This is a genomic window from Streptomyces sp. NPDC102274, assembly GCF_044766385.1.
Lineage (GTDB): Bacteria > Actinomycetota > Actinomycetes > Streptomycetales > Streptomycetaceae > Streptomyces.
On record NZ_JBIWLW010000018.1, the window covers coordinates 1 to 56,477 of the forward strand.

The 56,477-nt window shown below is 69.4% G+C and carries 48 protein-coding genes, 7 tRNA genes, 1 other RNA gene and 3 pseudogenes (1 of these 59 running past the window's edge); 26 read left to right on the forward strand and 33 right to left on the reverse strand.

Annotated elements, in window-relative coordinates; all coding sequences use genetic code 11:
- Positions 1 to 302 precede the first annotated feature (302 nt).
- Entirely contained in the window at positions 303 to 1,277 is a 975-nt protein-coding gene (locus ACIRQP_RS23405) for a tyrosine-type recombinase/integrase (RefSeq protein ID WP_403893079.1), read from the forward strand.
- 130 nt (positions 1,278 to 1,407) lie between these two features.
- Positions 1,408 to 1,941: an ArsR/SmtB family transcription factor gene (locus tag ACIRQP_RS23410; protein WP_403893080.1), complete on the forward strand. Its 534-nt coding sequence runs from the start codon at positions 1,408 to 1,410 to the stop codon at positions 1,939 to 1,941.
- Positions 1,942 to 2,163: 222 nt separating this feature from the next.
- On the opposite strand, the gene ACIRQP_RS23415 is transcribed toward ACIRQP_RS23410, so the two are convergent.
- Complete coding sequence (locus ACIRQP_RS23415; RefSeq protein WP_403893081.1) at positions 2,164 to 2,439, reverse strand: hypothetical protein; 276 nt, start codon at positions 2,437 to 2,439, stop codon at positions 2,164 to 2,166.
- A gap of 113 nt (positions 2,440 to 2,552) precedes the next feature.
- Between ACIRQP_RS23415 and ACIRQP_RS23420 the strand changes: the two genes are divergently transcribed.
- Entirely contained in the window at positions 2,553 to 2,951 is a 399-nt protein-coding gene (locus ACIRQP_RS23420; RefSeq protein ID WP_403893082.1) for a hypothetical protein, read from the forward strand.
- The gene (locus tag ACIRQP_RS23425; RefSeq protein ID WP_403893083.1) at positions 2,948 to 4,960 is read left to right on the forward strand and encodes a tetratricopeptide repeat protein; all 2,013 of its coding nucleotides are present in this window, start codon (positions 2,948 to 2,950) and stop codon (positions 4,958 to 4,960) included. Before ACIRQP_RS23420 ends, ACIRQP_RS23425 begins: the two co-directional genes overlap by 4 nt.
- A 1,145-nt stretch (positions 4,961 to 6,105) precedes the next feature.
- Here ACIRQP_RS23425 and ACIRQP_RS23430 read toward each other — a convergent pair.
- Positions 6,106 to 6,960 (reverse strand): annotated as a pseudogene (locus ACIRQP_RS23430) (DUF4158 domain-containing protein); the annotation flags it as partial.
- Between the two features lie 271 nt (positions 6,961 to 7,231).
- The gene (locus tag ACIRQP_RS23435; RefSeq protein WP_403893084.1) at positions 7,232 to 8,029 is read right to left on the reverse strand and encodes an SDR family NAD(P)-dependent oxidoreductase; all 798 of its coding nucleotides are present in this window, start codon (positions 8,027 to 8,029) and stop codon (positions 7,232 to 7,234) included.
- A 107-nt stretch (positions 8,030 to 8,136) separates the two neighbouring features.
- Between ACIRQP_RS23435 and ACIRQP_RS23440 the strand changes: the two genes are divergently transcribed.
- Both ACIRQP_RS23440 and ACIRQP_RS23445 read left to right on the forward strand, forming a co-directional pair.
- Positions 8,137 to 9,054: an AraC family transcriptional regulator N-terminal domain-containing protein gene (locus ACIRQP_RS23440; RefSeq protein WP_403893085.1), complete on the forward strand. Its 918-nt coding sequence runs from the start codon at positions 8,137 to 8,139 to the stop codon at positions 9,052 to 9,054.
- Positions 9,055 to 9,288: 234 nt separating this feature from the next.
- Positions 9,289 to 9,954: a site-specific integrase gene (locus ACIRQP_RS23445; protein WP_403893086.1), complete on the forward strand. Its 666-nt coding sequence runs from the start codon at positions 9,289 to 9,291 to the stop codon at positions 9,952 to 9,954.
- Positions 9,955 to 10,006: 52 nt separating this feature from the next.
- Here the strand turns inward: ACIRQP_RS23445 and ACIRQP_RS23450 are convergent, their stop codons facing one another.
- Both ACIRQP_RS23450 and ACIRQP_RS23455 read right to left on the reverse strand, forming a co-directional pair.
- Positions 10,007 to 10,420: a hypothetical protein gene (locus tag ACIRQP_RS23450; RefSeq protein ID WP_359688978.1), complete on the reverse strand. Its 414-nt coding sequence runs from the start codon at positions 10,418 to 10,420 to the stop codon at positions 10,007 to 10,009.
- 57 nt (positions 10,421 to 10,477) lie between these two features.
- On the reverse strand, positions 10,478 to 11,416 hold the full coding sequence (locus tag ACIRQP_RS23455; protein ID WP_403893087.1) for a hypothetical protein: 939 nt from the start codon (positions 11,414 to 11,416) through the stop codon (positions 10,478 to 10,480).
- Between ACIRQP_RS23455 and ACIRQP_RS23460 the strand changes: the two genes are divergently transcribed.
- Entirely contained in the window at positions 11,415 to 11,813 is a 399-nt protein-coding gene (locus ACIRQP_RS23460) for a hypothetical protein (RefSeq protein WP_403893088.1), read from the forward strand. The two genes, ACIRQP_RS23455 and ACIRQP_RS23460, sit on opposite strands and share 2 nt — an antisense overlap.
- Before the next feature lie 110 nt (positions 11,814 to 11,923).
- Here ACIRQP_RS23460 and ACIRQP_RS23465 read toward each other — a convergent pair whose 3' ends face one another.
- From ACIRQP_RS23465 to ACIRQP_RS23475, 3 genes are all read right to left on the reverse strand, one after another.
- A complete protein-coding gene (locus ACIRQP_RS23465) occupies positions 11,924 to 12,250 on the reverse strand; it encodes a helix-turn-helix domain-containing protein (RefSeq protein WP_403893089.1) in 327 nt (108 codons plus the stop codon).
- Positions 12,250 to 13,275 carry a tyrosine-type recombinase/integrase gene (locus ACIRQP_RS23470; RefSeq protein ID WP_403893090.1) on the reverse strand — a complete coding sequence of 342 codons (1,026 nt, stop codon included), beginning with the start codon at positions 13,273 to 13,275 and terminating at the stop codon, positions 12,250 to 12,252. Before ACIRQP_RS23470 ends, ACIRQP_RS23465 begins: the two co-directional genes overlap by 1 nt.
- Positions 13,276 to 13,393: 118 nt before the next feature.
- Positions 13,394 to 13,942: a tyrosine-type recombinase/integrase gene (locus ACIRQP_RS23475; RefSeq protein WP_403893091.1), complete on the reverse strand. Its 549-nt coding sequence runs from the start codon at positions 13,940 to 13,942 to the stop codon at positions 13,394 to 13,396.
- Between the two features lie 310 nt (positions 13,943 to 14,252).
- Here ACIRQP_RS23475 and ACIRQP_RS23480 point away from each other — a divergent pair.
- Both ACIRQP_RS23480 and ACIRQP_RS23485 read left to right on the forward strand, forming a co-directional pair.
- Positions 14,253 to 14,327 (forward strand) — tRNA-Asp (locus ACIRQP_RS23480).
- Between the two features lie 21 nt (positions 14,328 to 14,348).
- A tRNA-Phe gene (locus ACIRQP_RS23485) sits at positions 14,349 to 14,422 on the forward strand.
- A gap of 53 nt (positions 14,423 to 14,475) precedes the next feature.
- Here ACIRQP_RS23485 and ACIRQP_RS23490 read toward each other — a convergent pair.
- The 3 genes from ACIRQP_RS23490 to ACIRQP_RS23500 form a co-directional block, all read right to left on the reverse strand.
- Positions 14,476 to 15,372, reverse strand: coding sequence for a cytochrome c biogenesis CcdA family protein (locus ACIRQP_RS23490; protein ID WP_403893092.1), 897 nt, complete (start codon positions 15,370 to 15,372; stop codon positions 14,476 to 14,478).
- The gene (locus tag ACIRQP_RS23495) at positions 15,369 to 16,208 is read right to left on the reverse strand and encodes a DsbA family protein (protein WP_403893093.1); all 840 of its coding nucleotides are present in this window, start codon (positions 16,206 to 16,208) and stop codon (positions 15,369 to 15,371) included. Before ACIRQP_RS23495 ends, ACIRQP_RS23490 begins: the two co-directional genes overlap by 4 nt.
- An 88-nt stretch (positions 16,209 to 16,296) precedes the next feature.
- Entirely contained in the window at positions 16,297 to 16,725 is a 429-nt protein-coding gene (locus tag ACIRQP_RS23500) for a hypothetical protein (protein WP_403893094.1), read from the reverse strand.
- A gap of 192 nt (positions 16,726 to 16,917) precedes the next feature.
- On the opposite strand from ACIRQP_RS23500, the gene hrpA reads away from it, so the two are divergent.
- The 3 genes from hrpA (at position 16,918) to ACIRQP_RS23515 (ending at position 21,593) form a co-directional block, all read left to right on the forward strand.
- Positions 16,918 to 20,925, forward strand: coding sequence for an ATP-dependent RNA helicase HrpA (hrpA, locus tag ACIRQP_RS23505; protein WP_403893095.1), 4,008 nt, complete (start codon positions 16,918 to 16,920; stop codon positions 20,923 to 20,925).
- Positions 20,926 to 21,027: 102 nt separating this feature from the next.
- Positions 21,028 to 21,102, forward strand: a tRNA-Asp gene (locus ACIRQP_RS23510).
- A gap of 278 nt (positions 21,103 to 21,380) precedes the next feature.
- Complete coding sequence (locus tag ACIRQP_RS23515; RefSeq protein ID WP_403893096.1) at positions 21,381 to 21,593, forward strand: DUF6274 family protein; 213 nt, start codon at positions 21,381 to 21,383, stop codon at positions 21,591 to 21,593.
- 411 nt (positions 21,594 to 22,004) lie between these two features.
- Here ACIRQP_RS23515 and bldC read toward each other — a convergent pair whose 3' ends face one another.
- Together bldC and ACIRQP_RS23525 are read right to left on the reverse strand one after the other, a co-directional pair.
- Positions 22,005 to 22,211: a developmental transcriptional regulator BldC gene (gene bldC, locus ACIRQP_RS23520; protein ID WP_003949541.1), complete on the reverse strand. Its 207-nt coding sequence runs from the start codon at positions 22,209 to 22,211 to the stop codon at positions 22,005 to 22,007.
- A 565-nt stretch (positions 22,212 to 22,776) separates the two neighbouring features.
- On the reverse strand, positions 22,777 to 23,649 hold the full coding sequence (locus ACIRQP_RS23525) for a hypothetical protein (protein WP_403893097.1): 873 nt from the start codon (positions 23,647 to 23,649) through the stop codon (positions 22,777 to 22,779).
- A gap of 177 nt (positions 23,650 to 23,826) precedes the next feature.
- Between ACIRQP_RS23525 and ACIRQP_RS23530 the strand changes: the two genes are divergently transcribed.
- Both ACIRQP_RS23530 and ACIRQP_RS23535 read left to right on the forward strand, forming a co-directional pair.
- Complete coding sequence (locus ACIRQP_RS23530) at positions 23,827 to 24,927, forward strand: Leu/Phe/Val dehydrogenase (protein WP_403893098.1); 1,101 nt, start codon at positions 23,827 to 23,829, stop codon at positions 24,925 to 24,927.
- 302 nt (positions 24,928 to 25,229) lie between these two features.
- A complete protein-coding gene (locus tag ACIRQP_RS23535) occupies positions 25,230 to 25,481 on the forward strand; it encodes a DUF3073 domain-containing protein (RefSeq protein ID WP_129769940.1) in 252 nt (83 codons plus the stop codon).
- A gap of 148 nt (positions 25,482 to 25,629) precedes the next feature.
- Here ACIRQP_RS23535 and purM read toward each other — a convergent pair whose 3' ends face one another.
- The 7 genes from purM to purS all read right to left on the reverse strand — a co-directional run bounded on the left by purM (position 25,630) and on the right by purS (position 33,825).
- On the reverse strand, positions 25,630 to 26,700 hold the full coding sequence (purM, locus tag ACIRQP_RS23540; protein WP_403893099.1) for a phosphoribosylformylglycinamidine cyclo-ligase: 1,071 nt from the start codon (positions 26,698 to 26,700) through the stop codon (positions 25,630 to 25,632).
- Positions 26,701 to 26,773: 73 nt separating this feature from the next.
- Positions 26,774 to 28,300, reverse strand: a complete 1,527-nt coding sequence (gene purF, locus ACIRQP_RS23545) for an amidophosphoribosyltransferase (RefSeq protein ID WP_403893100.1) — start codon at positions 28,298 to 28,300, stop codon at positions 26,774 to 26,776.
- A gap of 73 nt (positions 28,301 to 28,373) precedes the next feature.
- Positions 28,374 to 29,246 (reverse strand): META domain-containing protein, encoded by an 873-nt coding sequence (locus ACIRQP_RS23550; RefSeq protein WP_403893101.1) that lies wholly within the window; start codon positions 29,244 to 29,246, stop codon positions 28,374 to 28,376.
- 71 nt (positions 29,247 to 29,317) lie between these two features.
- Positions 29,318 to 30,121 carry a sterol carrier family protein gene (locus ACIRQP_RS23555; protein WP_403893102.1) on the reverse strand — a complete coding sequence of 268 codons (804 nt, stop codon included), beginning with the start codon at positions 30,119 to 30,121 and terminating at the stop codon, positions 29,318 to 29,320.
- Between the two features lie 502 nt (positions 30,122 to 30,623).
- Complete coding sequence (gene purL / locus ACIRQP_RS23560) at positions 30,624 to 32,882, reverse strand: phosphoribosylformylglycinamidine synthase subunit PurL (RefSeq protein ID WP_403893103.1); 2,259 nt, start codon at positions 32,880 to 32,882, stop codon at positions 30,624 to 30,626.
- The gene (gene purQ, locus ACIRQP_RS23565) at positions 32,882 to 33,562 is read right to left on the reverse strand and encodes a phosphoribosylformylglycinamidine synthase subunit PurQ (protein ID WP_403893104.1); all 681 of its coding nucleotides are present in this window, start codon (positions 33,560 to 33,562) and stop codon (positions 32,882 to 32,884) included. The genes purL and purQ overlap by 1 nt, the downstream gene beginning before the upstream one ends.
- Entirely contained in the window at positions 33,559 to 33,825 is a 267-nt protein-coding gene (gene purS / locus ACIRQP_RS23570) for a phosphoribosylformylglycinamidine synthase subunit PurS (protein ID WP_382873089.1), read from the reverse strand. Before purS ends, purQ begins: the two co-directional genes overlap by 4 nt.
- A 376-nt stretch (positions 33,826 to 34,201) precedes the next feature.
- Between purS and ACIRQP_RS23575 the strand changes: the two genes are divergently transcribed.
- The 8 genes from ACIRQP_RS23575 (at position 34,202) to ACIRQP_RS23610 (ending at position 39,239) form a co-directional block, all read left to right on the forward strand.
- Complete coding sequence (locus ACIRQP_RS23575) at positions 34,202 to 34,537, forward strand: Lsr2 family protein (protein ID WP_030350028.1); 336 nt, start codon at positions 34,202 to 34,204, stop codon at positions 34,535 to 34,537.
- 152 nt (positions 34,538 to 34,689) lie between these two features.
- Positions 34,690 to 34,761, forward strand: a tRNA-Gly gene (locus ACIRQP_RS23580).
- 89 nt (positions 34,762 to 34,850) lie between these two features.
- Positions 34,851 to 34,923 (forward strand) — tRNA-Gly (locus tag ACIRQP_RS23585).
- Between the two features lie 206 nt (positions 34,924 to 35,129).
- Positions 35,130 to 36,107 (forward strand): ABC transporter ATP-binding protein, encoded by a 978-nt coding sequence (locus ACIRQP_RS23590; protein ID WP_403893105.1) that lies wholly within the window; start codon positions 35,130 to 35,132, stop codon positions 36,105 to 36,107.
- Positions 36,104 to 36,937: an ABC transporter permease gene (locus ACIRQP_RS23595; RefSeq protein WP_403893106.1), complete on the forward strand. Its 834-nt coding sequence runs from the start codon at positions 36,104 to 36,106 to the stop codon at positions 36,935 to 36,937. Before ACIRQP_RS23590 ends, ACIRQP_RS23595 begins: the two co-directional genes overlap by 4 nt.
- A 39-nt stretch (positions 36,938 to 36,976) precedes the next feature.
- A complete protein-coding gene (locus ACIRQP_RS23600; RefSeq protein WP_403893107.1) occupies positions 36,977 to 38,536 on the forward strand; it encodes a sensor histidine kinase in 1,560 nt (519 codons plus the stop codon).
- Positions 38,533 to 39,144, forward strand: a complete 612-nt coding sequence (locus ACIRQP_RS23605; RefSeq protein ID WP_403893108.1) for a response regulator — start codon at positions 38,533 to 38,535, stop codon at positions 39,142 to 39,144. Before ACIRQP_RS23600 ends, ACIRQP_RS23605 begins: the two co-directional genes overlap by 4 nt.
- 22 nt (positions 39,145 to 39,166) lie before the next feature.
- A tRNA-Gly gene (locus tag ACIRQP_RS23610) sits at positions 39,167 to 39,239 on the forward strand.
- 125 nt (positions 39,240 to 39,364) lie between these two features.
- Here ACIRQP_RS23610 and ACIRQP_RS23615 read toward each other — a convergent pair.
- The 6 genes from ACIRQP_RS23615 to ffs form a co-directional block, all read right to left on the reverse strand.
- Complete coding sequence (locus tag ACIRQP_RS23615; protein WP_403893109.1) at positions 39,365 to 40,264, reverse strand: phosphoribosylaminoimidazolesuccinocarboxamide synthase; 900 nt, start codon at positions 40,262 to 40,264, stop codon at positions 39,365 to 39,367.
- Between the two features lie 242 nt (positions 40,265 to 40,506).
- Positions 40,507 to 42,003, reverse strand: a complete 1,497-nt coding sequence (locus ACIRQP_RS23620) for a N,N-dimethylformamidase beta subunit family domain-containing protein (protein ID WP_403893110.1) — start codon at positions 42,001 to 42,003, stop codon at positions 40,507 to 40,509.
- Positions 42,004 to 42,314: 311 nt separating this feature from the next.
- Entirely contained in the window at positions 42,315 to 44,231 is a 1,917-nt protein-coding gene (locus ACIRQP_RS23625; RefSeq protein ID WP_403893111.1) for a hypothetical protein, read from the reverse strand.
- Positions 44,232 to 44,589: 358 nt separating this feature from the next.
- Positions 44,590 to 45,858 carry a phosphoribosylamine--glycine ligase gene (gene purD, locus ACIRQP_RS23630; protein ID WP_403893112.1) on the reverse strand — a complete coding sequence of 423 codons (1,269 nt, stop codon included), beginning with the start codon at positions 45,856 to 45,858 and terminating at the stop codon, positions 44,590 to 44,592.
- Positions 45,859 to 45,929: 71 nt separating this feature from the next.
- Positions 45,930 to 48,287 carry a DNA polymerase III subunit gamma and tau gene (locus tag ACIRQP_RS23635; protein WP_403893113.1) on the reverse strand — a complete coding sequence of 786 codons (2,358 nt, stop codon included), beginning with the start codon at positions 48,285 to 48,287 and terminating at the stop codon, positions 45,930 to 45,932.
- Positions 48,288 to 48,338: 51 nt separating this feature from the next.
- Positions 48,339 to 48,437, reverse strand: an RNA gene (ffs, locus tag ACIRQP_RS23640) — signal recognition particle sRNA small type.
- 72 nt (positions 48,438 to 48,509) lie between these two features.
- Here ffs and ACIRQP_RS23645 point away from each other — a divergent pair.
- Positions 48,510 to 48,594 (forward strand) — tRNA-Ser (locus ACIRQP_RS23645).
- Between the two features lie 214 nt (positions 48,595 to 48,808).
- On the opposite strand, the gene ACIRQP_RS23650 is transcribed toward ACIRQP_RS23645, so the two are convergent.
- Positions 48,809 to 50,140, reverse strand: a complete 1,332-nt coding sequence (locus tag ACIRQP_RS23650) for a helicase-associated domain-containing protein (RefSeq protein ID WP_403893114.1) — start codon at positions 50,138 to 50,140, stop codon at positions 48,809 to 48,811.
- 39 nt (positions 50,141 to 50,179) lie between these two features.
- Positions 50,180 to 50,905 carry a hypothetical protein gene (locus tag ACIRQP_RS23655; protein ID WP_403893115.1) on the reverse strand — a complete coding sequence of 242 codons (726 nt, stop codon included), beginning with the start codon at positions 50,903 to 50,905 and terminating at the stop codon, positions 50,180 to 50,182.
- Between the two features lie 110 nt (positions 50,906 to 51,015).
- Between ACIRQP_RS23655 and ACIRQP_RS23660 the strand changes: the two genes are divergently transcribed.
- Positions 51,016 to 52,260, forward strand: a complete 1,245-nt coding sequence (locus ACIRQP_RS23660; protein ID WP_403893116.1) for a plasmid pRiA4b ORF-3 family protein — start codon at positions 51,016 to 51,018, stop codon at positions 52,258 to 52,260.
- 133 nt (positions 52,261 to 52,393) lie between these two features.
- Here the strand turns inward: ACIRQP_RS23660 and ACIRQP_RS23665 are convergent, their stop codons facing one another.
- Both ACIRQP_RS23665 and ACIRQP_RS23670 read right to left on the reverse strand, forming a co-directional pair.
- Positions 52,394 to 52,807: a DNA-binding protein gene (locus ACIRQP_RS23665; RefSeq protein WP_403893117.1), complete on the reverse strand. Its 414-nt coding sequence runs from the start codon at positions 52,805 to 52,807 to the stop codon at positions 52,394 to 52,396.
- Complete coding sequence (locus ACIRQP_RS23670; protein WP_030973973.1) at positions 52,789 to 53,073, reverse strand: hypothetical protein; 285 nt, start codon at positions 53,071 to 53,073, stop codon at positions 52,789 to 52,791. Before ACIRQP_RS23670 ends, ACIRQP_RS23665 begins: the two co-directional genes overlap by 19 nt.
- A gap of 407 nt (positions 53,074 to 53,480) precedes the next feature.
- Between ACIRQP_RS23670 and ACIRQP_RS23675 the strand changes: the two genes are divergently transcribed.
- Positions 53,481 to 53,630 (forward strand): hypothetical protein, encoded by a 150-nt coding sequence (locus ACIRQP_RS23675; RefSeq protein ID WP_403893118.1) that lies wholly within the window; start codon positions 53,481 to 53,483, stop codon positions 53,628 to 53,630.
- A 92-nt stretch (positions 53,631 to 53,722) separates the two neighbouring features.
- Here the strand turns inward: ACIRQP_RS23675 and ACIRQP_RS23680 are convergent, their stop codons facing one another.
- The 3 genes and pseudogenes from ACIRQP_RS23680 to ACIRQP_RS23690 all read right to left on the reverse strand — a co-directional run.
- A complete protein-coding gene (locus ACIRQP_RS23680) occupies positions 53,723 to 54,724 on the reverse strand; it encodes an acyl-CoA desaturase (RefSeq protein WP_403893119.1) in 1,002 nt (333 codons plus the stop codon).
- Positions 54,725 to 55,273: 549 nt separating this feature from the next.
- A pseudogene (locus tag ACIRQP_RS23685) lies at positions 55,274 to 55,552 on the reverse strand (PIN domain-containing protein); the annotation flags it as partial.
- A 51-nt stretch (positions 55,553 to 55,603) separates the two neighbouring features.
- A pseudogene (locus ACIRQP_RS23690) lies at positions 55,604 to 56,164 on the reverse strand (ester cyclase); the annotation flags it as partial.
- Positions 56,165 to 56,389: 225 nt separating this feature from the next.
- Between ACIRQP_RS23690 and ACIRQP_RS23695 the strand changes: the two are divergent.
- Positions 56,390 to 56,477: the beginning of a hypothetical protein gene (locus tag ACIRQP_RS23695; RefSeq protein WP_403893120.1), read on the forward strand. It continues 137 nt past the right edge of the window; only the first 88 of its 225 coding nucleotides appear in the window; its start codon is at positions 56,390 to 56,392; the stop codon falls past the right edge of the window.

A 56,477-nucleotide genomic window follows, 5' to 3' on the forward strand; every position in this document is an offset into this window, starting at 1 on the left:
TCCGCTGAACCCACGGATACACCCAGCTGATACACACGGACCAACCCGTGAGTTCCCGCCGAACAGGCTTCAGTTTCCCTGAACTCGCGGGCCTCTAGGGGGTCGAGGAACATCCATGTCAGATCGTGCGCTAAGCGGTCGTCGGCCCTGGTGGGCGGCTGACGGTGCGTCGGTCGTGGGCCGATCTGAAGTTGTTCCACGGATAACGCCCTATTATCTGCGGGAGCTTGGTTCGTCACCTGCGGTGACGCTCTTCGGGCCGTACGTGAAGCGGCCCTGTTATCCGTGGCAAGGGGGAAGCGGTGCCCACTGTCGTGCAACTGCCGACCGGGAAAGCGTTGACCGTCCGCGCGGCGGCCGACGCCTTCCTCGACTCGCTCCGCAACCCGAATACCGTCCGCAGCTACGGAGTCGGCGTCGGCAAGATCGCCGAGCGGATCGGGGAGGCCCGCCCGCTGGGGTCGGTCGCGGACGACGAGATCGGCGAGGCTCTGGAGCTGCTGTGGGGCACCGCGGCGGTCAACACCTGGAACGCCCGCCGGGCGGCGGTGCTGTCATGGCTGGGCTGGTGCGAGGAGTACGGCTACGACGGCCCGGCAGTCCCGGCCTGGACGAAGCGGCTGGCGGTGCCAGACTCCGAGACCCCGGCCCGCTCGAAGATGGCCGTGGACCGGCTCATCGCCCGGCGCGAGGTCCACCTGCGGGAGAAGACGCTGTGGCGGATGCTCTACGAGACTGCCGGGCGGTCCGAGGAGATCCTCGGCGTGAACATCGAGGACCTGGACCTCGCCGCCCGCCGATGCCCGGTCAAGGCCAAGGGCGCCCGCAGTAAGGCCCGCCGCCGCGGACAGGCGCGCGAGGACTTCGTGCTGGAGACCGTCTACTGGGACGCCGGCACCGCCCGGCTCCTTCCCCGCCTGCTGCGCGGCCGCACACGCGGACCGGTGTTCGTCACCCACCGCCGCCCCGGCCCAGGGAAGGTCGTCAGCCCGCGCGACGTCTGCCCGGACACCGGCCTGACCCGCCTCTCCTACGGCCAGGCCCGCGCCCTGCTCGATGAGCACACCGCCGTGCGCGGACCGGGGACCGGCTGGGACCTGCACGAGTACCGCCATTCCGCCCTCACCCACCTAGGAGAGCAGGGAGCCTCCCTGCTGATGCTGATGGCCAAGTCCCGGCACAAGAAGCCGGAGAACGTACGGCGCTATTTCCACCCCTCGGCGGAGGCGATCGCCGAGGTCACCAGCTTGCTTGCCCCGGGAGACAGTCGGCGCTGACCTCGTTAGCGGCAGTCAAGTCGAGCCGGGCTGGGCTGTCTCAAGTCCCCTACGCCGAAGCCGGGTTGCTCGGCCGTCCAATTCTGAAGCGGTTATTGCGAAGTTTTCACTTCATACCTACGGTGAGTGCATGCGACCGAAGCACGAGCCTGAGCAGGTCACCGACCTGTCACGGTTGAGGGCGTTCATGAACCCGCTGCGGATGCAGCTGTACCGGCTGCTGTACGCCGCGGGCACCGCGACCGCCTCTCAGCTCGCCGAGCATGTCGACGAGACGCCCTCGCTGATCAGCTACCACTTGCGCAAGCTGGCCGAGCACGGCTTCGTGACCCAGGCGAGCGGCCAGGGGACCGACGGCCGCGAGCGGTGGTGGCAGGTGGCATCTGAAGAGGGGTGGGGCTTCCGCGACTCGGACTTTGCGGACACGCCCGAGGGCGCCGCCGCCGTCGGCGCAGTGACCCGAGGCATCTTCGACACCCGCGTCTCCCAGTACCGCATGTATCTCGACCAGAAGTCCGCCTGGGGGAAGGCGTGGACCGACGCGTCCTTCAGCTCCGAGTGGCTGCTCGACCTCACCCCGGCCGAACTCGCCGAGATGAGCGACGAGCTTGAGGCGCTGGCCCGACGCTGGCGGGAGCGCGGCAAGGCCGCGATCGTTATCTAGGGTTGTCAAGCAAAACTGCTGGTAATCGGTGTAGATGCCGATCAGGCAAGTAAGGCACGTTCTTCCCGCGGGAGGAAACCCTCGATGGTCCGGCCCGCTGCTCCGGACGTCGGCCTGCCGCCCCGGCGGTGCGCCACAGGCGGCTCTGGGCGGGGAACTGCCGACCTCGCGCGCCTGCGTGCGGCGGCCGGACAGCGGGGAGGGGCCCTTCACATGCCAACATCACTGGCTGCGGGACCACCAGCGTCGCTTGGTGATCGAGATCTTGACCTGTTCGCCTTGGACGCTGACGACGGTCTGCCAGCTGCCGTGGGTGTCCAGGGCTTGGGCGACAGTGCCGACGGAGAACGCGCGGTTCGCCATCATGGCGCCCTGGGAGGCTGCTTCGGGGTCGCGGGCCACCAAGTCGGTGATGTGTTCCATCACAAGGGCCTGTGCTTCCTGGAGGGATCGCGCCCGCGCGCTTTGCTCGCCGAGCGTCACGGTGTAGGTGCTCATCGGCCCAACGTATCGTTGCCCCGCACCGTAAGGTCCTGTGGCCCTCCTCCGAAGCAGACCCTCATGTGGGGGCGCTCGTGCCATGCTCAGGGGAGCCAACGGAGGGGAACGCTGTGGATGTCTTGGCCACTGTCAACGAGATGGTTCCGTACGCCACTGCCGCAGTGACCGCCTACGGAAGTGCGGTCGTCAGCCGGACATCGGAATCCGCCGTGGACGCGACGGTTTCTCTCGGCCAGCGCATCCTCCAGCGGCTGTGGAGCCGTGAGGAGAGCCGGTCCGGGCTGGAGCAGGCGATCGAGGAAGTGGCCGACGACCCGCAGGACGACGACGCCCGGGCGGCGCTGCGCGTGCAGATCCGGCGCATCCTGCGGGAGGACACCGCGTTGGCTGCCGAACTCGCCCAACTCCTGCCCACCCGTTCCTTCACTGCCTCCGGCGACCGTGCCGTTGCGGTCGAGACGAACAACGGCATCGTCTCCACCGGCGACGGCGCCACCATCCAGCGGTGAGCGAGCAGCACTCCATCGAGGCGTCCGGCGAGCGGGCGACGGCTGTCGGGGCAAACAGCGGCATCGTCTCGACCGGCGACCACGCCACGATCGACGCCCGGACCATCCACCTCCCGGCCGGTGCCGTCCGGCTCCCCGCCGAGGTTCCGGCGCCGCGGGGGACCACCAACCTGCCCGCGCCGTCCAACCCCGACTTCGTCGACCGCGTCGAACCACTGGCCCGGTTGGAGGCAGCGCTGGCAGAAACCGGCCCGTCCGTGCCGCCGGTCGTGCACGGCCTGGGCGGCATGGGCAAGAGCGCTCTGGCCCTGCAGGTCGCCCACCGACAGCGCCACCAGTACAACCCCGTTTGGTGGCTCAGGGCCGACTCCGCCTCCAGTCTCACCCACGGGCTCGCGGGCCTGGCCTCACGGCTCGCACCCCACCAGCATCTGGCCTCAGCGACTAGCACTGAGCGCGCCGAATGGGCCCTGGGCTGGCTGCAGTCCCATCAAGACTGGCTCCTGGTGCTGGATGACGCCGCGTCCCCGCATGACCTGACGCCGGTACTGGGTATGACCACGGGGCGCCACATCATCACCAGCCGACGGACCGCCGGCTGGCGCCGCCTGGCCCGGCCCCTCTCGCTCGACACCTTGCCTCCTGACGCCTCGGTGGAGCTGCTGATGCGCCTGCTCGACCCGGACGACCCCGACGACGAGCATGTGCTGGCACGCCTCGCCGAGGAGCTGGGGCACCTGCCCCTGGCCCTGGAGCAGGCCGCCGCGTACATCGATTCCACGGCCATCAGCCCGGCCGTCTACCTCGACCGGCTCCGCCGTTACCCGGGGCGCATGTTCGCCGCTGCAGCGAGCGGTCAAGAGGCTGACGACCAGCGGACCGTCGCCCGGATCTGGCAACTGTCCCTCCAGGCGATCACGGCCCGGCAGCCGCTGGCCGGGAACCTGCTGCGGCTCTTCGCCTGGCTGGCGCCCGTCCCGCTGCCGCGCGACGTCCTCACGAACCTGGACGGGCTGGGAGACGACCTTCTCGCCCTCGACGATGCGCTGGCCCTTCTCCACGGCTACAGCATGATCACCCTGAACCGGCAGACCATCACCGTCCACCGCCTCGTCCAGGCCGTCGCGCGCATCCCGGACCCGGCCGACCCGCACCGCACCGTCCAGGCCGTCGCCGACGCCCGCCACCAGGCCGCCCTGCTGCTAGAACAGGCCCTGCCGGAAAACGCACTGTTCAACGTGCCCGGGTGGCCCAGATGGCGCGAACTCCTGCCCCACCTGCTGGCCCTGACCGAACGAACCCCGCCGGAAGAAGAGGACTTGCGTACCGCCGGGCTCCTGCTGGCGGCCTCCGGGTACCTCCAGGGAGACGGACCCACCAGCACTGCAGTCGTGTGCGCCCAGCGAGCGGTAGACCTCTACCTACGTCTCGCGGGCCCCGACCACCCGGCCACGCTCGTGGCCCACAGCTTCCTCGCCAGCGCCCACCGCGCCGCCGGCGACCTGGAGGCGGCCACCCCGCGGCACCGGCAAAACCTCGCCGACCACGAACGCATCCACGGGCCAGACCACCCCGACACCCTCGTCGCGCGCGCCAACCTCGCCTACCTCTACGCCCTGCAGGGAGAGCCGGGACGGGCGCGGGACCTGCACCAGCAGAACCTGACGAACATGCAGCGCCTGCACGGCCCCGATCACCCGCACACCATCAACGCCCTTGCGAACCTGGCCAGCTCCTACCGGGAGACGGGCGACCTGGAAAGGGCCCTCGGCCTGCACCGGCGAGCCGTCACGGACTACGAGCGGGTCTATGGACCGGACCACTCCGAGACCGTCACCGCACGCAGCAACCTCGCCTACGCCCACCTGCTCGCAGGCGACCTCACCGAGGCGGCTGCCATGTTCGCCCGGGTGCTCGCCGACCGCGAACACCTCTACGGGCCCGACCACCCCCTAACCGAACTCGCCCGCCAGTTCCTGGAAAGCGCCCGCCCGACGCCTACACAGTGAGGCTGAGGCCAGCTCTTGCGTCGCAGAGTGCTGGCGATGGCCCTGTGGGTGGTGCCGCACGGTGCGGGGCCGTCCGAGTGGACAGTGCGTTTCCGCGGCGTGAGGTGCTCGTTGGCCGCTCCGGGAGACCAGGGAGTGAGTAGCGCCTGCTGCCCGCTCTGGTAGATCTTCGGCTTCTTGCTGCGGCTGCCGCTCCAGGTGCCAGGGCCCGAGTGGGCCGGGCCGCAGGGCGCCTCCTGGGCTCTCATATCCACCGTCGTGGACTGCTTTTACGACGACATGATTGCCTCTACGGCCAAGCTGTGATCATCGAAAACTCGGGGATCTCCCCGGCGCGCGCGTGCCCTGGCAGAAGGACCACCCAAAGGCTGATCGGGCTCCTGCAGAGCTTGGCAGCGGTAATCAGGGCCCATGGGAAGGTTGTGTCACACGTGAGCACCGGGACATGCACCATCATGGCCCTGTCCCTGTGCCTTGAGCGATAGGTCACCTTGCATGCGGAGGTGGGCCGAGTGATCATCCATTTACAGATACCGACGTTAGGGGTGTGTTGTGGGGGGATCGGAGTATGGGTGGCTCACCGACGCCGTTTCGGACTTCGGAAAGACCTGTAGAGAAAGGCTGAGTGGCCCCGGCGGGCCCGAGGCGGTGATACGCCGACCCATCGAGGACCTCCTCCAGGCTGCTGGTCGCTGCTACGGACTGAAAAAGGTCCTGTGGCATGACGAGACCCGACTTGACGAGCTCGGCGTACGCCCTGACTACGCAGTACAGGTTGACGGGGCGATCATCGGCTACATCGAGGTGAAGAAGCCCGGGCTGAACATCGATCCAGAGTCCTTCACCGGGCAGAACAAGCGCCAGTGGGAGCGGCTGCGTGATCTGCCGAACCTCCTTTACACCAACGGGACCACCTGGCGGCTTTTCCGCGGGGGCAAGGAAGCGCGGGATCCAGTCCACTTCGAGGGCTCCCTCAGGAGCGCGGGCGGCAAGCTGTCTGTACCGGCGCCCGCCAACCTGGACAGTTTGCTGCGCACGTTCCTTGGCTGGGAGCCAGAGCCCATCCGGTCCGTGTCGGCCCTTGTTCAGCGAATCGCGCCGTTGTGCCGGCTGCTGCGCGCCGCAGTACTGGAACAGCTTGCCGCGACCGCGGTGGCCAGCAGCGTAGCCAGGCGCCGCGAGTCGCCGTGGCGGCGCAGCAGCGATGCTTTGCCGTCCACCCCGTACCGCGACAGCTCCGCCAGCCGCCGCGGCGGTATCGCGGACACGTCCACCTCGGCCATCCCGAAGTCGGCGATCTCCGCCGCCCGCGCGAGTGCCCATTTCATCTGGGGCCCGGAGATCCGGACCGGTCCCCGCCGCAGCCGGTCCAGCTCCGACACCCGGGCCCCCGGCGGCACCGTCAGCAGGGAATCGAGCACGGCCCGCTGACCAGTGCTCAGCAGCCCGTAGAGGGTTTCCCACAGCCTCTGGTTCGCCGCCTCCCGCACCGAGGCGATCAGCCGGGCCAGCGTCGTCACCCCGGGCAGCAGCACCCGCCGCTCGCGCAGCCACCCCACCGACGCATCGAACAGCGCCTTCGGGCCCTCCCCGGTCGTCCAGGCCCGCGCGTCCACCCACACCCGCAGCTCTGTCTCCGCTTCGGCGAACTCCGTGTACTCCAGGACCTGCCGCAGCTCACGGACGTGATCGAGCCGGGTGTTCTCCCGATCGCCGTACGTCTTCAGCACCGACGCGTCCGCGATGCCGAGCTGCTCGGCGAGATAGTCGGCGACCTCCGCCGGCACGTCGGTCGGGTCGTCCAGGAACACCCCGAGATACCGCGCGGTCGTGAGCTGGGCCGCGAAGCCCAGCCGGTTGTACGCCCGCCGCTTCGGCTCGATCAACGCCCGATCCGCGTCATCCAGGAAGAAGAACCGCTCCAACTCCGTACGCGACGGCGCCACGTCATACGCCGCGTACGTCGCAGCCTGCGAATCCGTCAGAAACTCGACCGGCACCCCGGACCTCCAGACAGTCAATGATCAACACGACTGCCGAAGGCTCCGCCCCCACAGAGCCCCAGGTCAAAGCGCTCTCAGGCCCGCGACGGGCTTAGCGCCATTTTCGTTCCGATGTTCCTCAACCCCCTCCCCCGAGGCGATTTCGGAGCTGACCAGCCTGCTCGCCCCCGGCGACGAGCGCCTCTGACCCTGCCGTCACCGGCGTGCCCTACCGTGGAACCACACCACGGCCCTGGCGGTCAGGAGGCCGTGTCGGCTTCGGCTTCGGTCAGTGCAGGCGCGTGGCTGCGATCCCGCCGTCGACGTCGAGCGTTGCGCCGTGGATGAACACCGCCTCGTCGGAGGCGAGGAACCGGACCGCGTACGCGATGTCGACGGGGCGTACGGGAGAGCCTGCGGGAGTGCCTTTCGCCATCTCGGCAAGCTGATCCGATTTCGTTGAGTTGCCCCGGGTGGCAGTCGCTCCCGGTGCGACGGTGTTCACGCGGACACCGCGCGTGCCGTACTCCGCTGCCCACGCCCGGGTCAGCTGCTCCACTGCCGCCTTGGTCGCCGGGTAGAGAGCCTTGTAGGGGACGCCCACCCGGGCCATCCACGAGCCGATGTTCACGATGGCGCCGGAGCCGCGCTCGGCCATACGCGGCGCGAGGGCGGCGACGAGGACGTGCGGGGCACGGATGTTGGTCGCCCAGAGAGTCTGCATTTCGTCATCGGTGACCGTCTCGGTGAAGGAACCCGGGTACACGCCAGCGTTGTTGACCAGGATGTCGACGGATCCCCCGAGTACGTCCTCGGCCCGCTCGGCGAAGGCCCGGATGTCGGCCGGCTCGGCGTTGAAGTCCGCGGTGAGCGCGTGTGCCCGCCCGCCGGCCTTGACGATCGCACGCACCACGCCTTGCGCCCGCTCGGCGTCCCGGCCGCTGACGACGACCTCGGCACCAGAGGCGGCGAGGACCCGGGCGACGGCCTCACCGATTCCGCCGGACGACCCGGTGACCAGCGCGGTCCGTCCGGCGAGCGTGGTGTCGGCGTTGAGGGAGGCCAGGAGATCTTCGTTCGTCCTCATGCCTCGATCCTCCTGCCCGCAGTCACCGTGCACCTTGTCCGACGCGATCAGTTCCTTGCCGGATCCGGTCTCCGGTGCGACCAGCGGGGATGAGGTTGGATGTCGGTATGGACCGGTCTGTTGCCCAGAGCCTCGATCGAGCGGCCGAGGCGGTGCTGCGGCATGCGCGGAACCCGGCGAGGGCGCAGGCGCTCGGGCTTCGGCTGAGCCACGTCGGCGCACCGACCGAACTCGCCTACCAGCGCTACACCCCGTCACTGTCCGTCGTCCTCGCGGGACGCAAACGGTCGATCGTCGGCGACGACGACCAGGCCTGGGGCCGTGACCGGTTCATCATCACGCCGGTCGACATCCCGGTTGTCGCGGGTGTCGTCGAGACAGATCCACGGCGCGGCTTCCTGGCGGCCCGCTGGCAGCTGGCCCCGACCCTCGTCGGGGAGGTCGCCGCCGCGATGCCGCGCAATGATCAGCCATCCGGAAGGATGGACCGGCTCGGCACATGGACACCCGCCCTGGCCGACGCCTGCGCAAGGCTGGTCACCCTGCTCGACGAGCCCGAGCACATTCCCGTCCTCGGGCCCCTGATTGCTCGGGAGATCGTGCTGCGCCTCCTGCAGACCGATCAGGCCCCCCGGGCCCTGGCAGCGGTCGACGACGGCGACCCCGTCGTTCCACGCGCCGTGCGCATTCTCACCGACCAAATGGCCGAGCCGTGGTCGATGAGCATGCTCGCCACCGAGGTTCGCACCAGCCAGCCGACGTTGTTCAGACGCTTCAAAGAAGCGACCTCCATGACCCCCATGCAGTACCTCAAGCGTCTTCGCCTCGGTGAGGCCCGTCACCGCATAGTCGTCCTCGGGGAATCTGCAGCGCAGGCCGCCGCCGCGGTCGGCTACCGCAGCGCGCCCCACTTCTCCCGCGACTACCGCCACCTCTACGGAGCATCGCCCGCTGCAGATGGTGCGCGCTTGCGAGAACAGCTGCGCCATGGAGGAACCGACGGCTGGCTCAGTCCGGGCGCTTGACACACGGTGCGACCATCCGCCCGGACCGGCCCCCGCGCCGGGCGCTCACTCGTCGTCGTCGGCATTCTTATTGCGAAGGGGGCGCAGGCCGCCGGGCAGGTCGGGGAGCTGGAAGGAGTAGCGACCCAGCATCTCCTTATCTGGACACCTTCGAGTGACGCCTGAACCGGCGCCGTGGCGGTGGCCGCCCCGGGGTTCGTTGGGCCACCTGAGTGCAGGCTTGGGGAGGTCGGTGTGCAGGTGGTCAAGGAACGCGACGGTGGTGTCGTACGGCGTGTGCAGTTGGTCAACGGCGACGGCGAACAGGTCACGGCGGCCCGCCGGTTCCTGGATCATCTGGTCGACCGGGGTTTCTCGCCGCACACGATCTGCGCGTACACGTACGACCTGCGGCGTCTCTTCACCTTCCTCGCTGCTGAGGGCATGGACTGGCGCGAGTTCGGGGGCCCGGATGCGTTGCGGCTGCTGGCGTTTTTGCGGCGGGCTCCGTCGCGCCGGCCGGCCCAGCGGCTCGGCCTGACGGTGGTGGTCGCCGGTCTGGAGGCGCCGGGCAGTCTTCTCGCTCCGGCGACGGTGAACCGGATCTTGGCAGCTGTCTCCAGCTTCTACGACTGGGCGGTGGTCGCCGAGGAGTACGACGGCGACTCCCCGATGCAGATGCGCCTTGACCCGGCACTTGCCCGGGTGCCTGAACGGCATCAGCCGTTCATGGGCCGCGCGAGCCGTCAGCAGCCGATGCGCCGCACGGTGACGGTCAAGCAGCCGCGGCGACTGCCGCGCCCCGTGGACGAGGTGGTGCTGAAGCAATTCATCGGCAGCTTGAAGCGGCTGCGGGATCTGGCGGTGTTCGGCCTTGGGACTGGTGGGCTCGCATGTTGCGGTGTCGCGTATTCCCTGTAGCCGGAAGTTCGGTCTCACGTTGAGTAAACGTGAGACCGAACTGGGGGCGGCCCTATTCCTCGTCGAGGAGGATGTTGGCGAGTTCTTCCACCTTCTCGGTGATGACCTGGAGCTTTTCAGCGTCCCGCGAGGTGTTCATGCGGCGAAGTGCGACCTCGGCCGCCTTGCTGCTGCCGTCGCGAAACACGGCGTCTACGACAGCAGCAGCAGGAGTGCCGCGCTTGTAGAGAGTGATGACGGCGTACTGCTCACCGGGGATATCGGCGGGCAGGTGGGCGAGTCCGAGACCGTCGAGACGGCGACTGATGCTGGCACGGACATGAACGCCGAGGCGGCCGGCCTGCTCCAGGTCACGCAGAAGCCACATGACGACACGAAGAACGCCGCCAGACTCCTCGACGGCGTGCCGCAGTTCCTCCCAGCTCTCGACCTGGCCGCCAGCGTCGCCTGCGGTGAGGTCGAACACAGGTGTAGCCATAAGGACCCCCCAGTTTTGAAGTCAAAGAAAATCTCTGACTTCAGATTATCCTTGCGGATTTGTTTCGTCCAGAGGTTGTCGTCGACCGATCGACCGCTGGTGGTCGCCGGGCGCGTATCGGCTCCAGGTGCCTCCGGCTTCGGTGACCAGGCGGGTGGCGGTCTTGTCGTGGTAGCCGAGGGCTTTCGCGATGACAGGGGCCGGGGCCTGGAGGACGAGTTGGCGGATCGCGGAGGTTTTGCCGCGCTGCGGCGGGACGCCAATCTTCCGCAGTTGGACCTGGAGGCTGACCGGGTTCATCGGCTGTCCGGGCTGGCGGCCGGGGAAGAGCCACTGCGAGCTTCTGCTGCTGGCGTAGGGCTGGCGCTGGCGGGACTGGTTGTAGGCCCGAAGGAGGTCAGCGACGGGTTCCGGAAGCGGGGAGGGCGGATCTCCCAGCCGGACGGTGACGATTGTCCCGTCGTCGATGACGTCGTCGACAGTGAGGCGGACGATGCGGGAGACGGGTTGCGCGTAGAGGAGAACGAGCGCGGCGGCGACCCGGGCTCGGAGCGGCAGGGAGTCGTCGTTGAGGGTCCGCCGGAGAATGGCGAGTCGGCGGTGCTGGTGCAGCGGCGCTTGGTCCTGGTTGATGACCTGGGGTGGCAGGGTGAGGCGGGGCATCCGGCTCGTCTTCATGCACCAGCGCAGGAACGTCTGGGCCGGGCGCCGGGTGGCCAGCTTCTCGGTGTGCCAGGCGTCGAGGTCGGCCTGCTGACAGTGTTCGATGGTGCGGCCTCGGTCGGCGAGCCAGGCGAGGAAGACGCCGGCCTGGGTGACCTCCTGTTTCGCCTGGTTGGTCTGGGAGCGTCCCAGTGGCCCCTTCTCCGCCTTGTTCCGCAGGCGCCGCATCTGGTGCCAGGTCGCGAAGTGCTGTAGGAGCCGACGGTGTTCGGGGTCCTCGATGACGGCGAGCCGTTCGGTCAGCCAACGCTGATAGAGCATGAGCTGTGCGGTGCGCGTCCGCGGCCGCTGCCCCGGCTGCCGAGCCGACCGACTGCTGCCGGGTCGGGATGCCGCCGGCACACCGATCTGCCGTGACTGCGCGGGGATCGTCCGCGACTTCTTCTGCGACTGCTGTGGCTTCGAGGGGGTACTCCTCGGCGGGCGCCTCTGTGAACCCTGCACGCTCGCCGACACCCTCGGCCGACTCCTCAACGACGGCACCGGCCGTGTCGCTCCTTCACTGCAACCACTGGTTACCGCCCTGCTGGAGACGGACCGGCCGAAGAGCCGCCTGATCTGGCTCCGCAACCCGAACGTCGTCCGGCTTCTCCGGGGCCTGGCCACCGGCACCATCCCGCTCACCCATGACGGACTGCACCAGGAAACACCCTCGTAACAGGTCCGGCAGATCGGGCCGTCCGACCACTCCGCCGACTTCGCCGCCCGACGGCCGCAGCGTGCGCAGTTCCGGACATGCCACCGCTCGTACTCCTCCGGCGTCACTGCTCAGCCCTCGGGCGTCAGCCGGACCCGCGTGGGTCGGCGGGCGGCGAGGTTGATCGGAGCTTCTTCGCCGGCGGTGCGACGGGCTGGGAGGTTCTGGGCCGAGGTAGCGATCAGGTCGGTGGGTGTGCAGTCGAGGATGTCGCAGAGGGTGGCCAGCACCGGCAGGGACAGTCGTTCGGGTGTGCCGGAGACCAGGCGGTGGACCTGGGAGGCGGATAGCGTGATGCCGCGTTCGGTCAGGTGTGGCATGAGCTCGGCGACGGTGAACATGCCGCGGGCGGCCATCAGCATGCGCAGGCGCCACCGGTAGCTGATCTGGCGTGGCATCAGGAGGTCCTTCCCGGCCGCAGAGCGGCCTCGATGGTGGCGCCCAGGACGCGTCGCAGGGAGCGGGTGCGGAAGTCGGAGGAGACGCAGCTGTAAATCGCGGTGGTTGAGGCGTGGTCGTGGCCGACCTGCTGCTGGACGAACAGCGGGTCGTGGCCGTCCTCGATCAGGTGGGTGATGTAGGACCTGCGCAGCGAGTGGAACTCCAGCGCGGGGTCCAGGCCGGCGGCGTCCCGGTAGGCGGCGAATCGGGAGTCCAGCCGCTGGAGCCCGATCCGCGGACCTCGCTCGGACGGCCAGAGGGCCCGGCTGGGCGAGTGCCGCATCCCGGGCCGGACCTCGCTGATCCATTCATCGATGGTGCCGGGCGTCCAGTGCCAGACGGTCAGCACGCCGCGACGCTTGGGCGGCGAGCCCTTCTTGGCCTTGCCGTAGCGGACCAGCAGAGTGCCGTACTCGCCAAACTCCCGGCCTTGCGGATTGCGGCCGAAGTCGGTGAGATCAAGCATCCGGGTCTCGTTGCGGCGCAGGCCGTAGGCGTATGCGACCTTGAACAAGGCGGCGTCCCGGAAGGCCGGCAACCAGCCCTTGCGGCCCTTGCCGCGAACACGCAGGACTTCCTCGTCGGCGTGGTCGAAGAATGCCTCCAGCTCGGGCCGGGAGAAAGCTCGGCGTTCCGGCTCGCCCTCGGCTTCATCGGCGTGCGTCGCGGCGTTCCAGTCGTAGACCACTTGAACTGGGTGGGTCCCGAAGTGCCGCAGGCACTCGTCGCCCCAGCCATAGGCGGGGTTGGTCAGGAAGTCGCAGAACTGCCGCACTGAACCCTGGTAGTTGCGCAGGGTGGAACGGACGCAGCCGTGCACGGCTCGCAGATCGGCCGACCATTCGTCGACGTGCTGTGGCGTCCACTGCCACGGCATCACGTCGGCATGCCGGGTGAAGGACCGGACCGTGCGTTCCTGGTCATTGACGTATCCCGGCGAGAGATTCCGGGCGAGCTGCTGGTTGCGCCAGCCCTTGATCATCGCCTCGAAGACCTGCTCGTCCGGCCGCGTTTGTCAGTGGGCATCTGCAGATCTCACTCCATCGAGCGATTGAACTGCGAAGACGCCCCCGGGTCGCATCTGATGCGAAATTCTCGCGTCAGATGCGATGGACGGAGAGTGATGGCTGATGGGTGGGGACGGTCTCGTTCCAGGGTCTGCTCGACTGCACCTGATCGACGGCCTGCCGCTGCTTTGAACTGGTGGGCCAGGGCGAGAGCCTTCTCCAGTTCGGGCCGGTCTGGTCTCTGAGGGGGATCGTGCGCTCGTCCCTCTCACTCTTGGGGTAGTCCACGCTGACCTTGTGCTCGTCAAGGTCGACATCGCGCACATCAAGAGCAATGGCATCGCCGGTTCGGAGGCCCCCTTCCCACAGCAGCGCCCACAGCGCGCGGTGCTCGGCCGGAATCGTGTCGTCATTGGTGAGGCGCAAGAAGTCCTCGGGTGCAACGATCTCGGCAGCCAGGTCAGCGCGATACCCACGGCCGGGTCGCTCATCGCGGGCAGCGTCGGCCGCCGCCCGGTCGTAGCGCATGGCGTCAGTAACGGGATCACGGTCGACAGGGTCAAGCGGGGCAAGGACCCGCCGGACGGTCGCCGGATTGAGGCCCCAGCGCTCGGCGCACTCTCGGGCAGTGGTGAGATCCACACGACAACAATCACTTCACGCCCATCACGCTTCGGAACACGGCGACATCGACGCAGAATCCTGGGATCATGGGCGTCTCGCGCCACCCCAGAGACCTGAGATTTGCAATCACAACTGCATACCGCCCCGTGCTGACATGTCAGCACGGGGGCAGGATCGAGGAGGATAGAGCTAGACTCAGGCGGACGCAAACGGGCGTAGTTACCCAGCTCTCGCGGATCTCCGCAGGTCAGCAAGGTAACGCTTTCGGGTTCGAATCCCGTTGGGGGCACGCAACACTGTGTGCGAGACTGGTGCTCGCACATTGCTTGGTCCTGTGGAGCAGTTTGGAGTGCTCGCCACCCTGTCAAGGTGGAGGCCGCGGGTTCAAATCCCGTCAGGACCGCTGCAGCCGTCGAGGTTGCGTGGCTGGGTAGCTCAGTTGGTACGAGCGATCGCCTGAAAAGCGATAGGTCGCCGGTTCGATCCCGGCCCCAGCCACTTCGGCCCGTAAGGGCGGTAGCCCCCCACCGAGATCGTCGGCGGGGGGTTTCTCATGCCCCGGTCTCGGTACGGGCCGGCTCGGCCCGCTTGTCACGCTCGTCCCTTCCCTCTCCCTCCCGGTCGTCGCGGTCGTCGCGTCCGTGGAGCAGGCGCATCAGTGTGATCACCGCCACCACCAGCACCACCCCGCTCAGCAGCGCCCAGTCCGGGACCGCCGCCCCGACCCCGCGCGCCCACTGTTCGGTCGCGAAGGAGTCGTCGACCGAGAGCAGCCCCGGCAGCGCCGTCGTCCCGTCGAAGACGAGGAAGACCGCGCCCATGACGATGAAGAAGAGCCCCGAGAGCAGCGAGGTCGTGTGCAGTTCGAAGCGTCCGAGCCGGAAGGCCCGGCCACGCAGCCACCGCCGCCCGCCGAGATCGAACCGCTCCCAGAGCAGGGCGAGCAGGAAGAGCGGTACGGCCATGCCCAGCGCGTACACCGCGAGCAGCAGTCCGCCGTAGACCGGACTGCCGCTCAGCGCGGCCACGGTCAGCACGCTGCCGAGGATCGGGCCCGCGCAGAAGCCGGCGAGCCCGTAGACCAGACCGAGGGCGTACACGGACAGCGCGGTCGTCGACCGGATCCGGCCCGACAGCGCGGCCATACGACGCGAGGCGAAGCCCATGCCGAGGATCTGGGCGACCCCGAGCGCGATGATCAGCCAGCCTCCGACGGCGACCAGCAGATCGCGGTGGCCGTAGAACAGCCGGCCGGCGAAGGAACCGGCGGCGCCCAGCGGGACGAGCATGGTCGCCAGGCCGAGATAGAAGATGCCGGTACGGGCCAGGAGCCGGCCGGCCGAGTCGATGGAGTACGCGAAGAACGCGGGCAGGAGCAGGGCGCTGCACGGGCTGAGCAGTGCGAGGAGACCGCCGAGCAGGGCGACCGGATACCCGATGTCGGTCACTGGTCCCCCTTGCCGTCCGTACCTGCCCTGCCACCCTTTTCGACCTCGGGAGCCCCCTCGGAAGCACCTTCGGAAGCGGCCTCGGGGGCGCCCTTCGCCGCGGCCTTCGCCGACTCGATGGCCTGCGTGAAGGTCTCCACCGGCTGCGCGCCCGCGATGGGCCGGCCGTTGATGAGGAAGGACGGCGTGGAGGTGGCGCCGAGGCCGTATGCCTCCTCCTGGTCCTTCCGTACGGCCGCCGCGGCGGCGTCCCCGGCGCGGTCGCGCCTGAACCGGTCGAGGTCCTTCACTCCGGCCTCCCGGGCGAGCGCGTCGAGCCGGTCGGCGCCGAAGCCCTTCTCCTTCGACCCCTCGGCGTACGCGGCCGAGTGGAACTCCCAGAAGCGGCCCTGCTGTCCGGCGGCCCAGCCGGCGCGCGCGGCGGTCTCCGACTCCTTGCCGAAGATCGCGTAGTTGCGCCACTCGATGCGCAGGGTGCCGTTCTTGACGTACTTCTCGACGAGGCCGGGCTCGGTGTCGCGGGCGAACTGGCCGCAGTAGCCGCACTTGAAGTCGGCGTACTCGACCATGACGACCGGCGCGTCCGCTCGGCCGACGGCGAGCGGGTCCGCTTCGTCACGGCGGGCGAGCTTCGCCAGCTCGGGATAGACCCCGGCCTGCGGCTCCCGAGGCTCCCGCGGGTCCTGCGGCTCTGCGGAGACCTCGGTGACCGGGCCGTCCCCGGTCGCGACGCGGTTGGCGGTGTCGGGCTTGGTGGTGGTGTACGAGACGACGCCGAGCAGGGTGGCGGCGGCCACGACTCCGGCGCCGATGACGAGGGCACGGCGGGAGGACATGCGGGAAGGCTGTGCGGACATGGGTATGCGGCTCTCCGTTGCGATCCACGAAAAAAAGGGGGACGAAAGGGTCGGAGGCAGCCAGGCCCTATACGCGCAGTACGGAGAGATCGACCGGAGACGGCGCGGCGACCGGAGACGGCCCGCGGTCGGGCGTCACGGCGAGTACGGCCTGAGCGACGCCCCACGCGCCGGCGATGTCGCGGGCGTCGTGCAGCGCGGGCAGCAGTTCATGGACGGAGTTGCCGCGCGCGGGGGTGAGGGGCGGGGTGCCCGTATCGTCCCGGTCGCCGCGCCCGCACCCCGGAGTCCGGCCGCCGTGTCCGGCGTCGTTCGCGACGACCTCGGCCCCGGCGGCCACGGCGGTCCCGACAGTCTCGTCGGCGCCAACGGTCTCGTCCGCCGCCACGGCCGACGGAAGACAGAACAGCAGCGCGACCAGCACCCCCAGCAGCGCCCCGCCCGCACCCGCACCCATGAAGCGGCGGCGCCTGCTTCCGGTGCGGGTGTTGATCATCGGCTGAGCCTCTCCGAGGGCCGGCGGTACGAGGGGCGACGGTACGAGGGGGACGGGTGCGTGCCTCGCATCGTAAGGGGTGATCATGCCAACCGGGCAATACGGCCCGCCGACCCGCCGGGCCGCCGCGTCGGGTCCGCCGCTGAAATGGGTTCGCCACTCCCGAGCGGCGGGTGAGATCCTGGGCCAGGTATGTCTACTTCCTTCACCGACCTCCAGACCCTGCTGGCCGACGTCTCGCTGCGCGACGCGCAGCGGCTCGGCCGCCGTCTCGAAGGCGCACGGCGCATCCGTAAGCCCGACGCACGGCAGGCCGTGCTGGACGAGATCGCCGGCCAGGCCGGAAAGGCCGCCGAGCGCATCCGGCTGCGCGCGGCGCGGATGCCCGCCGTCTCGTACCCCGAACAGCTGCCCGTCAGCCAGAAGAAGGACCTGATCCTGGAGGCGATACGCGACCATCAGGTCGTGATCGTCGCCGGTGAGACCGGCTCGGGCAAGACGACGCAGATCCCCAAGATCTGTCTGGAGCTGGGCCGCGGGGTCCGCGGCATGATCGGGCACACGCAGCCCCGCAGGATCGCCGCGCGTACCGTCGCCGAGCGCGTCGCGGAGGAACTGGACACCCCGCTGGGCGAGGCCGTCGGATGGAAGGTCCGCTTCACCGACCAGGTCAACCAGGACGCGACGTTCGTCAAGCTGATGACCGACGGCATCCTGCTCGCCGAGATCCAGACGGACCGCGAGCTGCTCGCCTACGACACGATCATCATCGACGAGGCCCATGAGCGAAGCCTCAACATCGATTTCCTACTGGGCTATCTCGCCCAGCTGCTCCCCAGACGCCCGGACCTGAAGGTCGTCATCACCTCCGCGACCATCGACCCGGAGCGCTTCTCCCGCCACTTCGGCCGCATCGCCTCCGTCGGAGTCGATGGCGGTGACGGCGGAGACGGCGGAGAGCGGCGGGGCGCGCCCATCGTGGAGGTCTCGGGGCGTACGTACCCCGTCGAGGTCCGCTACCGGCCCCTGCTGGAGGAGGACGGCGAGGAGGGCGACCGCGACCAGATCACCGCGATCTCCGAAGCCGTGGACGAACTCCAGTCGGAGGGCCCCGGCGACATCCTGGTCTTCCTCTCCGGCGAGCGTGAGATCCGTGACACCGCGGACGCCCTGGAGAAGCGCAAGCTCCGAGGCACCGAGGTCCTCCCCCTCTACGCCCGGCTCTCGCACGCCGAGCAGCACCGCGTATTCCAGCGCCACAGCGGACGCAGGATCGTTCTGGCGACGAATGTGGCCGAGACCTCGCTGACCGTCCCGGGCATCAAGTACGTCATCGACCCGGGCACCGCCCGTATCTCCCGCTACAGCCACCGCACCAAGGTCCAGCGGCTGCCGATCGAGCGGATCTCCCAGGCCAGCGCCAACCAGCGCAAGGGCCGCTGCGGCCGTACGTCGGACGGGATCTGCGTACGGCTCTACTCCGAGGACGACTTCGAGTCGCGCCCGGAGTTCACCGACGCCGAGATCCTCCGTACGAATCTGGCGTCCGTCATCCTCCAGATGACCGCGGCCGGCCTGGGCGACATCGAGAAGTTCCCCTTCATCGATCCGCCGGACCACCGCAATATCCGCGACGGTGTGCAGCTGCTCCAGGAGCTGGGCGCGTTCGACCCGTCGCAGGCCGCGCAGAAGGATCCGAAGAAGCGGCTCACCCCGCTCGGCCGCAAGCTCTCCCAGCTCCCCGTGGACCCGCGGCTGGCCCGGATGGTCATCGAGGCCGACCGCAACGGCTGCGTGCGCGAGGTGATGGTGATCGCCGCCGCGCTCTCCATCCAGGACCCGCGCGAGCGGCCCGCCGAGAAGCAGGCCCAGGCGGACCAGCAGCACGCCCGGTTCAAGGACGAGACCTCCGACTTCCTGGCCTTCATCAATCTCTGGCGTTACATCAGGGAACAGCAGAAGACGCTGTCCTCCTCGGCCTTCCGCCGGATGTGCAAGTCGGAGTATCTGAACTTCCTGCGGATCCGTGAGTGGCAGGACATCTACTCGCAGCTGCGTACGGTCGCCAAGCAGATGGGCATCCACCTCAACGAGGAGGACGCGGCGGACCAGTCCGTCCACGTCTCGCTGCTGGCGGGGCTGCTCTCGCACATCGGGATGAAGGATGTGAAGGACGGCGCCAAGAACGAGTATCTGGGCGCCCGCAGCGCGAAATTCGCGGTGTTCCCCGGTTCGGCGCTCTTCAAGAAGCCGCCGCGCTTCCTCATGTCCGCCGAGCTGGTGGAGACCTCCCGGCTCTGGGCGCGGGTCAACGCGAAGATCGAACCCGAGTGGATCGAGCCCCTGGCCGGCCATCTCCTCAAGCGGACCTACAGCGAGCCGCACTGGGAGAAGGACATGGCGGCCGTGATGGCGTACGAGAAGGTGACGCTGTACGGAGTACCGATCGTCGCCCAGCGCAAGGTGAATTTCGGCCGGATCGACCCGGAGGCGTCCCGGGAGCTGTTCATCCGTCACGCGCTGGTCGAGGGCGACTGGCGCACGCACCACCAGTTCTTCCATGACAATCGCAAACTCCTGGGCGAGGTCGAGGAGTTGGAGCACCGCGCCCGGCGCCGCGGCATCCTCGTGGACGACGAGACGCTCTACGACTTCTATGACCAGCGGGTGCCGGACGAGGTGGTCTCCGGCGCGCACTTCGACTCCTGGTGGAAGAAGAGACGCCGCGAGGAGCCGGAGCTGCTCGACTTCGAGCGCTCGATGCTCATCAACGAGAAGGCCGGCTCCGTCACCAAGGACGACTATCCGGACTCCTGGCGGCAGGGACCGCTCAAGTTCCGCGTGACGTACCAGTTCGAGCCCGGTACGGACGCGGACGGCGTGACCGTCCACATCCCGCTCCAGGTACTCAACCAGGTCACCTCCGAGGGCTTCGACTGGCAGATCCCGGGCCTGCGCGAGGAGGTGGTCATGGAGCTGATCCGCTCGCTGCCCAAACCGATCCGCCGCCACTACGTGCCCGCGCCGAACTACGCCAAGGCGTTCCTGGAGCGTGCCGTGCCCCTTCAGGAGCCGCTGCCGGTGACGCTGGCCCGCGAACTCCAGCGGATGGTCGGGGTGCCGGTCACGGCCGACGACTTCGAACCGGCCCGGATGCCCGACCATCTCAGGATCACGTTCCGCATCGTCGACGAGCGACGGCGCAAGATCGCCGAATACGCCGAGGGCAAGGACCTGGAGGCGCTCAAGCTCCGGCTCCGTCCCAAGGCCCGCCAGGCGCTCTCCCAGGCCGCCGCGGCCACCGCCGAGCGCGCGGGCGGCGAGGCCATCGAACGTACGGGGCTGACGGAGTGGACCATCGGCACGCTCTCCCGGGTCTTCGAGACCCGGCGGGCCGGCCAGCCCGTCAGGGCGTACCCGGCGCTGGTCGACCAGGGCGCGACCGTGGCCGTACGGCTCTTCGACACCGAGGCGGAGCAGCGGCAGGCGATGTGGGCCGGGACGCGCCGGCTGATCCTGCTGAACATCCCGGTGAACCCGGCGAAGTTCGCCTCCGACAAGCTCACCAACCAGCAGAAACTGGCACTCTCCCGCAATCCGCACGGCTCGATCCAGGCGCTGTTCGACGACTGCGCCATGGCCGCCGCCGACAAGCTGATCGCGGACCACGGGGGTCCGGCGTGGGACGAGGAATCCTTCCGGAAGCTGTACGACAAGGTGCGCGCCGATCTCGTCGACGCGACCGTACGGACCATCGGGCAGGTCCAGCAGATCCTGGCCGCCTGGCAGGCCTGTGAGCGCCGTCTGAAGGCCACGGGGAGCCTGACGCTGGTCAACAACGTCCAGGACGTCAGGGACCAGCTGGCGGCCCTCGTACCGGCCGGCTTCGTCACCCGCACCGGGCTGCGCCGGCTGCCCGACCTGATGCGCTATCTCGTCGCGGCGGACCGCAGGCTCCAGCAGATGCCGACGAGCGTCCAGCGCGACACCACGCGCATGGAGAAGGTCCATGAGATGCGGGACGAGTACGCCTGGCTGCTCGAACAGCTGCCGCGGGGACGGCCGGTGCCGCAGCAAGTGCTGGACATCCGCTGGATGATCGAGGAGCTGCGGGTGAGCTACTTCGCGCACGCGCTGGGCACCGCGCAGCCCGTCTCGGACAAGCGCATCATCAAGGCGATCGACGCGGCGGCGCCGTAACGCGTTCATGGCGGGGGGGTGCGCGGGGAGTGAGTTCGACCGGACCCTCCGAGCTGCTGTAGAGTCTCGTTTCGCAGCCGCCACCAAGGGGCCGCGAAACCTGGTCCTGTGGAGCAGTTTGGAGTGCTCGCCACCCTGTCAAGGTGGAGGCCGCGGGTTCAAATCCCGTCAGGACCGCAGAAGAGGAAGAGCCCGCATCCCATCGGACGCGGGCTCTTTCTTATGTGTCCGCGTCACAGGCGACCGTTCCGCGTCACAGGCAACTGTTCCGCGTCACAGGTGACCCCATTGCATACGGCAAGCGCCGTCGACGCGGTGGTCACGCGGCAGTAATGGCGTACCCAAATCCGCCGGGCCATGGCCGCAGCTCCTTGACGGCGCCAACGGCCGGGGGTACCTAAGCAGAAGGGCCCCACGCTCACCGCATCCACGGGCCCGCACCGGGGGTGGCGTGCGTGACGGCATCGACGACCAAGCACGAGACCCGCGCGCTGCTGCGCGCCCATCTGGCGGCCGCGTCCGGCCACCCGCATCGCACCGGGCACTGCCCGATCTGTCATCGCCTCCAGCGGCTCGCCATGGAAGCGTCGGCGGGCGACGACCTGTTCCTCGAAGACCGCTTCCTGGACGACGAGTTGGCCGAGGGGCAAGCCACTTCCGCTCCGTGACCCGCCGTGTGGCGGTGATCCACTCCCTAGCGCGCCCGCTATTGGCAAGACCTTCATGATGTGACGCTAGTCACCGAATGAGTTTCTGGAATGGCGGCGCTTACACCCCACCTACAATCCACCAATTTAATATGTGCAATTGCACCCTCTTCCGACCCTCCCCCGAAGCACCTCCCACACCGCTCGCACAGTGCCCCAACAGGGCCGGGACACCGCCTCCCCGGCGCACAAAAAAGATCGCGCTGGACCCGGCGGAGTCCAGCGCGATCGACGACTTACCCGTGATGCGAGGGCATGGGACCTGTTGGGGCAGGCGCCCGTCGTGTGGAGCTATGTGTCGGGACGACCGGGTTTGGGGGACCCGGTTGTGCCCTGCTTGTAGTTGAGCCCTAATGAGCCTTACTGGGGTGTTCAGGCCTCGCTGCGCTGCTGCGGAATACCCGCAAGCAGTGCGCGGACCTCTGCCTCGCGATACCGGCGATGCCCACCGAGCGTGCGGATGGACGTGAGCTTGCCGGCTTTTGCCCAGCGCGTGACCGTCTTCGGGTCCACGCGGAACATCGTGGCAACCTCAGCCGGGGTCAGCAGCGGCTCGGCATCAGGGGTGCGAGCGGTCATGAGCGGCCTCCTCGGGAGAACCGAACCATCTCGGTTCTTTCCTCTAAATTCTGCACCTTGACCCGCGTTGCCCGAAATGGCGGACGCGGGCCGAGTCGGTTATAGGACGAACGGCTTGTCCTCGGCACTACAACTACACCATCCGTCCAGCCACGTCGGCCAAACCGATGGAATTGCCCTCTGAGGTGCTCATCAGTGGCGGAAGCCGATGGACCATGCCATAGCGGACAGTCACGTCACAGATACGATCAGTCACAGAGCGATCAGGAGTCAACAGACCCCCCACATAGAGTGCAATGCTGAGCGTTCCGCCCACACTTGGACGGAAGGAACCCTCCCCGGACTCCTTGTCCTATTTTGACACGAGGGTGGGTGATGGGCGCAAGAGCCCCGTTAGTGCGGTCCGTCACGCTTGAGACAAAGGCCCGGATCGGGACCTCTGCCCTAGGACCCGGTTCACCGCCCGTGAACGACCGCGCACTGCCCGTTTCGGTGCCCGTTTCGCGCGCTCTCCGCCCGCCACTCTCCGCCTCGGGGGAGTCGGTGAGTGAGACAGAGTATGAACTCAGTTCGCGAACTGGCGGTCCCGGACCGCCCGCCACCGCTCCGTGAGCCGTCCGTACGCCTCTCCGGCACCCTCGTCGTCCCCGTCACGCAGCGCCGTGATCGCCGCCGCCACGTCGGCCGCCGAGTGGTCCTCGGCCAGCTGAGCGCAGGACAGTACGTGCACCAGGCCGCCGTAGTCCAGTTCGACCAGTGAGCGCGGGTGGAACTCCTCCAGCCAGCGCCCCACGTCCACCAGGCCCTCGATCAGCGGACCGTCGTCCACGGCGTTCCGCAGGGTCTTCAGCGAGCGGGCCAGCCGGCGCCGGGCCTGCACCATCGGGGTCCGGTAGCGCAGCACCCGCGCTTTGGCCCCGCCCTCCCCGGCCCCCGCGCCCTCCTCGGCCGCACCTGGCTCAAAAGTGCGCTCGTCGTCGGAGAAAAGCGTGAACCAGCGCACCGGCACCTGCCAGACCGCCGTCCGGATCCACGGCCGCGCGTCCGGGTTGCGGTCCCGCCAGCGCTCGTAGTCCTTCTCCGCCTGCCCACGCACCACCGGCGGCAGCACCGCGTCCAGCAGCGGTACGGGCAGCAGCTCCCCCAGCTCCTCCAGGGCCAGCCAGCCGCGCAGCCGGGTCCGCCACGGACAGACGCACACCACGCCGTCCACCTCGGTGATGAAGGCGTCCGCGCTCTCGTGCACCGGTACGGGCACGGGAGGGGTAGGCAGCAAGTCGGCCAGGGAGCGCCGTAGTTCGTCCTGTGCGGTCGGCGTGCCGTCCCGGGCGGCGTAGCGGCGCCAATGGCCGCGTTCGGGCTCCGCGAAGGCCGCCAGCGGCTCGTAGACCCGCAGGTAGGACGCGTAAGGGACGAAAATTGAAGACACCGCCGGCATGCGGCGCATCGTCCCATGCCTGTACCCCACAAGGGGGTGATCCTTGGCACTGCGGCTGATCTGCGCCCCCGCAGGACTTACTCTCTTGCTTGCTCGACCGCCCCATCCTTCAAGGGGTCCCTCCCCACCCATAGGAGGGGCCTTCCCACCGCCGCTTCGTACTTGGGAGTCACCACAGTGACCGATGTGACCGGCGCTCCTGTCGATGTACTGCACACCCTGTTCCGTTCGGAGCAGGGAGGCCACGAGCAAGTCGTGCTCTGCCAGGACCGTGCCAGCGGCCTCAAGGCCGTGATCGCCATCCATTCGACCGCCCTGGGCCCCGCCCTGGGAGGTACGCGTTTCTACCCCTACGCGTCCGAGGAAGAGGCCGTCGCCGACGCGCTGAACCTCTCCCGGGGCATGTCGTACAAGAACGCCATGGCCGGGCTCGGCCACGGCGGCGGCAAGGCCGTGATCATCGGGGACTCCGCGCAGACCCAGGGCAGCCGGCGTACCGCGCTGCTGCTGGCCTACGGCCGGTTCGTGGCCTCGCTCGACGGCCGGTACGTCACCGCCTGCGACGTCGGCACCTACGTCGCGGACATGGACGTCGTGGCGCGGGAGTGCCGGTGGACCACGGGACGGTCGCCGGAGAACGGCGGCGCGGGCGACTCGTCGGTCCTGACGGCCTACGGGGTCTTCCAGGGCATGCGGGCGAGCGCGCGGCACCAGTGGGGCGACCCCTCGCTGCGCGGCCGTACGGTCGGCGTCGCGGGCGTCGGCAAGGTCGGGCGGCATCTGGTGGAGCATCTACTCCAGGACGGCGCCCAGGTCGTCATCACGGACGTACGGGAGGAGTCGGTCACCCGCGTCACCGACCGGCATCCGCAGGTCGCCGTCGTCGCCGACAACGACGCGCTGATCCGCACCGCGGGCCTGGACATCTACGCCCCGTGCGCGCTCGGCGGCGCGCTGAACGACGAGTCGGTACCCGTCCTCACCGCGGCCGTGGTGTGCGGAGCGGCCAACAACCAGCTCGCCCACCCCGGCGTCGAGAAGGACCTCTCGGACCGCGGGATCCTCTACGCGCCCGACTACGTGGTGAACGCTGGCGGGGTGATCCAGGTCGCCGACGAACTGAACGGGTTCGACTTCGAGCGCTGCCACGCGAAGGCCGGGAAGATCTTCGACACCACGCTGGCAATATTCGCACGTGCGAAGGAAGACGGTATTCCGCCGGCCGCCGCAGCGGACAGGATCGCCGAACACAAGATGGCGGAAGCCCGCCACCGCTGACCGTCCGCAACGCCGGCGTGACGCCCGGTGGACCGTATGGGAGACCGTTCGGGAGACCAGACTCACGCCGGTCGGCGGGTCGTCCCTCAAGAAGAGGTTAAAATCGCAGCTGACCAGCGAGGACGGGGCATCTCGTTGGTCCTGCGCCGGGGCGCGTCATGCGGGCGGCGTACCGTATGGCCGCGGAAGCAGGTACCGTTGAAGCCCTACGGACGGGTCTCTCCGCGGAGAGCTCGTTCTGATTCATGAACGCGTGTCAAGACTCTGGGGCCGTCGAGCCCCGTCACCGAGGGGGTCGAGCCATGGGGCGCGGCCGGGCCAAGGCCAAGCAGACGAAGGTCGCCCGCCAGCTGAAGTACAACAGCGGCGGGACTGACCTGTCGCGTCTGGCCAACGAGCTGGGCGCATCGCCTTCAAGTCAACCACCGAACGCGGAGCCGTTCGAGGATGACGACGAGGAAGATGACCCGTACGCGAAGTACGCGGATCGGTACAACGACGACGAGGACGAGGACGACGAGTCCGGGCCCTCGACGCAGCGCCGCGGCGCTTGACGTCCGTATACGTCGATATACCCCGAGCAGTAGCTCATTGCCCGGTCCTGGGCGGTAGTCCGGGACCGGGTTCTGTGCTGTCCGCTTCTGCGCTGCCCACGGGGCCCCCGGCGGTGCCGGGACCGCCCCTGGACGGCTCTGTCCGCACTCAGCCCGCGTAGTCGCCGGTCAGCGTGGCGCCGGTGGCGTGGCCGGCCCGCTCGGTGATCTCTCCGGCGATCCAGGCGTCCATCCCACGGTCGGCGAGCGTGGTGAGCGCGGCGTCGGCCGACTCCGCCGGGACGACCGCCATCATGCCCACGCCCATGTTCAGCGTCTTCTCCAGCTCCAGGCGCTCCACCCGGCCCGCCGTTCCGACGACGTCGAAGACCGCGCCGGGCGTCCAGGTCGAGCGGTCCACCGCCGCGTGCAGTCCGTCCGGGATCACCCGGGCCAGATTGGCGGCCAGACCGCCGCCGGTGATGTGGCTGAACGCGTGCACCTCGGTGGTCCTGGCAAGCGCCAGACAGTCCAGCGAGTAGATCTTGGTGGGTTCGAGCAGCTCCTCGCCCAAGGTGCGGCCGAACTCCGCGACCTCGCGGTCCAGCGACCAGCCGGCCCGGTCGAAGACCACGTGCCGGACCAGCGAGTACCCGTTGGAGTGAAGACCGGAGGACGCCATGGCGATCACCGCGTCACCCTTACGGATACGATCCGCGCCGAGCAGCCGGTCCGCCTCGACCACGCCCGTACCAGCGCCGGCGACGTCGAAGTCGTCCTCGCCGAGCAGTCCGGGGTGCTCGGCGGTCTCGCCGCCGACCAGGGCGCAGCCGGCCAGCACACAGCCTTCGGCGATGCCCTTGACGATGGCGGCGACCCGCTCGGGGTGGACCTTGCCGACACAGATGTAGTCGGTCATGAAGAGGGGCTCGGCGCCGCAGACCACCAGGTCGTCGACGACCATGCCGACCAGATCGTGACCGATCGTGTCGTACACACCCATCTTGCGGGCGAGATCGACCTTCGTACCGACACCGTCGGTGGCGGAGGCGAGCAGCGGGCGCTCGTAGCGCTTGAGGGCGGAGGCGTCGAAGAGGCCGGCGAAGCCGCCGAGGCCGCCGAGGACCTCGGGGCGCCCGGTCTTCTTCACCCACTCCTTCATCAGCTCGACCGCGCGGTCACCGGCTTCGATGTCGACGCCCGCGGCGGCATAGCTGGCACCAGTAGTCGTTTCGGACATGGCTGGGTACTTTCCTGTCGTCTTGCGGTCGTCGGAGGGACGGACGGTCACGGGCGGGGAGGGACGCGGGCGGCTACGGGCGGCGGAGCGCGTCCGTGGCGGCGGTATCGGCCGGTCCTGCCGCCAGCTCGGTCTCCAGCAGCTGCTTGCCGAGCAGCTCGGGATCGGGAAGATCCATCGGGTACTCACCGTCGAAGCAGGCACGGCAGAGATTCGGCTTGGCGATGGTCGTCGCCTCGATCATCCCGTCGAGGGAGATGTAGGCGAGGGAGTCGGCTCCCATGGAGACGCCGATCTCCTGGACCGTCATGCCGTTGGCGATCAGCTCGGCGCGGGTGGCGAAATCTATCCCGAAGAAGCACGGCCACTTCACCGGCGGCGACGAGATCCGGATGTGGACCTCGGCGGCGCCCGCCTCGCGGAGCATCTTGACCAGGGCGCGCTGGGTGTTGCCGCGGACGATCGAGTCGTCGACGACGACCAGGCGCTTGCCCCGGATGACTTCCTTCAGCGGGTTCAGCTTGAGGCGGATGCCCAGCTGGCGGATGGTCTGGGACGGCTGGATGAAGGTCCGGCCGACATAGGCGTTCTTGACCAGGCCCGAGCCGTACGGGATACCGCTGGCCTCCGCGTAGCCGATCGCGGCCGGGGTGCCGGATTCCGGGGTCGCTATGACCAGATCCGCCTCGGCCGGAGCTTCCTTGGCGAGTTTCCGCCCCATTTCGACCCGGGACAGATACACGTTCCGCCCGGCGATGTCCGTATCGGGACGGGCCAGATAGACATACTCGAAGACACAGCCCTTGGGCTTCGCTTCCGCGAATCGCCGCGAACGGAGACCGTTCTCGTCGATGGCGATCAGCTCGCCAGGCTCGATCTCCCGGACGTACGAGGCGCCGCAGATGTCGAGAGCGGCGCCCTCGGAGGCGACGACCCAGCCACGTTCGAGCCGGCCGAGGACCAGCGGGCGGATGCCCTGGGGGTCGCGGGCGGCGTAGAGCGTGTGCTCGTCCATGAAGACGAACGAGAAGGCGCCCTTGACGTCGGGCAGCACCTTGACGGCGGCGTCCTCGACGGTGAGGGGCTTGCCGTCCTCGTCGACCTGGCTGGCGAGCAGCGCCGTGACCAGGTCGGTGTCATTGGTGGCGGCGACGCGGGTCGTCCGCCCGTTCTCCTTGGGCAGATCGGCGACCATCTCGGCGAGCTGGGCGGTATTCACCAGATTGCCGTTGTGGCCGAGCGCGATCGAACCGTGGCCGGTGGCCCGGAAGGTCGGCTGCGCGTTCTCCCACACAGAGGCTCCGGTGGTGGAGTAACGGGCATGGCCCACGGCGATATGGCCTTGGAGCGAGCTGAGGGAGGTTTCGTCGAAGACCTGTGAGACAAGGCCCATGTCCTTGAAAACCAGGATCTGGGACCCATTGCTCACTGCGATGCCCGCGGACTCCTGTCCACGGTGCTGCAGGGCATACAGTCCGAAATAGGTGAGCTTGGCGACCTCTTCGCCCGGGGCCCAGACTCCGAAGACGCCACAAGCGTCCTGGGGGCCTTTCTCTCCGGGGAGCAGGTCGTGGTTGAGTCGTCCATCACCACGAGGCACACAACCGAGTGTAGGCGAGATCGACCACTGGTCCGAATTGGGGATACGGACCGGCCCCCCGCCGGTCCTCGGACTACTTCCCGGGAGCGGCCGCGGTGGCGCTCAGTCCCTGGCCGTCGGCGGCCGTGAGGGTCAGCCCACGGTGACGCAGCTCATAGGAGACCTTGCCCTCCAGCACCTTCTGTACCTGGCGTTCCAGGGACATTTCGGGCCCCGGGCAGAGCTTGCGGGTGGAGCTGACCCGGCCGATCGTGAGGGTGGCCGGGGAGCCGGACGCGGACTCGGAGAGCCGCGCGGGCGCGCTGAAGGTGTTGCAGCCGAGACTGCCCTCCATGGACAGGTCCGTGCCGTCCTTACGGAACGTGAAGTGCGCCTTGCCGTCCGTCCCCTTGGGCAGGGAGGTCACGGTGGCGCCCTGGGCCAGCGCGTCGACGGTCCACTCGGTGCCCACCAGGGGCGCGGGAGGCTCGGAGGTCAGGGCGATCGCGTCGCCGCCGACGGTGGTGAGCGTGAGCCGTTTGTCCTGGACGGTGGCCTTGAGCTTGCCGGAGAAGGCGCCGTCGAGCGCCTTCTCGAAGGTCTCCAGCTCCTTCGGACAGCCGATCAGCGTGGTCTCCTTCTTGCCCACGGTGATCGTGTCGCCCTCGACGGTGACATCCGCGCCGATGGAGTTGCAGCCCGTCCGCGCGCTGGCCCGGCCCTGGGAGTCGATCTCCACGCTGGCGCCGGCGGGGGCGGCGGTCTTCTCGCCGCCGACCGTCACGCTGTCGACGTTCCAGCGCACATCGGTGAGGGCGGTCTCGGTCCGTACCTCTCCGCCGGAGCCCGCGCCGGATTCCGATCCCGAGCCCTTGCCGGACTCCGTACCGCAGGCGGCCAGTGTGAGCAGAGCGACGGTAGTGGCGGCTGTGACAGTGGTGAGTGTGGTGATCCGCTGCTTCGGCATACCCGTGGGACGGGACGGGCGGGACTCCGGTTCCGCGGTTCCTCCGCTGTCGCTCGTGCGGCGGGGTCCCGTCACCCCATGAGCGGGAGCACTCCGGCCAGATCCGCGCGCTCTCCGCCGGCGGTGACCCGCGCCGCGTCGAGCGCCTCGCGCCAGGTCGTACGTCCGGTGGCGAGCCGGACCCAGGTCAGCGGATCGGTCTCCACGACGTTCGGCGGCGTACCGCGGGTGTGCCGGGGACCCTCCACGCACTGCACCACGGCGTACGGCGGGATCCGCACCTCGGTCGAGGCCCCGGGCGCCTTCACGGCGAGGGCGTCGGCGAGCAGCCGCGTACAGGCGGCGAGCGCCTGCCGCTCGTACGGAACGCTCAGTCCGGCCGCCCGGTTCAGGTCGTCGGTGTGGACGATCAGCTCGACGGTCCGGGTGACCAGATAGTCCCCGAGGCGTATGGCACCGATCCGGGTCGCCAGCAGCCGGTCGTCGGGGGCGCCGGGCAGGAGCGCGGCGATCCGCGTCCTGGCCCGCTCGAACAGCTCGTCGGGGGTGGCGCACGCGGCGAGCGTGCGGATGTCCTCGGAGATGGCCGAGGCGTGGGCGGCGGTCGTGAACGGCCACTCGGGCAGGACGACCACGGGGCCGGGCGGCGGGCCGGGGTATTCGGGCTGTTCGAGATAGCGGTTGACGGACTCGACGGCCATGCTGAGATGCGCGGCCAGCTCCCGGACCGTCCAGTCGCCGAGCGCGGTGGGCAGCGCGAACTGCTCGGGGGTGAGCCGGGCGACTGCCTCGCGTACGGTCCCGAACTGCGTCAGGACGGCGGTCCGGATCTTGGCGGAGTCGTAGCTGCGCAGACGCTTCTTGGCCGGTGGCATGGCGCGAGCATATGCGCGGCCCTCGGCCGGACGCCCGGGTCCGTACGTTTCTCCCGCCATGAGTGGCGTGAAGTCATCGAGCCGCTTTCGGCCTCACCCCATTCGGCCGGACCTCCGGAGACCTCCGGAACAGTGGAAACTCGACGCCTCACACAAAACCCCGGACCGTTTCCGTGTGGAAACGCGCCAAGAACAGCACTTTTTGCCGCCGCGCTCCGCTGAAGACCGGGAAACCGGTGCCGAGACCGGGAGTCACCCCTGGTCAGAGGGCATGGGAGTCGCTTCCATAAGGAGGAGGAATCCCTCCCGGAAACGTCGTTTTCCAGGAGAAAACCTTCCCCATTCGCAGACGCGGAGAGCGTGTGACTCCGGATATGCGACCGGGCCGGGAAGCATTTCCGCGCCGAGGACATCCGGCCGCCCGACGTACTCACGGCGGAGCCCCCGCCCGGTGGAGACCGGGCGGGGGCTCATCGTCGCGTTCGGTCGGGTACGGAGGACCTCAGGCCAGCAGCGCGGGGATCGTGCCCTCGTGGGCGTCCTTCAGCTCGGCCAGCGGAACGCTGAACTCGCCCTGGATCTCGACCGCCTCGCCGTCCACGACGCCGATCCGGGTCACGGGCAGCCCGCGCGCACCGCACATGTCGGTGAAGCGGAGTTCCTCGCTGCGCGGCACGGAGACGACCGCGCGCCCGGCGGACTCGCTGAGCAGGAACGTGAACGCGTCCAGACCGTCCGGCACGACCAGCCGGGCGCCGTTCCCGCCACGCAGGCAGGACTCGGTGACCGCCTGGATCAGACCGCCGTCGCTCAGATCGTGCGCCGCGTCGATCATGCCGTCGCGGGACGCCGAGATCAGGATCTCGCCGAGCAGCTTCTCCCGGTCCAGGTCCACGGCCGGCGGCAGCCCGCCGAGGTGGTCGTGGACGACCTGCGACCAGGCCGAGCCGCCGAACTCCTCGCGCGTCTCACCCAGCAGATAGAGAAGCTGGCCCTCTTCCTTGAAGGCGATCGGCGTGCGGCGGTTGACGTCGTCGATCACACCGAGCACCGCGACGACCGGCGTCGGGTGAATGGCCGTCTCACCGGTCTGGTTGTAGAGCGAGACATTGCCGCCGGTGACCGGCGTGCCCAGCTGGAGGCAGCCGTCCGCCAGACCTCGGGTGGCCTCGGCGAACTGCCACATGACCGCCGGGTCCTCGGGAGAGCCGAAGTTCAGGCAGTCGGAGATCGCGAGCGGCTTGGCGCCGGAGGCGGCGACATTTCGGTACGCCTCCGCCAGCGCGAGCTGCGCGCCCGTGTACGGGTCGAGCTTCGCGTACCGGCCGTTGCCGTCGGTCGCCATGGCCACGCCGAGGTTCGACTCCTCGTCGATCCGGACCATTCCGGCGTCCTCGGGCTGCGCGAGGACGGTGTTGCCCTGCACGAACCGGTCGTACTGATCGGTGATCCATGCCTTGGACGCCTGGTTCGGCGACGCGATCAGCCGCAGGACCTGCTCCCTCAGCTCGGCGGAGGTCGCCGGGCGTGCCAGCTTGTTGGCGTCGTCCGCCTGGAGGGCGTCCTGCCAGTCGGGGCGCGCGTACGGCCGGTGGTAGACCGGACCGTCATGGGCCACCGAGCGCGGCGGCACGTCGACGATCTGCTCGCCGTGCCAGAAGATCTCCAGACGCTCGCCCTCGGTCACCTCGCCGATGACGGTGGCGATGACGTCCCACTTCTCGCAGATCTCCATGAAGCGGTCGACCTTGTCGGGCTCGACCACCGCGCACATGCGCTCCTGCGACTCGCTCATGAGGATCTCCTCGGGCGAGAGGGTCGCGTCACGCAGCGGCACGGTGTCCAGCTCGACCCGCATCCCGCCGGAACCGGCGGACGCCAGCTCGCTGGTGGCGCAGGAGAGCCCGGCGCCGCCGAGGTCCTGGATACCGGCGACGAGCTTCTCCCGGAAGATCTCCAGGGTGCACTCGATGAGCAGCTTCTCCTGAAACGGGTCACCGACCTGGACGGCGGGCCGCTTGGCGGGACCGGTCGATTCGAAGGTCTCGGACGCGAGCACCGACACCCCGCCGATACCGTCGCCGCCGGTGCGGGCGCCGTACAGGATCACCTTGTTGCCGGGGCCCGACGCCTTCGCGAGGTGGATGTCCTCGTGCTTCATCACGCCGATACAGCCGGCGTTGACCAGCGGGTTGCCCTGGTAGCAGTCGTCGAAGACGACCTCGCCGCCGATGTTCGGCAGACCCAGGCAGTTGCCGTAGCCGCCGATGCCCGCGACGACACCCGGCAGGACGCGCTTGGTGTCGGGGTGGTCGGCGGCACCGAAGCGGAGCGGGTCCACGACGGCGACCGGGCGGGCGCCCATGGCGAGGATGTCGCGCACGATGCCGCCGACGCCGGTGGCCGCGCCCTGGTAGGGCTCGATGTACGACGGGTGGTTGTGGGACTCGACCTTGAACGTGACCGCGTACCCCTGGCCGACGTCCACGACGCCCGCGTTCTCGCCGATGCCGACGAGCATGGCGTCGTTGGCCGGGACCTTCTCGCCGAACTGCTTGAGGTGCACCTTGCTGCTCTTGTACGAGCAGTGCTCGGACCACATGACGGAGTACATGGCCAGCTCGGCGCCGGTGGGACGGCGCTCCAGGATCTCGCGGATCCGGGCGTACTCGTCCTCCTTGAGGCCGAGGTCCTTCCAGGGCTGCTCGACCTCGGGCGTGCCGCTCGCGTACTTGACGGTGTCGAGGGTCTTGGTGGTCATCAGGCGCTTACCAGCTTCTTCAGGATCGAGGTGAAGAATCCCAGGCCGTCGGTACGGCCCGTACCGATCAGCGGCTCCACGGCGTGCTCGGGGTGCGGCATCAGCCCGACGACATTGCCCGCCGCGTTGGTGACACCGGCGATGTCGCGCAGCGAACCGTTGGGGTTGCCGTCCAGATAGCGGAAGGCGACCCTGCCCTCGGCCTCCAGCTCGTCGAGCGTGCGCTCGTCGGCGACGTACCGGCCGTCGATGTTCTTCAGGGGTACGGAGATCTCCTGGCCGGCCTCGTAATCGGCGGTCCAGGCGGTGTCCGTGGTCTCCACCCGCAGCTTCTGGTCGCGGCAGATGAAGTGCAGGTGGTTGTTCCTGAGCATCGCGCCGGGCAGCAGATGGGACTCGGTGAGGATCTGGAAGCCGTTGCAGATCCCGAGGACCGGCAGACCGTCCTTCGCCTGCTCGATGATCGTCTCCATCACCGGGGAGAACCGGGAGATGGCGCCGGCCCGCAGATAGTCGCCGTAGCTGAAACCTCCGGCCAGCACGACGGCGTCGACCTGCTTGAGGTCCTTGTCGCGGTGCCAGAGGGAGACGGGCTCGGCCCCGGCGATCCGGACGGCGCGCAGGCTGTCCTGGTCGTCGAGCGTGCCGGGGAAGGTGACGACTCCGATACGAGAAGTCACTTCGGCTCCTCGGCCTTCTCGGACTCGACCTTCACGATGAAGTCCTCGATGACGGTGTTGGCGAGGAAGGTCTCGGCCATCTCATGGATGCGGGCGAGGGCGGCGTCGTCGACCGGCCCTGCCACCTCGAGCTCGAAGCGCTTTCCCTGGCGGACGTCGGCGATCCCCTCGAAACCCAGGCGGGGCAGTGCGCGCTGCACGGCCTGGCCCTGCGGGTCGAGGATCTCGGGCTTGAGCATGACGTCGACTACGACGCGTGCCACTGGCACTCCCGGTGGTGTGGTGCGGCTGGTTCTCGCTGCTGTCTTCTCCGGGGAATCCCCCAGACCCCCCGAGCTCTCTCAGCGTACCCGGCCCAAAAATCTACGCGGGTAGATATGCTGGTTCACGGATCACGTCGCGATTTCGACCCCGGCGACAGCGGGAAAAATTCAGGGAAAAAGTCGCACCCCACCATTGCCTCGGGACACGCTGATGCAATTGGCTGGGCTTCACAATGCGACGCTTGCCGCTGTACAAAGGAATACAGAAGAAAGCAGCATTGCCCCATAACAGCCGGAAGGCCGGTATCGCCGCACGTCAGCCGCGTTTCCCGCAGGTGACGGGCGCGGGCGGTACCGCAGGAAAGGACCGATATCCGTGGCGCAGCGCGTAGTGGTCACGCTCTCCGACGACATCGACGGAGGAGAAGCGGCGGAAACGGTCACGTTCGGCCTGGACGGGAAGTCGTACGAGATCGACCTCAATCCCGCCAATGCAAAGAAACTGCGCAAGGCCCTGGCACCGTTCATGGCCGCAGGCCGAAAGCAGACAAACGCCAGCAAGCACGGCAAATCTCGCACCACTTACCGGCACACCGCCCTCGCGCCCGACCCGGCGGCGGTCCGCGCCTGGGCGCAGTCCCACAAGATGGAGGTGCCGGCCCGAGGCCGGATTCCCAAGCGGGTGTACGAGGCGTTCCGCGAGGCGAGTTGAGACCGCGGCACCCCGCTCCGCGGGTCCGGCGCGGCCCGGTCCCGCGGACAGTGCGCCTCGCAGCGCACCGAGTTGCACAGCACCCCCATTGATCGGCTAGAGTTTGGACCACGCCGAGGGGCAAGGCCGAAAGGCGAAACCCCAAGCAGCGTGCGGGTGTAGTTCAGTAGTAGAACGCCCCCTTTCCAAGGGGGAGGCGCAGTGTGCAATTCCTGTCACCCGCTCTGCATCGCTCTCCGGTCCACTGGGCCGATGGTCCAGTGCTTCATTTGGATCAGGTAGAGTGGTGCTCGCGTCGGACTTCTGACGCACTGCGGACGTAGCTCAGTTGGTAGAGCGCAACCTTGCCAAGGTTGAGGTCGCCAGTTCGAACCTGGTCGTCCGCTCAAAGATGAAGGCCCCGGTCACTTCGACCGGGGCCTTCTTCGTATATCCCGGCGTATGCCCCGGGTATCCCGGCATGTGCCCGGCGTATGTCCCGCGCGTCCCCGGCGTATGTCCCGCGCGTGCCCCGCGGCCGATGACAAATGTCATCCGCCGCGATGACACGGCGCACTGCCGACCACACCGGTCCGGCGGAAACCTCGAAGGCATGATGAACGACGCGGTAATCGAGGTGGAAGAGCTGAGGCGTACCTACGCCGGTGGCTTCACAGCGGTGGACGGTGTCTCCTTCTCCGTGGCGCGCGGCGAACTGTTCGCACTGCTGGGTACGAACGGAGCGGGCAAGACCTCCACCCTCGAAATGCTGGAGGGCCTCGCCAGGCCCAGCGGCGGCACGGTCCAGGTGTTCGGCCACGATCCGTACACCAAGCGGACGTCCGTCCGGCCCCGGATGGGAATGATGCTCCAGGAGGGCGGTTTCCCGTCCGATCTGACGGTCGCCGAGACCGTACGGATGTGCGCCGGCTGCACCAGTGGGGCGCGGCCGACCCAGGAGGCGCTGGATCTGGTGGGGCTCACCAAGCGCTCCGGCGTGCGCGTGAAGCAGCTCTCCGGCGGGGAGAAGCGGCGCCTGGATCTGGCGCTCGCGCTGCTCGGCCGGCCCGAAGTGCTCTTCCTCGACGAGCCGACGACCGGGCTGGACGCCGAAGGACGGCGCGACACCTGGGAGTTGATCAGGGAGCTGCGGGACGGCGGCACCACCGTGCTGCTGACCACGCACTATCTGGAGGAGGCCGAGACCCTCGCCGACCGGCTGGCGATCATGCACCAGGGCCGGATCGATGTCACCGGCACCCCGGCCGAGGTGACCGCCACCCGGCCGGCCCGGATCCGCTTCGTCCTGCCCGAGGACGTCCCGGCCGGACGCCTCCCGCTGTCCCTGCGGGCGGCGGCGAACGGCACGGCGGTGGAGATCCGTACGCAGCGGCTCCAGCGGGATCTGCGCGAACTCCTCCGGTGGGCCGAGGAGTCGGACGTGGAGCTGGGGGCGCTGGACGCGCGGTCCGCCTCCCTCGAAGAGGCCTTTCTCGACATCGCGGCGCGGACCGCGGAAACGGTGGAAACGGTGGAAACGGTGGAAACGGTGGAAACGGTGGAAACGGTGGAAACGGTGAACGCACGATGAGCACGGTGAGCGCGGGGAAGACGGGGAAGACGGAGAGCCCACGGAGCGGGGAGAGCGGCGTACGGACGACAACGACCGGAGACCGCCTCAAGGCGCTCGGCCGGGCCGAGTTCTCGCTGCTCGTACGGAACAGGACCGCGCTGTTCACCGCCCTGTTCGTGCCGCTGGGGATGATCGTGGCGATCAGGGAGTCGCTCGGCCGGATCGACCTCGGCGACACCGGGTTCAGCGTCATCGAGGCATCGATGACCGGCGGCATCGGCATTGTGCTGATGATGGCCGTCTACGGCAGCCTCACCTCCGCGTACACCGCGCGGCGCGAGGAACTGGTGCTCAAGCGGCTCCGCACGATGGAGGCGTCCGACCGGGAGATCCTGATCGGCACCGCGCTGCCGGCGACCGGGCTGGCGTTCGTCCAGTCCGCCGTGATGATCGCCGCCGCGGTCGCGTTCCTCGACGTACGCGCACCGCAGCAGCCGGTGGTGCTGGTCGGCGGACTGCTGCTCGGACTGGTGCTGCTCAGCGCGCTGGCCGCCGCAACCTCCGCCTTCACCCGTACCGTCGAGAGCGCCCAGATCACCAGCATGCCGCTGTTCATGATCTCGGTGGTCGGCTCCGGGCTGTTCGTACCGCTGGAGGCGCTGCCCGAGCGGATGGCCTCCGTGTGCGAGCTGCTGCCGGTGACCGGGGCCATGACGCTGATACGGGCGGGCTGGCTCGGCGGGGCGGAAGGGAACGACCTGCTCGGCGCGGCGCTGAGCGCCTTGGTTTGGACCATCCTCTCAGTGTTTGCTGTACAGCGATGGTTCCGCTGGGAGCCTCGTCGCTGAGACACGGACACAGGCACCAGGACACCGAGGAAGGACGCGATGTCCAGACTGACGGGCTGGTGGCACGGCAGAGTCGGGCCGGCCAGGAGCAACATGGCCAAGGTCGAGCTCTCCACCCGCTGGACATTCCATGCCTTCACGGGCGTCGAGGTCGGCGCGATCGGCGTTCCGCGGCTCCTCGACGGAAGTGGAGGACAGCTCGGCGGCTGGCTGTTCCTGCTCATCGTGGCGCATGCCACGCTGTCCGGCGTACTGCTGTCCGTGGCCATGAACTGGCGTCTGGGCAGGCGTGAGCAGCCTGTACGGCTGATTCTGGCCGTTTCCGCGCTGACGGGCGGAGGCATCATCCTCGTGATCGCGCTGCGGAGTACCGGCGCGATCTCACAGGACACGAGTTACGCGTATCTGCTGGTGGGGCTCGCCGGCTTCGGTCTGGGGGCGATCACTCTGGGACTGCGCACGACGGCGCACAGGGCGTACGCCGTGCTCGGTACGGCGGTCGGCACGACGGCCGTGAGTCTGCTGCTCGGGCAGGAGTGGATCAACGCCGCCGCGAACGGAGTCGGGGTCTTCGCCACGAGCTCGGCTCTCGGCTTCTCCTGTGTCTTCTCGGCCTGGCTGGTCAGCGTCGTCTGGGAGCTGGACGAGGCGCGCGAACTGCATACGCGGCTCGCGATCGCTGAGGAGCGGCTGCGTTTCGGGCGGGATCTGCACGATGTCATGGGCCGCAACCTCGCGGTGATCGCGCTGAAGAGCGAGCTGGCGGTCCAGCTGGCCGAGCGCGACCGGCCGGGGGCGGTGACCCAGATGACCGAGGTGCAGTTGATCGCGCAGGAGGCGCAGCGGGAGGTACGGGAGGTCGTACGCGGCTACCGGGAAGCGGATCTGCACACCGAACTGGAAGGAGCCCGGGGCGTGTTGAAGGCGGCTGGCATCGACTGCCGGATCATAGGGGGCGATGTCGGCGGACTGTCCGCCGAGGTCCAGTCGGCTCTCGGGTGGGTGGTACGGGAGGCGACGACGAATGTGCTGCGGCACGGGGACGCCCGGCGGTGCACCGTACGGCTGTCGCGGACCGGGGGGCCGGGTGCCGACGACGGGTCCGACGGGTCTGGAGGGTCCGACGGGTCCGACGAGTCCAGCGGGTCCAACGGGTCCAGCGGAGGGGCGGGCGTCCGGGAGGCGGTGCTGACCGTGGAGAACGACGGGGTGCCGGACCCCGGCACCGGTACGCGCGCCGGGAAGGGCTCCGGGCTCGCGCGACGGGGATCCGGTCTGGCCGGGAGGGACTCCGGACCGTGGGGGGAGGGCTCCGGGCTGCCGGGGAAAGGCTCCGGGCTCGCGGGGCTGCGGGAGAGGCTGGCCGCACTGGACGGGACCCTCGACACGGGGAGCACGGCGGACGGCTGCTTCTTGCTGACGGCGCGGGTGCCGCTGCCGCGGACGGACACCGGGCAGGTCCGCCCCGGGTCCGGCGAGACAGACGAGGCAGACGAGACGGACGAGACGGACGAGACGGACAAAGCAGATGAGACCGGCAAGACCGGCAAGACCAATAGAGTCGGCGAGACCGAGACCGGCGAGGAAGTAGCGGTATGAGTCCTGTTCGCGTCCTGCTCGCCGACGACGAGCATCTGATCCGAGGCGCGCTCGCCGCGCTGCTCGCGCTCGAAGACGATCTGATCGTGGTCGCCGAGGCGGCCTCCGGGCCCGAAGCCCTGGCGATGGCGCGGGCCCACCGCCCCGATGTGGCCGTACTGGATCTCCAGATGCCGGGCGCGGACGGTGTGAAAGTCGCCACATCGCTCCGTACCGATCTGCCCGGCTGCCGGACGATGATCGTGACGAGCCACGGTCGGCCCGGCCATCTGAAGCGGGCGCTGGCCGCGGGCGTACGGGGCTTCGTCCCGAAGACGGTGAGCGCGCGGCAGCTCGCCGAGATCATCCGTACCGTCCACGCCGGGAACCGTTTCGTCGACCCCGAATTGGCGGCGGACGCGATCTCGGCCGGGGACTCACCGCTGACCGCGCGCGAGGCCGAGGTCCTGGAGCTGGCGGCGGACGGGGCGCCGATCGCGGAGGTCGCGGAGCGGGCTTCGCTGTCGCAGGGGACCGTGCGGAACTATCTGTCGTCGGCGGCCTCCAAACTGGGGGCGGAGAATCGTCATACGGCAGTGCGTCTCGCACGCGAGCGAGGTTGGGTATAGTGGTCTCCGCGCCACGGCGCATGCGGACGTAGCTCAGTTGGTAGAGCGCAACCTTGCCAAGGTTGAGGTCGCCAGTTCGAACCTGGTCGTCCGCTCAGTGTGGAAGCCCCCCGGTCCGATCGACCGGGGGGCTTTCGCGTGTTCCGGCCGCCCGCTCCGGCCGCGTGTTCCGGCCTCTGCTCGTACGGGCCGTACGGGCCGTACGGGTCTCGTACGGGGCCTACCGCCAGCTGAGGCCGGTGAGGAGTTCGTACGCCTCCACGTACTTCGCGCGGGTCGCGTCGACGATCTCCTGCGGCAGCGGGGGCGGCGGCTGCTCGCTCCCGCGGTCCCAGCCGGAGGCCGAGGACGTCAGCCAGTCGCGTACGTACTGCTTGTCGTACGACGGCTGCGGATGGCCCGGCTCCCAGCCGGCGACCGGCCAGAAACGCGAGGAGTCGGGGGTCAGCACCTCGTCTGCGATCACCAGCCGCTCGCCGTCGAAGCCGAACTCGAACTTGGTGTCGGCGAGGATGATCCCCCGGTCACGGGCGATGTCCCGGGCCCGGCCGTAGACGTCGAGGGTCGTCCGGCGCAGCAGGGCCGCGGTCTCCGCGCCGACCTGGCGGGCCGCTTCCTCGTACGGGACGTTCTCGTCGTGGTCGCCGACGGCCGCCTTGGTGGCGGGCGTGAAGATCGGGCCGGGCAGCTCGGAGCCGTCCATGAGGCCCTCGGGGAGCGCGAGTCCGCAGACGGTACGGGACTCCTTGTACTCCGCGAGGCCCGAGCCGGTCAGATAGCCGCGGGCGACGCACTCCACCGGGACCATCCGGAGCGACCGGCAGATGAGGGTACGGCCGGCCCAGTCGGCGGGGGCGCCCGCGGGGAGATCGGTGGAGATCACATGGTTGGGCACGAGGTCGATGAGCTTCTCGAACCACCAGAGCGAGAGCTGGGTGAGCACCCGGCCCTTGTCGGGGATTTCGGTGGGCAGCACCCAGTCGTACGCGGACAAACGGTCACTGGCGACCATCACGAGGTCGCCCGCCTCGTTCCGGTACAGATCCCGCACCTTGCCGGTGTGGATGTGCACCAGACCCGGCACCTCTACGGGCTCGGGCTTTTCTACGAATCCGGACACGGTTCCTCCCCGTGGTTCTGTCCGATCTGAGAGATCGCCTCGATTCTCCCGTATGCCGGAAGTCCCAGCTCGCACGGGTGCCCCACACCGTTCAGCCCGCTCGCGGATCCGGTCCCGCCGAGGGGTGGCGCTCAGGCGGGTGGGCGGCGATCAGTCCGGGAGCTCAGCCCCGGGCGCTCGGCCCCGGCGCTCGGCCCCGGCGCTCGGCCCCGGCGCTCGGCCCCGGCGCTCAGTCCCGGCGCTCAGTCCCGCTTGCAGATCCGGTCCAGGAGGTTGGCTGTCGCGCGCTGGATACGGGGATCCACATGGCCCGGCCGGTCCAGCGCCGGGGACCAGGCGAAGGTCCCGGACGCGAAGACGAGCGCGCCGGACGGGGCGCGGTAGAGCGAGGTCTCCTGGTGGCGCCGGCTGTTGTCGAGATCGCGGTACGGGGAGTGCGCGAGCAGGATCCGGTCCTGGTGGTCGGGGAGTGCGGTGCGCGGGAAGTAACGGTCCGCCTCACCCGCGACCAGGCCCTCGATCTCGTCGCCCTCGGTCGCGCCGGTGGCTTCCCAGAGCCAGTGATCGGCGTTCCTCACGACCAGGGGGCGCGGCTCGGGGACCCGGCCCGCGTACTGGATGCCGAGCAGCTGCTGCTCCGGCCGGTCCACCTCGCGCCAGAGCGCGGGGCGGCCCGGACCACGGCGCTTGCGGCAGGTGAGCAGGCGGTCGGGGACGCCGGAGGCCGAGGGACCCAACTCCACCTGCCAGTACATGGTGTTGGCGGAGAGGAAGACGAGCGAGGTGCCGCCGGCGCGCGCGGCCTCGACGGTCCGGCGCATGGGGACGGACCAGTACTCGTCATGGCCGGGGAAGACCAGGCCCCGGTAGCGGCTGGGGTCGACGCGGCCCGCGTGCAGATCGCGGGTGTCGGCGTAGGCGAGGTCGTAGCCGTACCGCTCGGCCCAGCGGATGAAGTCGTAGGCGTGGCCGACATGGAGGGGCAGCCCCGCGCCCGCGTAGGGGCGGTCGAAGGAGACCGTCATGGCGGCGTCCTGCTCGCCGAGGAGCCGGCCCTGCTCGTCCCACGCGTGGTAGAGGCTGGCGCCGGTGTGGCCGTCCTCGGGGTAGAGGTTGTAGGCCTGCCAGGTGATGTCGGGGAGGAGCAGGAGCAGGTCGGCGGGGTGGCTGTCGCGGACCGTGAAGGGGATGTGGGAGCGGTAGCCGTCGGCCGTCGTGAGGACGGCGACATAGGCGCCGAGTGCCCAGAAGTCCGGGATCTGGAGCCGCCAGGAGAGCCACCAGTGATGGCAGGAGACGGTCCGGTCGGCGGCGAGCGGGGGCGGCTGGACGATCCCGGAGAGCCGGGGGCTGGTGATGATCTTGCGGGCGCCGTCACCGCCGTAGTGCCCGATCCGGTAGATGTCGACCGAGAACTGCTGGGGCGGGTCGACGGTGACATGGAAGTCGATGGCCTCGCCGGGGGCGACGGCGCCGGTGGACGCGAAGCCCTTGATCTGGCGTCGTACATCGTCGGCGGTACGGGTACCACCGCTGCCGCCGTGGCGTCCGTAACCGGCGTGGTTGCCCTGGCTGCCGCTGCCCAGATGCGGATCGGCGTACCAGGGCACGACATGGCCGGTGTCGTCGAAGTAGTTCTCGCTGCCGCGCAGCCAGGGCAACGGGCCCTGGCCGAAGGGATCGCTGACCGCGTGGGCGAGCGCGCCCGATTCCCACCGCCGGATCTGGTCCGCCCCCATGGTGCGCCCCTCCTCCGAGCCCCCGCGCCATCAGGTGGCACGACCGTTGACAAAATGCGCCGACGCGAGCACCGACGCGCCGGTGATACGACCGTTTATCCGGCCGGTGAAACGGTCGGGCGTAAGCGGCGATACCCAGCACATCACATTACGCACGCACTCCGTCACCGTTCGTTGCGAATTAACCTTAAAGGAACGCGACAATCAGGATTCAGGGTGTGATAGGGGATGGTCCACGATCGTGGTTGGGGGCCGATACAGGGCCCGGCGCCAGGCGCTGCCAGGTGGTGTGTGGCGGTATGTGGCGGGGCTCACACGAGGCGCACGGGCTTCTCGGCCCGTACGCCGAGCGACGTCAGCCAGGAACGGAGCGGCTCGGCGTCGCCGCCCTCGACCAGACTGAGGACGCGCCCGCCCAGATCCGCGCGGTGCTCGCCGTCGATCAGGAGGGCCGGGCCGTCGAGCCAGTCGAGGCCGGGCACGGCACCCGCCGTATCGACGGCGGAGCAGCAGACCATCGCCGTGACATGGTCGGCGAGCAGCTCACGGCCGCTGCGGGGCGGCTGGAGCGGGAAGAGGGGCAGCGGGTCGGTGCCCCAGAGCGCGAGGGCGTCGCTCGCGGCCTCGGCCGGGGCGGCCGGGGCCGCCGCCGCCTCTTCGCGGGCCAGCTCCGCGCTGATGCCGGCGGCCAGGGCGTCGCCGGCCTCGATGGCCTCACTGGTCTCCCTCGTCTCGCCCGTCTCGCCCGTCTCGCTGGTCCCGCTCGTCTCGCCGGTCTTGCCGACCTCACCTGCCCTTTCGACGGCACTGGAGCCACTGATGCCACTCTTGCCACTGGAGCCACTTGAGCCACTGACGTGACGGGTACTGCTGGTGCCGCCTGTCCCGGCGTCGTGCCGGGAGAGGTGGTCGATGACCCGTTCCAGGGTCGGGCCGGGGGTCAGGGCGGTGCCCGCGGGGTCGGCGGAGCGCCGTACCCCCATGGCGTCGAGGACGCGGTGCAGCCTCGCCGCTTCCGTACGCCACTTACGGTCGACGACCTCTTCCGGATACTGCTGCCAGTCCACCGGTGACCAGTCCGGCCCGGCCTCGGCCGGGCCACCGTGGAAGAGGCGGGCGGCCAGCAGAGATGCCGCCTCGTCGACCACGCCCGGTTCTTCGAGCAGATCGCAGGCGGGGCGCTCGCCGAGCCGGGACGCGAAGCCCTCGGCGAGGCGGTCGCGACGGGACAGCTCGGTGAGCGCCGACACCACGCCGGCGTCCAGCCGGGACGGCCAGCGGCCCATGCGCCACGCGGGCAGCGCGACCCTGGTCAGCAGCCGGTCCCAGCCCGCGTACGCGAGGCCCACCTGCTCCTGGGCGACGATCCGCAGACCGTAGTCCACCGCCTGTGCACGCTCGGACGCGGCCGTCGCGACACCGCGCTCCATCAGCGCGGCATGCTCACCGCAACCGCGCAGCAGCAGCTTGGCGACCCGGCCGACACAGCCCAGCGCCACTCGGCGTATCGGCCCCAGGCCCGGCCGGGACGCGACGGCGACCGCCGCGTCCAGACCCCGGACGAACCGGCGGGCCGCGGCTATATCCGGGTGCGCCGAAGGTCCCGTACCCGCCACGACGGGGGCGAGCACGGCGCGCAGCTCGGCGACCCGCATCCACCACAGGAAGGGCGAACCGATCACCAGGACGGGGGCGGCGGTGACCTGCCGGGCGGCACGCCGACGGCCACCGCCGAAGCCGGACAGCGCGCGTGGGTGCGTACGTGGGTGGGTATACGGGTCCGACGGCGTATGCGAGAGCGCCTCGGCGTGCGCCGGATGCGTACGGTCCTCCAGCCAGCTGTCGCAGTCCGGGGTCAGCGCTATGGCGGAGGGAGCGGGCACGTCGAGCCGCTCCGCGAGATCGCGCACCAGCCGGTAGAGGTCGGGCGCGGCCTTCTCGCTGACCGGGACGGTCGGGCTGAGCGCGGGCCTGGCACGGGCGACCACCGCGGCGACGGCGCCCGCGAGCAGCAGCACGACGAGCGCGAAGCCCGTCACGGCCCAGCGCGCGATGTCCCAGCCCCCGCCGCTGATGCGGCCCGTGGCCCCGCCGACGAGCAGTACGACGGCGACAGCGGCGGGCAGCAGCGCCACCGCCAGCGCCCTGCTGCGGATGCGCAGCACGGCGAGAGCCCGTACACGGGCGCCCTGAGCACCCATCTCCTCACCGATACCGGAACCGGACATGGTCGGACCTCACCCCCTCTGCCCTGCGGCCTGCGTTGCTCACTCCCCCACTGTGGCACCCGTCACTGACATCGCAATGCCGGTGGGCCAAGTGCCGGAACGCCTGCGCCGCACCCTAGTTGGACCCTGGAGACCCGTCATCCGGATGGCCCAACGGTCACCCGATGGAATGGCTTTGGGCAAAGCTGCTGACGCGCGGGGGTGGGTAAGGGCGTGGGGCACGACAGCCCGCCCGGACAGGACCGAGTGAGGAGTGAGGTGGGGGTGGGGTGAGGTGGGGGTGTGCGGGCCTGGCGGGGGCGGACGGCGGAGGCCGACGGCGCCCGGGGTCGGGCGCCGTCGGATCAGGCTGCCGGGATCAGGCTCCCGCTGTCTCGGCGGTCTCCGCGGCCTCGCGGGCGATGTCCGTGCGGTGCTGGGAGCCCGCCAGCCGGATACGGCGCAGCGCCGTGTAGGCGCGCTCCCTCGCCTGCGTCAGGTTCTTGCCCGTCGCCGTCACGGACAGCACGCGGCCGCCGGCGCTCACGACCGTGTCGCCGTCACGACGGGTGCCGGCGTGCAGGACGTACGCGTCGGGTGCATCCTGTTCCGCGATCTCTCCGAGACCCTCGATCGGGTCGCCGGTGCGCGGGGTGTCCGGGTAGTTGTGCGAGGCGACGACCACCGTGACCGCCGCGTCGTCCCGCCAGGTCAGCGGGGGCAGCGCGGCGAGGTCCCCCTCCGCCGCCGCCAGCAGGACGCGCGCCAGCGGCGTCTTGAGCCTGGCCAGGACCACCTGCGTCTCAGGATCGCCGAAGCGTGCGTTGAACTCGATGACCCGCAGGCCGCGTCCGGTGATCGCGAGGCCCGCGTACAGCAGCCCGGAGAAGGGCATACCGCGGCGGCGCAGTTCGTTGACCGTCGGCTGGAGAACGGTCTCCAGGACCTCGTCCACCAGCTTGGGGTCGGCCCACGGGAGCGGGGAGTACGCGCCCATGCCGCCCGTATTGGGGCCCTCGTCGTTGTCGAGGGCGCGCTTGAAGTCCTGCGCGGGCTGGAGCGGAAGGACCGTCTCGCCGTCGGTGATGGCGAAGAGCGAGACCTCGGGGCCGTCGAGGAACTCCTCGATGACGACACGGTCGCAGCCGAGCGCGTGCTCGCGCGCCACGGCGAGATCCGCGGTGACGACGACGCCCTTCCCGGCGGCCAGACCGTCGTCCTTGACGACGTAGGGCGGGCCGAAGGCGTCGAGCGCTTCGTCGATCTGCTCGGGGGTGGTGCAGACGTAACTACGGGCCGTCGGAACATTCGCCGCGGCCATCACATCCTTGGCGAAGGCCTTGGAACCCTCCAGCTCGGCCGCCTCCCGGGACGGGCCGAAGCACGGGATCCCCGCGCCGCGTACGGCGTCGGCGACCCCGGCCACCAGCGGGGCCTCGGGGCCGACGATGACGAGCCCGGCCCCCAGCTCGGTGGAGAGGCGGGCCACGGCCGCACCGTCCAGCGCGTCCACCGGGTGCAGCTCGGCGACCTCGGCGATGCCGGCGTTGCCGGGCGCGCAGTGCAGGGCGGTGACCTCGGGATCGAGGGAGAGAGAGCGGCACAGGGCGTGTTCGCGGGCGCCGCCGCCGATGACAAGGACCTTCACGAGGGGCAGCCTAGCCGGGACGGGGCGCCGCGACGTGTGCGGGCTTGGACGGGCCGCCGAAAGACGGGCCGCTATTCGTTTGTGTATTCCTCCACAACCGTCGCTCCCAGCTCGCGCACGATCAGTTCGTGACCGGAGAGCGCGGAGTCGACGAGGTCCGGATCGTCCTCCTCCGGGATGTCGTCCTCCGGCGCCACGGGCGGCCTGGCGGGCGTGCCGGGTCTGTTGTCCGGCCGGTCCGAGCGGTCGGCTCCGTTCTGGCGCTGGGGCTCGGATCGCGCCGTACCGGGACCGGCCGGGGCCTGCGACATGGAGGCGGGCGACGACTGCGGAGAGTGCGTGGGCTGGGCGGGGCGCTGTGCCTGCGCGACGGCCGGGGCCGCCGGGGCGGCGTTCGAGGCGGAGGGGGCGCCGCCGTAACCGCCACCGCCCCCATACCCACCGCCGCCCCCGTACCCGCCACCGCCACTGGAGCCGGGCGTGCCCGCGCCGCCGGGGCCACCCACGCCCCCGCCATAGCCGCCGCCCCCGGAGCCCGGGCCGCCGTAACCACCGCCGCCTCCGCCACCGTTCGCCGGGGGCGCGGCGGTGCCGCCCGACGGGTCGACGATCGCCTCGATCTTCCACTGCACATGGAACTGCTCGGAGAGCGCCTGCTTGAGCACGTCCTCGCTGCCGCTGCTCGTGAAGTTGTCACGGGCGCCCGCGTTGATGAAACCGACCTGGAGCGTCGTCCCGTCGAACCCCGCGACCTGCGCGTTCTGGCTGAGCAGGATCCAGGTGAAGCGCCGGCGGTTCTTCACGGCCTCCAGGATGTCCGGCCACATGTTCCGCACCTGGCCGGCGCCCTGCGTCATACCGGGGGCCGGCGCCGCGGCGGCGGGTTGGGGGGCGGCCGTCGGCGGGGACGCGGGACCCGGCGTCGGTGCGGCCCCCTGCCCCTGCCCCTGTCCGGGGGCCGACGCGGTGGGCCAGCCGCCGGGGCGGCGCCCCGCGGTCTCGGGCGCCGCGGCGGAGGGCCAGGCACCTGGCCGCTGCGGCTCGGCGGCGGGGCCCGGCGCCGGCGCGGGCGCGCCAGGCGGCGGAGCGGCGGGCTCCGGTACGGCATGCGGCATGGCCGGTGGTACGGGCGGTGGTACGAGCGCGGGCGCGGCCGGTCCGGGCATCGCGGGCGGTACGGGCGCGTGCGCCTCGGGCCCGGGGACGTACCCCGTCGCGGGACCGGGCCCTCCGGCCGAGAACGCGGCCCCCGCGGTCGAAGCGGCGGCGGCCGCCCCTCGCTCCAGCCGGTCGAGCCGCGCCTGGACCGACCGCTCGTCGTCGAAGGCCGCGGGCAGCAGCACCCGCGCGCAGATCAGCTCCAGCTGCAGCCGGGGCGAGGTGGCCCCACGCATTTCCGTGAGCCCGGTGTTGACCAGGTCGGCCGCCCGGCTCAGCTCGGCCGCGCCGAAGACCGACGCCTGGGCCCGCATCCGCTCGACGACATCGGCGGGGGCGTCGATGAGCCCCTTCTCCCCGGCGTCCGGCACGGCGGCCAGAATGACCAGGTCCCGCAGCCGCTCCAGGAGATCGGCGACAAAGCGCCGCGGGTCGTTTCCGCCCTCGATGACCTGCTCCACGACCTCGAACGCCGCGGCCCCGTCCCCCGCCGCGAACGCGTCCATCACCGCGTCGAGCAGCGACCCGTCCGTATAACCGAGCAGGGCCGTCGCCATGGCGTACGTCACACCGTCCTCGGCGGCGCCCGCGAGCAACTGGTCCATGACGGACATCGAGTCACGCACGGACCCGCCACCGGCCCGTACGACCAGCGGCAACACCCCGTCCGCGACCGGGATCCGCTCCTTGCCGCACACCTCGCCGAGATAGTCGCGCAGCGTGCCCGGCGGGACCAGCCGGAACGGATAGTGGTGCGTACGCGACCGGATCGTGCCGATGACCTTCTCGGGCTCGGTGGTCGCGAAGATGAACTTGAGATGCTCCGGCGGCTCCTCGACCACCTTCAGCAGGGCGTTGAAGCCCGCCGAGGTGACCATGTGCGCCTCGTCGATGATGTAGATCTTGTAACGACTGCTCGCGGGCCCGAAGAACGCCTTCTCACGAAGATCACGGGCATCGTCCACACCGCCGTGCGACGCGGCGTCGATCTCGATCACATCGATGGACCCCGGCCCGTTCCTGGCCAGGTCCTTGCAGGACTGGCACTCACCGCACGGCGTCGGCGTCGGCCCCTGCTCACAGTTCAGACAGCGCGCGAGGATGCGCGCACTGGTCGTCTTCCCACAGCCGCGCGGCCCACTGAACAGGTACGCATGATTGACCCGGTTGTTCCGCAGGGCCTGCTGCAGCGGGTCAGTGACATGCTCCTGCCCGATGACCTCGGCGAACGACTCGGGGCGATAACGGCGGTACAGCGCAAGGGACGACACACCTACGACGATATCGGCCCTCTACGACAACGCTCCCCTTCCACCGCCCCCAACGCAAGCGCCCCTCACGCACCCGCCAGAGCCGACCTACCCTTGCTGCCTTCCGGCCCTGGGGGAGTTCAGTCAGATAGCGCCACGTGAGGGGCTGCGCACACAGTACCCGATCCCGGAGGCCCGGATCGAGTTCGCGAGCACTCCCCGGCGTCTTGTATTGTTTGCCGCGGAGGATTCGCCTAGTGGCCTAGGGCGCACGCTTGGAAAGCGTGTTGGGGGCAACCCCTCACGAGTTCGAATCTCGTATCCTCCGCAGCCGCCTGAACAGGCGAATCAGAGAGTCGGACCGCAGCTCGCGGTCCGACTCTCTGGCGTGCCCTGGTCTCAGTTTTTGGTCTCATTTATTTCTGACATTCAAGATATTTCACCCATGCGGTGAACGCGCCCTCTGCCGATAATCAGCGGTGACGCAACGACGTGCGCCCCGGTCTCGGCCAGAGGGGCCCGAAGCGGCTCTCCTCGTGCCATCAGGCCAGCGGGTAGCCCAGGGCCAGGGCGGCCTTGCGGAACGCCGGCAGACGGTCGGAAGAGACCGCAAGGTGGCGCTCGCCGATTCGGGTACACAGCACGCGCAGGCGGCGGTCGCTGATGATGAGGGCTGCCAGTGCCTCGTCCGCGCACTCGATGAGATGGGTCTGCCCCATATCGCGGAGTCGGCCGCTGCGACGGCCCGTGTCGTCGAGCAGGGTGGTGACGGTCTGGGGCACGGGGTGCGAGGCGGCCTGGTCCAGGTAGCCACGGAGCTCGTCGAGGGTGTGCCCGCGGTCGATGGCGTGCAGAAGAGAAGCGGTGGTGAGCGTCCAGACCCGGTCGGTTTTCCGGTCGGAGAAGGCGTCCAGGAGGAGTGTGTCGGCGGAGGGCAGCCCGTCGAGGGCGACGATGTCGAAGTTCGCCAGGACGGTGACCCTGCCCGTCGGGACGGCCGGGGCGGGGACCTGGGCAGGGGCGTAGTCGCCCGTGAGGCCGACGGCGTGGGCGCCCAGGGGATTGAGGCGAAGTGCGGACAGGCCGTCGTAGCGGCTGAGCTGGTCGAGGTAGTCGCCACCCCAGTTGTCCCGGTAGTCATCGCGGGCGCCCGCCGGGGGGACGTACTCGATGTCGATGAGGCCGAGCGTGGCGGCGTACTCGAAGAGGACCGCCAGGGTGTACCGACCCTGGAGGAGGGACCAGCCGTGGTGGCCGTCGTAGCCGAGGCTGCCGTATCGCGGATCCTCCAGGTACAGCTTCCACAGGGCGCGTTCACTGCGGTGGACGACTGGATCCAGACCGGCCGCGCGCATGCCTGTGAACAGGCCGTCGATGGACATCCACTCACCCGGCGTGAGGCCGGCCAGCGCTTGACCGACGAGCTTGCGGCGCGGTTTGGCGGCGGTCAGGACGTTCGCCGAGCGCTGGCCCTTGATCTCCTCGACGCGGGAGAACTCGTCCAGGAGGCTGTTGTTCAGCCAGCGTTGCCACAGCTGAGAGACGGTCAGGTGCGGTGGGCGGGTCAGCGCGGCCCGTCCGCGCGTGGTCAGCACGAGCCGACCACCGGTGAGCTGGGCGAGGCCGCCTGCCTGGAGCAGCATCGGCCAGGCGAAGGCGGCGATGGCCTCGTGCGGACAGAAGTCGCCGCCGTCCAGGACGTCGGCGACCGCCGAGACGGTGGCGGTGCTGGGACGGCGGGTCCTTTCGCTGCACCGCAGCTTCCCCGTCATACACAGGCGCAGTACCGTCAGCAGGTTGACCTGCGCCTCGTGCTCGGTGCGCCGGACCCGTGGCGTGCCGGTGGGCTCCTGTTGCTGTCCGACCGGTATCACTGCTCGCGTTTCCCGCTTCCTGCCGCTCGCGTCCCGTTTCTACAGATGGGCAACGTAGTCGTAGTTGCCCGGACCGCAGGTGCGGTCGAGGATCTGGACCACCTTGCGCGGGTCGTCGTAGGGGCCGGAGAAGTAGAACGGCTTGCCGTCCCTGCCGAAGCCGATGACGGGCCGGTCGCCGGGCGGGGCACCCAGGTGCACGGCTGCGTCGGCGAAGCCACCCGCGGGCTCGAAGCCAAGACCGCGGGCGTAGGCGACCGCATCGTGCACGATTGTCTGCGCCTGCTCCACGCCGATCGGCAGCGGCCGATGATCGAAGGCCGAGTAGTACATCGGTACGTAAGTGGTCAGAGAGCCGGACCCCATCACCTCGGGGTCGGTGATGTTCTTGACGCCCAGGCAGTACACGTCCACCAGGAACCCGGTGACAGTCACCCTGCTGGCACGTTCCTGGCGGGCCAGGAGAATCTGGGCGATGCCGCCCGTGCCCGGGTCCGGCTCCCGGCCGAGGGGGTCGGCGGCCGCCCAGTCCGGGGCTTCGGCCATGTCGAGTCCCACACTCCAGCCCGCGTTGACCCAGCAGCCCATCACCGGCCGCTCATCCGGCGCGATGTTCGCCAGTGCCGCCTCGGCGACCCGTCTCACCAGCGCGGTGGCCTGGGCCGGGCGCAGCCCCAGCGTTTTCGCGATCTGCTTCGGCGCGCTGCCGCGCTCCCTCAACTCCCGGACCCGGGCCAGCAGTTCCTCGTCGTGCGTGGTCACCATCACAGTCTGCCACTTCCGTGTCGCCCCGTGCGAAGCACTGGATGCGCCGGCGGTGCTGCCATCCTGGGTTCGGGTAAATACGGGACACGAACCGGAACGGGCAGGTCAGCATGGGTGAGACAGTGGGCAGGACCGTCGAACAGGTGCGAGGGCTGGTCGGTTGGGTCGGCACGGGCCGCAAGCTGACCCTGACCGGCCGTGTGACGCTTGCCGACGCGCGAGCACTGGTGGAGGTTCTGGACACCGGCGACCGGATGGACCCGGTGATCGGGGACCGTACGTTCAAGACGAAGTCCAGCGAGGAGCTGTACCACCTCACGCTGCTGGTCGAGTGGGCGAAGGCGGCACGACTGCTGCGGACCGCAGGCGGGCGCCTACTGCCGGTGAAGAAGAACGCCAAGCTGCTGGACCACCCCGACGAACTGCGTGGCGCCCTGTTCGCCGCGCTACCGCACGTCGGCCCGGCTGTGACGGTCTCCGGCTGGCTGGAATCCCTGTTCACGCACGAGTACGACCGGGGCCTGCGGGCGTTGCTGCAGCGGCTGTACGCTGCCACGGCCCCGGTGCCGCTCAGTGACCTGTACGAGGTGGTGTGGCACGCGGTCAGCCCGCTGTACGCGCTCGACGACCTTTCCCCCGACCGCCTGGGGCATCTGCGCACCGCCAACGACCACGACATCCAACGGGTCCTGAAGGCTCTCGCCTCCCTCGGCGCTGTCCATCTCGCGGAGGAAAGCGCCGAGTTGACGACGGACGGACGCGCCGAGACGGCCCGGATGCGCGGAGAGCCCGAGCCCGGCGACACGGTGTTGCGGATCCTCGTCGAGCTCGCCGACGTGGACGAGCCCCGGGTTTGGCGGCAGCTCCTGGTACCCATTTCGATCCGCCTGGACCGGCTTCACTCCGTGATCCAGGACGCGATGGGCTGGCAGAACTGCCACCTGCACGCGTTCACCATTGACGGCGTCCAGTACGGCCGCCCCGACGGCGAACTCGGATTCCGCGACGAGCGCAACGCCACACTGGCCGCCCTGCTCAAGCCGGGTGCCCATTTCGTGTACACGTACGACTTCGGGGACTCCTGGGCGCACCTCATCACCGTGGAGCAGCTCCAGACAGCCTCAGCCGGGCTTCACTATCCGCACTGCGTGGACGGTACCGGGGCGTGCCCGCCCGAGGACTGCGGCGGTGCCCCCGGCTACAGCGATCTCAAAGTCATCCTCGCCGACCCGGCGCACGAGGAACACCACGCCATGCTGGTGTGGCTCGGACTTCGGTCCGCCATGGAATTCGCCGCTGACCGTTTCGCACCGGACGAGGCCAACACGCGGCTGCTGCGCCTCACGGCACTGTGAAAGACGAGCCGTCCGGCCACGCCACCGTTCACGACCCTGAGCGCTACCGACTGGTCCACCGTCCCGCTACACCACGCTGGGACAAGACGTACGAGCCGGCCTCACATCCCGACGTTCAGGTCTTGGGCGTCGACTACACGGCGACGAGGCGCACTCTGTCGCCGCAGAGCTTCGTCATGTCGTCAATGTCCGAGGTGAGCATGACGACCGGGCGGCGCTGCCGCAGCGCCATCTCGGCCACGGCGGCGTCGATGGCGTATTTGTGACCATGAAGCCCAGCATTGATCAGCATGGCTGAGGCGACCTTGGCCTCCTCGTCACCGATGTGCACGATCCGCACGCCGGACAGGACCCAGGCGAGCCGTGCCTTCTCGGTCCGACGATGCACCGCTTCGATGATGGTGAGTGCGCTGATGATCACCTCCATGCCCCGCTTGCGGGCTTCCGCGATGAGGGCGACGACGGGCTCGTGATCACTGACGAACTTCGAGAGGCCCTCGCAGTCGAGAACGAGGGTGCCTTCGTGGCTCAGCTTGCGGCGGGCCACTGCCCCTCCTCGGCGAACACCTCGTCGAAGACCCGGCGTGCCCGCTCCTGCTCGTGCTCGGAGATCGGCCCCTGGCGGCGTTCGTAGTCGGCCAGGTACTCGTCCAGGATCTGACCGCGCAGCTCGCGCTCCACCGCTTCGGTGATGAACGCGGAGAACTCACGCTTGCCGACCCGTCGGCGGATCGCCTCCGCCGTCCCCTCGGGGAGGGAGAGGCTGACCCTGGTGGCCGGCCCTTCGCCGACGCTGTAGGGAATCTCGCTCATGGGACCCACATTATCAAACAAGTAGGAATTCGCCTGGGTCCACAGCATCCGCCGAACAATGCGAGCCACCCATCCGGCACCTCGCGGTCTCAGTTCTGGGCTCATTCGCCTACGTTCAGCCATGTCCGGACGCCGCTGAACAATCCGCTCCGCCCCAGGTCAGGACGCCCCCGTCCCTCCCCGAACCCCGAGACGAACTTTTGGAAAGCGTGTTGGGGGCAACCCCTCACGAGTTCGAATCTCGTATCCTCCACACCCGCCTGAACAGGCGAAACGAGCAGCCGGACCGCAGTACGCGGCCCGGCTTCTCGTCGTGCACTGTGCCGGCGAGGCTACCGCGGCGGCGATACACGGCGGGCTGCGAGCGAAGCTCGGGCAGCGCCAGGGATCCCTCAGCCGAGACCCGCGTGACCAACCTCCGTGGGCAGACCAGCCAGGCCGCGGACGGAGTCCGCCTCATTGGCCGGCTTCGCCGGATACTCGATCCGACGCCTCAGGCGCACGGGGACGCGCTGTTCGAGATCAGGCTCGCCCCCTCGGCCCTGCTGCTGGGCTGAGCCGCGGAGCGCAGACCAGTACGCGAGGTCCCGCGCCGGCTGCTATGTCCCATCGGCGCGGGACCCCGGGGCGACGCGCCGCCCGGGGAACGTCAGGCCGCGGAATCGTGCGGACCGGCCGGTTCGGGCAGCAGTCGAGCGCTGAGACGGTCCGCGCTCGGCCAGCGAACGTCGTGGACCCAGCCCAGCTTCTCGAATACCCAGATGAGGCGTGCTGCCGGGTCGATCTGGCCCGGCAGCACGCCGTGGCGCGCGCCCGTGGGGTCGGCGTGATGTGAGTTGTGCCAGCTCTCGCCGAAGGACAGCAGTGCGAGCGGCCAGAAGTTGGTGGCCTTGTCCCGACTGGCGAACGGGCGCCTGCCCGCGACGTGGCAGACCGAGTTCACCGACCAGGTGACATGGTGCAGCAGCGCCATCCGCATCACGCTGGCCCAGAAGAACCCGGTCAGTGCACCGGTCCAGGTGCCGGTGACGAGCCCGCCGACCAGCGCGGGGGCCAGGAGCGAGACGGCGGTCAGTGGCCCGAAGAACCGACCGATGAGTCGCAGGTCGGGATCGGCGGCGATGTCGGGCGCGAACCTGGCCCGGTTGCTCAGTTCACGCTTCAGCATCCACCCCATGTGCGCGTGGAGAAGCCCCTTGAGCAGCGCGCGCGTGTCGGTTCCGAAGCGCCAGGGCGAGTGCGGGTCACCCTCCCGGTCGGCGAAGGCGTGGTGGCGGCGGTGGTTCGCCACCCATTGGACCGGCGAGCCCTCGACCCCCAGCGAGCCCGCGACGGCCAGGGCGATGCGCAGGCCCCGCTTTGCCTTGAACGAGCGGTGCGTGAAGAGGCGGTGATAGCCGACCGTGAGGCCGACTATGGACACGAGGTAGGCAACCACGGCCATGCCGACGTCCAGCGCGGACAAGCCCCATCCCCACGCGAACGGCACCACGACGATCAGCCAGATCACCGGGCCGACGACGAAGATCCACATCGCCACTGCCGCCGCAGGCGTCTGCGGGGCGTCGAGCAGCGGCTTGACCTCGGCCGCGGTGTCGGCGTCGCCTTCGGCGGCGGCCTGTTCAGGTCGGCCGGTGTCGCTCGGGTTCATCGGTTCCTCGCCGTTGCTCGAGCTTTTTCGGACGGGTACCAGACCGGACCCGAATCACGCGTCCGCGCGCTTTCGAGCGCGCTCGGCGGCCCACGGCGCACGATCGCACCGGACGGCATCCGCACAGGTCGTCGCGCATGTCCAGGGTGTGAACGTCGCGGGACCAAATCTCCTTCACGTCCTGGCGGGAGCTTCAGTCCTCGTCGGGTCCGGGGCCGACGAGGAGAAGCCACCCGGGCGCCCATGGCGGTGGCAGCGAGTCAGAATAAGGCCAGGGCCTACTTGGACACTGTCCTCCTCGCCGAGGACACCGCCGAACTGCAAACCCGTCCCACCTCCGGAACCACCCCGCCGCACGCCCCGCCCGCAAGCCGTTGAACAGGCAAGACACCAAAATCTGGAGTACTGAGGGAAGTGCACGGGCGACGTCTTTCGGCAAGGCCACCTTGGTCGGGGTCGTGAGCCATCCAGCCTCAAGGTCGGGGCCCCACATTGTTGTTCACTTCAAGGCCGTTACCCGCACCGGTATTGCCCGCCGCCTGCCCGACCTCAGAGCGGCAAGTCGTCGGGCAAGACGCGGAAGGACTTGTGGCGGCCAAGGGGGCGTACGGCCCGGAAGTCGCGACGGTCGAGGGTGAGAACGGCGTCGGTCTCGTACTCCGACGCCAGGGCGACGTTCACCGCGTCAGCCAGGTCGAGGTTGAGCGCGGCGTACCGGGCACGTACGGACTGCGCAGTGGCGAGATGGAGTTCTGTGATCTCCGGTACGACAATGCGGCTCACCCGCATCCAACGCCTGATGTCATCGACCGCACTCACCGCCAGGTCCGTGGCAGTGGGCGGGGTCCACGCGCCGGCGGGGAGGCCGACCTGGCGGAGGAGGTCGGCGAGGTTGTAGTAGTCGGTGAGGTGCCGGATCTTGTCGCCCTTGAGGTCGATGACGGTGGTGGCGGGAACCTTGAAGGATTTGCCGGTGGCGGGGCGGTCCTTGGCGAAGGCGCCGGTGTCGGTACCGGAGAAGTTCCAGCGGACGGCGATCTTGTCGCCGTCGCGAAACGCGTCGACGACCTGGATGTGGGCGTCCTTGATGCTCTGTTCCGTGATGGTGACCCAGGTGGCCGCGCCCTCGGGGCCGGTCATGGCGACCTGGAAGGCGTTGTCCTGGTAAACGCCGTCCTTGGTGAACAAGGCGGCCATCTTCTCGGGCTTGGCGGTGTTCCAGGCGTCCACCCAGGCGGCGACCACTCGGGGTACCCGGACGCCGTCCCGGCCGTGAGCCACTGTCCGTGCCTCCCCGTCCGCCGCGGTCTGCGCGGTCTTCGACGACGGGATGGCGGCCTGGGCGTCGGCATCAAGCAGACCGGTGACCGCGGTGAGGCCGACGACGGCGGCCGCGGCGATGACGGTGGTGAAGATGCGGCGCGTGGTGGTGGCGTTCATCAGATTCTCCCTGCGGATTCAGGCAACCTCTGTTGCCTTACGGATGTAACCATAGCCCATGCCTAACACTTGTAAACTCGTGAACCGAAGGCAAGGTGGGAGACGATGCGCGCGGGCTGGACACGGCATAGCGGCAGATGGCCGACCGGCTCGCCGAGGCCGGCGACGGCGCGAAGGTCAACCTGAAGCGGACGCCACGCACTGGCCGGACAACACTGGCCGGACATGCTCCGGGTTGCCGGAGCGCTCCTCACGAACCAGGTCCGCGCTGACGCGACCTGCTGCGGAGCTTCGGCCGCGAGGGCCCATCCCA

Coding starts and splice junctions, on each gene's coding strand:
- ACIRQP_RS23550 (WP_403893101.1), bottom strand. CDS start 29,246: ATGCCGAAGCAGCGGATCACCACACTCACCACTGTCACAGCCGCCACT.
- purL (WP_403893103.1), bottom strand. CDS start 32,882: ATGACCACCAAGACCCTCGACACCGTCAAGTACGCGAGCGGCACGCCC.
- ACIRQP_RS23600 (WP_403893107.1), top strand. CDS start 36,977: ATGTCCAGACTGACGGGCTGGTGGCACGGCAGAGTCGGGCCGGCCAGG.
- ACIRQP_RS23440 (WP_403893085.1), top strand. CDS start 8,137: ATGGACCGGTCTGTTGCCCAGAGCCTCGATCGAGCGGCCGAGGCGGTG.
- ACIRQP_RS23460 (WP_403893088.1), top strand. CDS start 11,415: ATGAGCTGTGCGGTGCGCGTCCGCGGCCGCTGCCCCGGCTGCCGAGCC.
- ACIRQP_RS23620 (WP_403893110.1), bottom strand. CDS start 42,003: ATGGGGGCGGACCAGATCCGGCGGTGGGAATCGGGCGCGCTCGCCCAC.
- ACIRQP_RS23680 (WP_403893119.1), bottom strand. CDS start 54,724: ATGAACCCGAGCGACACCGGCCGACCTGAACAGGCCGCCGCCGAAGGC.
- hrpA (WP_403893095.1), top strand. CDS start 16,918: ATGTCTACTTCCTTCACCGACCTCCAGACCCTGCTGGCCGACGTCTCG.
- bldC (WP_003949541.1), bottom strand. CDS start 22,211: ATGACCGCTCGCACCCCTGATGCCGAGCCGCTGCTGACCCCGGCTGAG.
- purM (WP_403893099.1), bottom strand. CDS start 26,700: ATGTCCGAAACGACTACTGGTGCCAGCTATGCCGCCGCGGGCGTCGAC.
- ACIRQP_RS23595 (WP_403893106.1), top strand. CDS start 36,104: ATGAGCACGGTGAGCGCGGGGAAGACGGGGAAGACGGAGAGCCCACGG.
- ACIRQP_RS23525 (WP_403893097.1), bottom strand. CDS start 23,649: ATGCCGGCGGTGTCTTCAATTTTCGTCCCTTACGCGTCCTACCTGCGG.
- ACIRQP_RS23605 (WP_403893108.1), top strand. CDS start 38,533: ATGAGTCCTGTTCGCGTCCTGCTCGCCGACGACGAGCATCTGATCCGA.
- ACIRQP_RS23410 (WP_403893080.1), top strand. CDS start 1,408: ATGCGACCGAAGCACGAGCCTGAGCAGGTCACCGACCTGTCACGGTTG.
- ACIRQP_RS23495 (WP_403893093.1), bottom strand. CDS start 16,208: ATGTCCTCCCGCCGTGCCCTCGTCATCGGCGCCGGAGTCGTGGCCGCC.
- ACIRQP_RS23670 (WP_030973973.1), bottom strand. CDS start 53,073: ATGAGCGAGATTCCCTACAGCGTCGGCGAAGGGCCGGCCACCAGGGTC.
- ACIRQP_RS23465 (WP_403893089.1), bottom strand. CDS start 12,250: ATGCCACGCCAGATCAGCTACCGGTGGCGCCTGCGCATGCTGATGGCC.
- ACIRQP_RS23590 (WP_403893105.1), top strand. CDS start 35,130: ATGATGAACGACGCGGTAATCGAGGTGGAAGAGCTGAGGCGTACCTAC.
- ACIRQP_RS23435 (WP_403893084.1), bottom strand. CDS start 8,029: ATGAGGACGAACGAAGATCTCCTGGCCTCCCTCAACGCCGACACCACG.
- ACIRQP_RS23625 (WP_403893111.1), bottom strand. CDS start 44,231: ATGTCCGGTTCCGGTATCGGTGAGGAGATGGGTGCTCAGGGCGCCCGT.
- ACIRQP_RS23555 (WP_403893102.1), bottom strand. CDS start 30,121: ATGCCACCGGCCAAGAAGCGTCTGCGCAGCTACGACTCCGCCAAGATC.
- ACIRQP_RS23415 (WP_403893081.1), bottom strand. CDS start 2,439: ATGAGCACCTACACCGTGACGCTCGGCGAGCAAAGCGCGCGGGCGCGA.
- ACIRQP_RS23470 (WP_403893090.1), bottom strand. CDS start 13,275: ATGATCAAGGGCTGGCGCAACCAGCAGCTCGCCCGGAATCTCTCGCCG.
- ACIRQP_RS23535 (WP_129769940.1), top strand. CDS start 25,230: ATGGGGCGCGGCCGGGCCAAGGCCAAGCAGACGAAGGTCGCCCGCCAG.
- ACIRQP_RS23660 (WP_403893116.1), top strand. CDS start 51,016: ATGGGTGAGACAGTGGGCAGGACCGTCGAACAGGTGCGAGGGCTGGTC.
- ACIRQP_RS23455 (WP_403893087.1), bottom strand. CDS start 11,416: ATGCTCTATCAGCGTTGGCTGACCGAACGGCTCGCCGTCATCGAGGAC.
- ACIRQP_RS23655 (WP_403893115.1), bottom strand. CDS start 50,905: ATGGTGACCACGCACGACGAGGAACTGCTGGCCCGGGTCCGGGAGTTG.
- ACIRQP_RS23500 (WP_403893094.1), bottom strand. CDS start 16,725: ATGATCAACACCCGCACCGGAAGCAGGCGCCGCCGCTTCATGGGTGCG.